The following is a 57,671-nucleotide window of genomic DNA, read 5'->3' as shown; positions in this document are numbered from 1 at the left end:
AGACCCGCTGGTTGGGCTCCATCGTGAATTTGACCATTACCTGGTAGCGGTTGCCTTCCGGCGTCGAATGCAGTTGCAGATAGCCGCCCATGGCCTCCGCCAGCCCCTTGGCGATAGACAGACCGAGGCCGGTGGTGACCTGGGTGGTGTCGGTGCGCGAGAAGGCACCGAACAGCTCGCTCTCGTCCGGCAGTATCTCGCCGCGGCCGTCGTCCTTGAGGCTGATGGTCAGTTGCCCCTCGGCGCTGGTTATCGGGGTGAAGCTCACCTGCCCCCAGAGCTCGCCCACCTGGGCGATGACCGTGGCCGAGTCCACCAGGTTGCGGATCAGCTGCGCCGTCTTGCGGTTGTCGCCGGTCACCATCACCGGCAGGTTGTCGTCGATCTGGAAGTTGAACTCCAGGCGCTGGCGGTGCGCGGCGCGCGCGGCGAACTTGAAGGACTTCTCGATCGTCTTGACCAGGTTGAAGGTACCCTGGCGCAGGCGGATATCCCTGCGCGCCACCCGGGTGAAAAGCCCCACATTGTCCACCAGCTTCAGCTGCTGGCTGCCGGCCGTCTTCGCCAGGCGCACCCACTCCCGCTGGCGCTCGCTCAGCGGCTCCGCTTCCAGCAGCGCCAGGGCGCCGAGGGAGTCGGAAAGCTGGCTGCGGAACTCCTGGCCGATATTGGCGATAAACTCATTGGTCAGCTCCACCGCCGCCTCCGAGTGCTTGCGCGCCTCCGCCAGACTGCTGGCGCGCTGCTGCAGCTCCTGCATCGCGGCCAGGCGGTCCCAGTAGTTTTCGGACTCGCGGCGCGCCTGGTGGGCGGTCAGCCAGACAAACGCCAGGGTCAGGGCCCCGTAGATGGTGCCGAGAATCTCCCCGGAGAGGACCGCCATGGCCGCGGCGGGCAACAGCGGTGCCGCGACGAACAAGGTCAGGAAGCGGTGATAGGGGGCGAATACGGTAGTGACACTGGAGCAGAAGATGACCGTATACAGCCACAGGAAGTGGGTCTCAGGCGCGAACCCCAGCAGCCAGACGTAACAGAACAGAATCCCCCCCCACCAGGCGGCCACGATGGTGGAGGAGAGGAAGTAGCGGCGGCGCCAGCGATTCGGGCCGGTGGAATAGAGGTAGTTGAAGCGGAAAACGTAGTAACCGCGCAGCAGCGTCAGCAGCACGAAGCCGATACCCAGGATCAGCAGCAGGCGCGGCGCCTCGACGCGCATATCGCCAATCGCCGCGGCAATCGCGAAGGCGCACAGCGAAAGCAGCATACCGCGGCGGCTGTACTTCGCGATACGCGTATCGGTGGCGCGGCAGACACGGCGGTCTTTCTGTACCTTGAGTTCGGGGCGATCAAAAATCGGCATAGAGATCTTCCCTGCGCAAGCGGGCTACCGGGCACGCCGGCGGCCTCAGCCTAGTCCCAGCACCTCGACGAGTACTGTTTTGATAAGGAAACCGAGCAACCCCAGGCCCAGCGCAATAAACAGGATAAAGGTGCCAAACCGGCCCGCCCTGGACTCCTTCGCCAGGTTCCAGACGATGAACACCATAAATAGGATGAGTCCGCCGACTCCCAGCCACAGGGAGTACTCTTCAAACTGCTCGAACGACATGCAGCTGCCCGCTTCAAAAATTGGCGCGCATTGTACAGCGGCCGCCGCTTAGTGGCGAGAGGCCGGCAGACCGCCAGCGACCATCCGGTCGCGTGCCGCCGCCACCGCCCTAACGGCTTCAGGCTCCCTGATAGTAGTCGCCGTCCTCCGCCGCGCGGGTGCCGCAGCGCAGGCGCCGCACCTCCCGGTCGCGGTAGCGGCTGTCGTGCCAGCAGCGCGGCAGCGCCTCTCCGGAGAGGAAGCACAACTGGGTCTTGTCGAAGACCTCGGGGTCCTGCATCTCCTCTCCCCACAGGTAGCGGCCGACCACCGTCAGCTCGTAGGGATTGGACAAGGTGACGATATCCGCCACCTCGACCAGGTGATTCGTGGATGTATCTTTGAACAGCATTTTGGCACCCGTTTCGTCTCGCTACCCTCAGTATAGGGCTTCCGGCGCCAAAGCTTGCGGCACGGTGCAGACCGGCACCGCGCAGGTCGCTCAGATATACATCGCATCAATTCGAAAGCTTTCCGGAAAATAACCGCAAATTCAACAATGAAATCGAAAAGTAGCCCGACAGAGGATCGTATAAATCCGAAGATGGGCCCTAGCCCTCCAGCGTCAGGCGCGCGGCCACCATGCCCTCTTCCGGCAGCGCATCCAGATTCAGGGTGCGGATACTGAACTGCTGCTGCATCAGGTTGTTGAGCCAGGGCTGCAGGTCCTGATAGCGGGCCTCCTCGATCCACAGGCGGATGCGCCCGTCGCCCTCGGGCTCGAAGCGCTTGATGGTGATGCCCTGCTGCTTGGCTGCGGCGGTCACCCGCTGCAACAGGGTGCCGGAGGCCTGCGCGCGGGCGGCCGGTTCCAGGCGCTCCAGCACCGGGCGCTGGGACTCTATCCAGCGCACCAGCCGGCGCGACTCGTCGGCGCGGGCGCGGGCGTCGTCGAAAAAGTGCTTGGCCGGCATAAACAGGCCGTAGACCAGGAAGAGCCCGCCCAGAAACAGGATCAGGACACCCAGCGCGCGCTGGTCGTTCGGGGGCAGCGCCTGCCACTTCTGCTGCCACTGCTCGAATTGTTCTTTCATCATGCTTTCACTGCCAATTTGATTCGCCGACGACCGTGTAGTGCAGCCGCTGGCCAGCGGACCGGCGCGCCGTCAGCGCAGCCGGATACGCCCGGAGACCCCCTTGTCCAATTCGTTGGCCCCGAGCAGGTCGGCGCGGAACTCGCCGCCGGACAGGCGGCCGACAAAAGTGTCCAGGTCCGTCAGGTTGGGCGCCTGCAGCTGCAGCACCATCTCGCCGCGGTTGCCGTCGAAGCGCAGCGACTGCAGTTTCAGGGAGCCGCCCTTATGCTGCTCCCAGACGCGGCTCAGTTGCTGCATCTGGGCACCGAAATTGCCGCCGCTGGAGCCGGCACTTCTCAGGTAGCCCTCGATCTGACGGCGCAGCCCCTCCTGCGGCCTGACGCCGGGGAAGAGATCGCCAAACAGCGCGCGCGCCTCTGCCTCGGCGCTGTTGGCCTGCCACTGCAGATAGCCGCCGGCGGCCACAAACAGCAGCAGCTGTGCCGCGAAGCAGGCCGCGGCCACCTTGGCGGGCCGGACCCACCAGTTGCCTTTCTCGTCGCCCTGGTCCAGCTGGTAGTCACCGCTCATCAGGTTGGCGAGACGCGCCGGTTTACAGCGCGCCAACAGCGCCTCCTCGGGCGCCTGCTCCAGGGTCTGCAGCCGGTCTCCGAACAGGGATTCCAGCTCCGCCGCGGCCATCGCGTCCCCTGCGCCGGCACCGAGCAGCTGCAACCCCGGTCCCTCGCGCTCCGGGTCCGTATCGTCGCCGGCGTCGCCCTCCGCCAGGGGCGCCAGCAGCGGCTGCAGGTGCTGGCGGCGCACACTCAGCCCGTGCCCGCGCTTGTGCCAGATATGCGCCTGGTCGCCATCGAGCCACAGGGCGATATCGCCCTCGAGCAGATCCAGCAGCTGGTACTCGGGCAACGCGGCCGCGATGGGCCAGTTCAGGCGCTGCAGCTGGCCGTGCAGCGCGTCCATCTTCTCCGTCGCGATCGCGTAAACGCTGCAGAGGTCGCCGCTGCGCGGCTGGCAGACGAAGTGCAGCGCGTCCACATCCTCCGCCAGGCGGTCTTCGACCATATAACCGATCGCCCGGGGCTGGCGGCGCGCGGCCTTTGGAATCGTCTCCAGGCCGCTCCAGATCCAGTTGCCGGGCAACAGCAGCAGGGCCCGCGCGCCCTCGGGAAAGTCGAGGCGCACGGCCCCGTCCGGGCTGTCCGCGCTTGCGCAGTCTGGGTTGAAGGCGCGCACGAAGGTGTCGTCCAGCGCTACCGGGCGCCAGCCGTCGCGGCTCCAGCAGTGCAGCTGCACCGGCCCGTCGGGCCCCCCCCCCTCGCGGAGGCGCAGCAGTATCAACTGCCTGGAGGCCGCGGCGGAACCTTTGTCGACACTCGAACTAATTGCTGTAAGCATATGATTTTATTGAGTTAACCATTCTTGTCGGCGACCTCGTAGTCGAGCAGCTCCTGCATGGCGGCGCCGGAAAACATCCGTCGCTGCCGCTGCACGACGACGGCCCGCCCCTTGCCCTCGTCCAGCTGCAGGGTACTTTCCCAGTACTGCCGGTAATCGCCGTCCGGCCCCAACTGTACCGCAATACGCGCCAGGAAGTACTGGCTGTGGAACACCAGCCCACCGCCATTGGAAATCCCGTACTCCGCCAGCTGGGCGCGGTCGCTGAAGACACCGTCCGACTCCCGGAAGCGCACTATATCGGCAACCCTGGCCTGGGGATCTATCGCCTCCAGCAGCTCCGGGGGGGCAAAGTTGATATTGATCGCGGTACCCGTCTCCGGCAGGGCGCACAGGAAGGGGCTCAGCTTCTGCCAGTCCTCCGCCTCCATGCCCTGCACCGCGGACAGCTCCGAAACGTCGCTGATCAGCGTATCCGGCGTCCGGTGCGCCAGTTCACGGCCCAGGTAGCCGTCGTCCTCTGTGCCCGGGGCCAGCGGCGTGTCGCCCGCGTCTATCCAGTCCTGGATGGCCCCGGCCAGCTCCGCGCGGCCGCTCACATTGCGCACCAGGCGCTCGAAAATCTGCCGCTGCTGCGACTGCGCGGAGCCGCCGCCGGCCAGATTATTCACATTAAAACATGAGTTTAAGTCTTTGATATTAATGCGGATTTTTCCGTTGTCCGGATTGAAGGCGAGGGCCTTCTGGGCCCAGGGCTCCTGCGCCGAATCCGCCGACTCGCGCTGCTCGCGGTCGGCCTCGAAATCCTTCTCCAGCGCCACCCGCGCCCAAGCCTCGGCGCCGGTGACAAATTCCGCCAGCTGCGTGTTCGCCAGCAGCGCGCCGGTGCGCGACACGGCGATGCGGTTGCGGGTGATGGCGTGGGTCACGGCGGCGATGGCGATCACCATGACCAGCAGCACGGTGATCAGCGCGACGCCGCGCTGGCGCGCCAAGGGGCTAGTCACGACCGCCCTCCGGTTGCCGCCCGCCGCTGTCGTCGGCGCCCGGGTCGTCGCGGCCGGCGCCGTCACCGCCGCTGCCGCCGGAGGAGGACCCTCCGCCGGCGCTGGCTGCCACGCGCGGCAGCGGGAAGACGCGGCGCAGCTCGCCACCGCTGCGGGTCTGCAGCACGAACTCCACCGCGCCGGGCAAGCTCCTGTCCACGTCCGCGGCCGAGGTGCGCGAGGTGACCGGCGGCCACTGCGACAACCAGGCGTCGGTATCCGGGTCGTAGTAGCGCAGGTTCAGGCTGTCGACGCCGGCCAGCAGCGGCTCCGCCACCGGCTCCGAATCCGGCGCCCGGTCCAGTACGCGCCAGCGGCTGCGCAGTAACAGCGCGCCGCTGTCTTCGTCGAGGCCGCTGCCCTCCCCGTCCTCGACGAAGCCGAGGCTGTAGCTCAGGCGCTGCAGCTCACCGCGCGGCTCGCCGGTCAGGTTGGCGGCGCCGAGGCGGGTGAACTCCAGTTCGTCCGCATCGCCGCGCAGGGCCGGCTCGTAGCCGTTGTAGGCGTTCTTTACCGGGCGCGCGGTCAACTGGCGCAGGTCGTCGTCGATGCGGTACATGGCCATGGAGAAACGCCGCAGCTCCTCGGCGCGCAACTCCAGGGCCCGGTCGGTATTGTTGAAGGTGTCGAGCAGCGCATAGGAGCCGACGCTGATGATCGACACCAGCATCAGCACCACGAGAATTTCAATCAGGGTAAAACCGGACTGGGAGTGGAACGATGAACGATGAACGATGAACGATGCATGGGCGTCGCTGGCGCGGCATATGCAGAGCCTGTCACTGCCGGCGCTATTGTCCGGGCTGTGGCACTGCCCCCCCGCATTCACTATTCCGCATTTATCATTCATCTGGACACGCCCCCGTCCTCTTTCGCCGCCCAGGCGTCGAGCGTCAGGGTCGGGTACTCCGCATCCGGGTGCGCGACTTCGATGGTGATACGGCGCATGCGTTCCTCGCTGGTGGCCTCCACCCGGGCGGTCACCTGCCACTCGCGTTCGCCGAGAGGCACCCGTTCGGATTTTTCCCCCAGCGGCGGCCAGGGGCTGCGCAGGCGCAGTTCGGCCAGCACCTGCTGCGCCACCCAGTTGGCCGCCAGCCGCTCCTCCATCACGGCCTGCTGGCGCACGCTGTCCTGCATCGTCTTCAGGACGCTGGCGGCGACGACGCCGAAGATCACCAGCGCAACGAGGACTTCGACCAGCGTGAAGCCGCGCTGTTTGAATGATGCCTGGAAGCCGCACTGTGCGGCGACGCCGCCGCGGCGCTCACGCGCCGCTGGAGCCCTGCGCCCGCCCCCGCTGTTCATCACTCCGCATTCATCATTCATCATTTCGCTACCACTCAGCCTGCCACTCCAGCTGCAGGCCGTGCAGACTGCTGTAGGAAATGGTCGCGCCGCGGCTTACATCTCCGTCCTGCAGCAGAAACAGGGCCAGCTCCACCGGCAGTATCTCTCCGCTGGAGAGCGCGACGAACTGCGGCCGCGGCTGTTCCGAGTCCTCCTCGGCGGCGAACTCCGTTTCCTGCATGGACGGCAGCTCGGCCTCGGCGAGTACTTCCAGGCGCATATTGGCGGGCAACTGATGGGCGGCGAAGCGCGCCGCGGCGGATCGGGCCGCGGCGCCGTCGAGGAGCTGCCACTGCAGAGTGGCCGGATCGAAGCGCACGACGCTGTAACCGTCGGATTCCAGCACCACCCCGTAGTGGGACTTGTCGATCAGGGCGCGGTCCGCGACCAGCTGCAGCAGCGCCGCGAGGCGCTGTACCTCGGCGCTCCAGGCGCGCGCGCCGGAGTTGCCCAGCGACAGAACGGCCATACCCGCGAGAGTGGCGATGATAACGATCACCACCAGCACTTCGATCAGGGTAAAGCCGCGGCTGCGGCTGGGCCCGACACGCATCAGGGAAAACCGGCGCCGGGATCAGAGTTCGGCGACGAAGATATCGGCCGCCTCGCCCTCGCCGCCGGGCTTGCCGTCGGCGCCGAGGCTGAAGAGGTCGTAGGGGCCGCTGCTGCCGGGGCTGATGTACTGGTATTCGTTGCCCCAGGGATCCTTGGGCGCCTTCTTCAGGTAGGGTTCGGTCCAGTTCTTCGCCTCCGGAAAGCCGGACGGCTTGCTCACCAGTGCCTGCAGGCCCTGATCCGAGCTCGGGTAGACGAAGTTGTCCATGCGGTACATATCCAGTGCCGTCTCGATCGCACGCAGGTCTACCTGGGCCGCCTTGATGCGCGCCTCACCGGTGCGCCCGAGTACGTTCGGCACCACCAGGGCACCGAGGACACCGAGAATCACGATCACCACCATGATCTCGATCAGCGTAAAGCCGCCGCTCTTTTTCAGGTTTTTCATTGCTCCACCCTCGCAAATCACTTCAACATGGTGCGCCAGGCGCACCCTAAACTACAAGCTGGTTCATGCTCATAATCGGCATCATGATCGCCATCACGATAAACAGCACAATGCCCGCCATCAGCAGCAGCATGGCCGGCTCGAAAAGGCTGACAAAGGCGGTCACCGCCCCCTGCAGATCCTGCTCCTGGGATTCGGCCGCGCGGCCTAGCATCTCGTCCAGGGTTCCGGAGGACTCGCCGCTGGCGATCATATAGATCATCATCGGGGGAAAATATTCCACATCCTCCAGAGCCTTGCGCAGGCTTCCCCCCTCGCGCACCGCTTTTTGCGCCGTCAACAGCCGCTCTTTGAGGAATTCGTTGCTCATCACGCCGCTCGCGATACCCATCGCCTGCACCAGCGGCACGCTGCTGCCGGTCAGGATGGCCAGTGTACCCACATAGCGGGCGCTCTGGCTGCCGCGCACCAGCCAGCCGATCATCGGCAGCTCCAGCAGCCGGCGGTGGAAGCGGTAGCGCACCGCCGGGCGGCGCAGCATAAAGACGGCCGCGAACACCAGCGCCGCCAGCGCCGGCGGCACCAGCCAGCCCCAGGCCGAGATAAAGTCGGACAGCGCCACCAGGATCCGCGTCGGCAGCGGCAGCACCTGGCCCGTGCCGGTGAACACCTCGATCACGTCCGGCACCACGTAGACCATCAGGCCGGTGACCACCAGGATGCAGATAAATACCAGCACCATCGGGTAGATCAGCGCCAACTGCACCTTCTGGCGGAATTTCTGCTGGTTCTCGGTGTAGTCGCCGAGGCGCTCCAGCACCGCGTCCAGGTGCCCCGAGTGCTCGCCGGCCTCGACGGTGGCGCGGTACAGCTTGGGAAAGGCGCGCGGAAAGCTGCCCAGGGCCTGGGCGAAACTGTGCCCCTCCAGCACCTTGCCGCGCACCGCCAGCACGATGCGGCGGATCTTCTGGTTGCGGGTCTGGTTGGCGATGGCGCCGAGGGTTTCCTCGAGCGGAATGCCGGCGCGCAGCAGCGTGGCTATCTGGCGGGTCAGCAGGGCCAGGTGTTTGATACTGAGGCCCGGGCTGCCGGCGAACAGACCGGCGCCGCCGGCGGAAGCGGTCTCGGTGGCCGGCGCCACCTCCAGCGGCACCATGCCCTTGGCGCGCAACTGCTGGCGCGCGGCGCGGGCGCTGTCGGCCTCCAGAGTGCCGCGGCTCTTGCGGCCGGAGTCTGTGAGGGCTGTGTATTCGAAGGCCGCCACGTCAGGACTCCTGCGTCACGCGCAGCACTTCTTCCAGTGAAGTGATACCGGCCAGCACCTTGGCCACACCGTCGTCGCGGATACTCGGCGCCACCTTGCGCGCCTCGGCCACAAGCTTGCTCTCGGAGGCGCGGTCGTGGATCAGCTGGCGCATGGTCTCGTTGACCGGCACCAGCTCGTAGATACCCACGCGGCCCACATAGCCGCTGTGGCTGCAGTGTTCGCAGCCATTGGGACGGTAGATGGTCACCTCGCCGTCGACCCCGAGCAGACGCCGCTCGGCGTCGTCGGCCCGGTGCGGCTGCTTGCACTCGGGGCAGAGCACACGCACCAGGCGCTGGGCCAGCACGCCGATCAGACTCGACGACAGCAGGAAGGGCTCGATCCCCATATCCACCAGGCGCGTCACCGCGCCCAGGGCGGTATTGGTGTGCAGAGTGGACAGCACCAGGTGGCCGGTCAGACTCGCCTGGATCGCGATCTGCATCGTCTCCAGGTCGCGGATCTCGCCCACCATCACCACGTCCGGGTCCTGACGCAGTATCGCGCGCAGGCCGCGGGCAAAGGTCATATCCGCCTTGATATTGACCTGGGTCTGGCCGACGCCTTCCAGGTTGTATTCCACCGGATCCTCGACGGTGAGGATGTTCTTCTCGCGGTTGTTGATCGAGGCGAGGCCGGCGTACAGGGTCGTGGTCTTGCCTGAGCCGGTGGGGCCTGTGACCAGCAGTATGCCGTGGGGGCGGGCCAGCAGGTCGGTCATCACCTTCAGGTCGCGCTCCGACATGCCCAGCTTGGTCAGGTCCATCTTGCCCGCCTGCTTGTCCAGCAGGCGCATTACCACCCGCTCGCCGGCGGAGGACGGCATGGTGGAGACGCGCACGTCCACCTCGCGCCCGGCCATCAGCAGGGAGATGCGGCCGTCCTGGGGAATGCGCTTTTCGGCGATATCCAGCTTGGCCATAACCTTGATGCGGGAGACCAGCAGCGGCGCCAGCGCGCGGCGCGGCTGCAGCACTTCGCGCAGTACCCCGTCGACGCGGAAGCGCACCACCAGGCGCTTTTCGAAGGTCTCGATATGGATGTCCGAGGCGCCCTGCTTCAGGGACTCGGCGAAGATGGCGTTGATCAGCTTGACGATCGGAGCGTCGTCTTCCTGCTCCAGCAGGTCCTCGGTCTCCGGCAGCGAGTCGACGATGGCGGCCAGGTCCAGCTCTTCGCCGAGGCCCTCGACCTCCGACAGGTTGCCGCCCTCGCGGTTCTCATACTGCCGCTGCAGCGCCGCCTGGAAGGCCTCCTCCTCCACCGCTTCTATATCCACCGCGCAGCCGCTGAGGCGCTGGACCTCGGCCAGTACGGTCGGGTCCAGCGGCGCGACATACTGGCAGCAGGGTCGGCCGTCCAGGTCGACCAGCAGCACCCGGTGTCTCTTGGCAAAGGCGTAGGGCAGTCGCCGGATCATCGGGCTTGTCTCTACCGCGTCGAACGTCATTTGGTTACTTCTGCCTCCAGCACCTCGACCGGCGCGCCCTCGGGCACATCGCCGCCCTCGTCATAGCTGCCGGTGGGCGGCAGCAGGTCCGGCAGCACGTCGCCGCGGTGCCAGTCCCAGATCAGGCTGGTTCTGTCTTTCAGGTAGATCTGTTTCTCCTGCAGGTCCAGGTAGCGCCTGCGGGTCTCCTCGTAGCCGGCCACCTGGGTGCTGAGGATCTTCGGGCGCAGGAAGACCATCAGGTTGGTCTTGTCCACGTCCTTGCTGGTGTTGCGGAACAGGCGGCCGATGCCGGGAATATCGCCGAGCAGCGGCACCTTGGAAACCGTCTCGGTGACCTTGTCCTCGATCAGCCCGCCGAGCACCAGTATCGCGCCGTCGTCGATCAGGACCTTGGTGCGGATCTCGCGCTTGCTGGTGATGATATCCGAGGCCCCCGTGGCCGCCTCGGCGGTACGCGGCAGCACGTTTTCGACCTTCTGTTCGATTTCCAGCGTGACCGAATTGTTGTTGTTCACCCGCGGCGTGACCCTCAGCGTGGTGCCCACGTCCTCCCGCTGTATGGTCGTGAAGGGATCGTTGTTGCTGCCGGAAAGCAGCTGCTCGCCGGTGATAAAGGGCACATTCTGGCCGACGAGGATTTCGGCCTCCTCGTTGTCCAGCGCCATGATGGTCGGCGTGGAGAGGATATTGGCGTTGTTCTCGGAGGCCACCGCGTTGATCGCGGCGCGGATATCGGTGCCGCTCAGGTAACCCAGGTGCAGCGCGCCGCGGCCGGTCAGACTGGTCAGCGGCAGCGAGAAGGGATTCAGGGTGTCGACGATATTGCCGTCCTCGTCGATGGTCTCGGTGGCCGGCAGGTTGTCCCAGCCGGCGACCACCTCCTCGTTGGCGCCGGCGATCCAGCTGATGCCCAGGTCGCTGCCCGCACCCTCGGTCACCTCGACGATAATCGCCTCGATCAGCACCTGGGCGCGACGCACGTCCAGCTTGGCGATCACGCCCTTCATGGTCTCCAGCAGCGACGGCGGCGCGGTCAGCACCAGCGAGTTCAGCGCCTCGTTGACCTGGATGCTGACCTCGACATCCGCGGCCTGCTGGTCTTTCTCGGTCTTCTGGATACTGCCGCTCATGCCCTCGAGGATCGGCTTCAGATCCGCGGCGTTGGCGTACTGCACATAGACCACCGCGGTGTTGCCCTCGCCGTCGAGCGGCTGGTCCAGGCGGCGGATCACATTCTTCAGCTGCTGGCGGGTGACCGGATCGCCGGTCAGCAGCACGCTGTTGGAGCGCTCGTCCACCGCGATGCGCAGCGGCTGTACCTCGCTGCCGGGCGCGCCGCCCTTGCCGCCGGACTGCAGCAGCTCGCTCAGCACCTGCTTCACCTCCTTGGCGGACGCGAACTGCAGCGGCACCAGCTCAATCTCTATCGCGCCGGCGCGGTCCAGCTGCTTGATCAGGCGCACTATCTGGTCGATGTTCGCGGCGCGGTCGGCGATGATCAGGGTGTTGGTGTCCGCGTAGGCGGCCAGGTGGCCCGTCTGCGGGATCAGCGGGCGCAGCATCGCGATCAGCTGTGCGGCGGAGATGTTCTCGACCCGCACGGTGCGCACCACCAGGGATTCCGCCGGCGCCCGGGTCGCGTCGTCGGCGACGGGAATGGCCTGCTGCTTGGCCAGGGCATCCGGCACCACCTTCCAGGTACCGCCCTGCTCCACCAGGCTGAAGCCGTTGACCTGCAGCACCGACATGAATACGTCGAAGGCCTCCTCGTGGGTCATCGGGTCGCCGGCGACCACGGTGACCTTGCCCTTCACATTCGGGTGCACAATGATGTTCTTGCCGGTGAAATCCGCAGCCCAGTTGATCAGATCCCGGATATCGGCATTATCGAGAGACAGGGTGACCCTCTCCGGGGCCTGAGCCAGTACTGCGGTAGAAAGCAACAATCCCAGCCCGGCGGCAAGCAGCCGCCGATAAAACATCCTTCTCATTATTTGTCTGGCTCTTTTGATTCTTGGATAGATAAAGTGGTCTTGGCAAAAACAAACAATCAGTTGCGGCGCTCGGCACGGCGCTCCCGGGCCAGATTGCGCAATTCCTCCAGCCGCTCGCGGATCGACTGCTGCTTCTCCGAGCGACGGGCATTGCCGGCCGCACTGATCTCCGCCGCCTGGCGGGCGTAATTACTGTATTGGCGCAGCGGCACGCTCGGGCGCCCGTCCTCGTCCGGATAGGTCAGCTTCTCCATTCTACCGTTGCGGCGCAGGACAATATGGTCCACCTCTACCGAATACAGTTCGGCACCGCCGGGCAGAGTGTCGCCGACGTAGAGGCGCTGCGCCGGTTTGCCCTTCTCCGCCACCAGAGCACTGGCCTTTTCCTTTACGCTGTTGTCGAGCACGCCGGACAATACTAGGTTGAGCTGCGTGATCGGAATATTCGCCAGGTCGACCTCTGGCTCTTTGGCTGGTTTGACCGCGGCGCGGCCGAAGAAGGGGGTGCTCGGCAGGGAGGCACTGCGCTGCGCGCGCACCGCGGTGCCGCTGCGCTCGGCCAGCAGGGAGTCCTCGGGCTCGGCGGGCATCAGCAGAGAACCGTAGGCCACTAGGTTCACGAGTAGCCAGCCGGCGACAACGGCGATGGAGGCCACGGCGCTGCGCGACAGCGGCTTGCGCGCCTCGCGCCGCGCGAATCTGGCACCGATAGACCCTACGGCCCGCTTGACTGGGGACATGTACCACCCTGCAAATCAGTTCAACGATTGACTGAATTTATTGATTATTGACGCCTATTCTCTTTCGTCACCCCCGGAAAGGCAATGTTCCCCGAATGGCGCGCGCCACCTCGGATAGGCCGCGCCACCGCCGACAGGCCCCGGGGCGACGGATCCGGCGACAAAAGAAAGGGCGGCACAATGCCGCCCTTTCCACGCTGGTCAGTATATTAACCAAAGTTTACAACTTTGTTTCAAGCTCCGGGATGGCATCGAACAGATCTGCCACCAGGCCGTAGTCGGCGACCGAGAAGATCGGCGCCTCCTCGTCCTTGTTGATGGCCACGATCACCTTGGAGTCCTTCATACCCGCCAGGTGCTGGATGGCACCGGAGATACCGACCGCGATATACAGGTCCGGCGCGACTATCTTGCCGGTCTGGCCCACCTGCATGTCGTTGGGCACGAAGCCGGCGTCCACCGCGGCCCGGGAGGCACCGACGGCGGCGCCCAGCTTGTCCGCCAGCTTGTACAGCATCTCGAAGTTCTCGCCGTTCTGCATGCCGCGGCCACCGGAGATCACCACCCGCGCGGAAGTCAGCTCCGGGCGGTCGGATTTGGCCAGCTCTTCGCCGACAAAGGAGGAGACACCGGCGTCCTCGACGATATCCACAGTTTCCACCGCGGCGCTGCCGCCCTCAGCGGGCACGGCGTCGAAGGCGGTGGTGCGCACGGTGATCACCTTGATCGCGTCGGAGCTCTGCACCGTCGCAATGACGTTGCCGGCGTAGATCGGGCGCTTGAAGGTGTCCGCACTCTCCACCGCGATGATGTCGGAGATGGGCTGCACGTCCAGCAGCGCCGCCGCGCGCGGCAGCATGTTCTTGCCGGTGGTAGTGGCGGGAGCCAGGATATGGCTGTAGTCCTTGCCCAGATCGGCGACCAGCTTGGCCACATTCTCCGCCAGCTGGTGCTCGTAGGCGGCGTTGTCCGCCACCAGTACCTTGGCCACGCCGTCGATCTTGGCCGCGGCCTCTGCCGCGGCGCCGCAGCCGGCGCCGGCTACCAGAAGGTGGATATCGCCACCGATGGCCTTGGCCGCGGCGATGGTATTGAGCGTGGCGCCCTTGATCTCGGCGTTGTCGTGTTCCGCAATAACCAGAATGCTCATCAGATTACCTTCGCCTCGTTTTTCAGTTTTTCTACCAGTTCATCCACGCTCGCCACCTTGACGCCGGCCTGGCGCTCGGCCGGCGGTTCGACCTTCAAGGTCTTGGTGCGCGGGGTGATATCCACGCCCAGCTCATCGGGGGTGGTGGTGTCGAGCGGCTTCTTCTTGGCCTTCATGATGTTCGGCAGGGAGGCGTAGCGCGGCTCGTTCAGGCGCAGGTCTGTGGTCACTATGGCCGGCAGCTTCAGCTCCACGGTCTGCAGGCCGCCGTCGATTTCGCGGGTCACCTTGACAGACTCACCCTCTACCACAACCTCGGAGGCGAAGGTGCCCTGGGGCATGCCGGTCAGTGCACCCAGCATCTGGCCGGTCTGGTTGTTGTCGCCGTCGATAGACTGCTTGCCGAGAATCACCAGTTGCGGCGCTTCCTTCTCGACGAGCGCCTTCAGGCACTTGGCCACCGCCAGCGGCTGCAGTTCGGCGTCGGTCTCGACCAGGATGCCCCGGTCGGCGCCCAGCGCCAGCGCGGTGCGGATCTGCTCCTGGCACTGCTTGGGGCCCATGGAAACGGCGACTATCTCGCTGACAACGCCTTTCTCCTTCAAGCGTACCGCCTCTTCCACGGCAATTTCGCAGAAGGGGTTGATAGACATTTTTACGTTGGCGGTATCTACGTCAGAACCGTCCGCCTTCGGGCGAACCTTGACGTTGAAGTCCACAACGCGTTTCACAGCTACAAGAACTTTCATGGAAATCCCGTCTTAAATAAGCGTTTTGGGAGCCGCGACTGACAGGTCACAATCGCGAACGAACTGGGTCTTCTGGTCAAACAACTGTTTGAACGGCGTGTATGGTGGCCCTTCTATACTGCAAAATCAATAGCCTAATAGACGAGCCCACCGCCATTCAGCAAATCTATTTCTGGGCATAAAGACCGGCAATTCCGGCTACCTAAGCCGTTGAAATTCGGCATTTTTGCCACAGCAAGTGAAAAGTCCTGCAATTGGTAGGGTTGATTAAAGGCCTATATAATCCGCTGCCATTACGCTCGGGAGTCGGTAAAAATAACCGCAACTCGATGCGAAGTCCCGATAGCGGGACCGCCCGTATACCCGAATAGCGCATTTCGGGTCTCACAAAAGCAGAATAACCGGATCAACCAGCTGAGGAGAGCGCCGTGGAACGCGAATCAATGGAATACGATGTAGTGATCGTGGGTGCCGGCCCCGCCGGCCTGGCGGCGGCCTGCCGTATTCGCCAGCTCAATGAAGATATCTCCGTGTGCGTGGTGGAGAAAGGCTCTGAAGTCGGCGCCCATATCCTCTCCGGCGCGGTATTCGAACCCACAGCCCTGAACGAGCTCTTCCCGGACTGGAAAGACCGCGGCGCGCCCCTCAATACCGAGGTCAAGGGCGACGATATCTACGTGATGCGCAGCGCCGACAAGGCCATCCGCGTGCCAAACCTCTTCGTGCCCAGCACCATGCACAACGCCGGCAACTACATCATCAGCCTCGGCAACCTGTGCCGCTGGCTGGCGGAGCAGGCCGAGAACCTGGGCGTGGAGATATTTCCCGGCTTCGCCGCCGCCGAAGTGCTCTACAACGAAGACGGCTCCGTCAAGGGCATCGCCACCGGCGATATGGGCGTGGCCGCCGACGGCTCCCACAAGGACTCCTATATGCCCGGCATGGAGCTGCACGCCAAGTACACTCTCTTCGCCGAGGGCTGCCGCGGCCACCTGGGCAAACAGCTGATCGAGCGCTTCAAGCTCGACGAGGGTGCGGATCCACAGCACTACGGCATCGGCATCAAGGAAATCTGGAAGGTCAGCGACGACAAGCACCAACAGGGCCTGGTGGTCCACACCGCCGGCTGGCCCCTGGACGAGAGCGGCTCCCACGGCGGCGGCTTCCTCTATCACCTGGAGGACAACCAGGTGGTCGTGGGCCTGATCACCGATCTGGCCTACAGCAACCCCCACGTGAGCCCGTTCGACGAGTTCCAGCGCTATAAGCACCATCCGGTCATCAAGCAGTACCTGGAGGGCGGCCAGCGCGTGGCCTACGGCGCCCGCGCCATCACCAAGGGCGGCCTGCAGTCCCAGCCGAAGATGACCTTCCCCGGCGGCCTGCTGATCGGCGACAACGCCGGCACCCTGAACTTCGCCAAGATCAAGGGCAACCACACCGCGATGAAATCCGGCATGATCGCCGCCGAGAGCGTGGTCGAGGCCCTGCAGGCGGAACGCGCCAACGACGAACTGACCGAGTATAGCGCCAAGTACCGCGACAGCTGGGCCTGGAAGGAACTGTACAAGCAGCGCAACTTCGGCCCGGCCCAGCACAAGTGGGGCAATATCCTCGGTTCGGCCTACGCGTTTATCGATATCAATATCTTCCAGGGCAAACTCCCCTGGACCCTGCGCGACCGCAAGGCCGACCACGCCCAGCTGAAGCCGGCGGCGGACTGCAAGAAGATCGACTACCCGAAGCCCGACGGCGTGCTCAGCTTCGACAAGCTGTCCTCGGTGTTTATCTCCAACACCAACCACGAGGAGGATCAGCCCTGTCACCTGACCCTGAAGGACGACGAGATACCGCTGAACCACAACCTGCCCATCTACGACGAGCCGGCCCAGCGCTACTGCCCCGCCGGCGTCTACGAGGTTGTGGAGGATGCCAGCGGGCTGCGCTTCCAGATCAACGCGCAGAACTGCGTGCACTGCAAGACCTGCGATATCAAGGACCCGACCCAAAACATCGTCTGGGTGGCGCCGGAAGGCGGCGGCGGTCCCAACTACCCGAATATGTAACTGCACTTCGAGGCGCCCGCGGGCGCCTCAGTTTGTTGGCAAACCCCGCCCTGTTTTCTAAGCAGGTCCAGTGGCGGCAAAGCACTAGGACCAGCATTTCGAAAACGCATCAATACGTCCCTGTAGCTCCGTCGGGTACGTCCTGTACCCGACGGTTTCGAAATGCTGGTCCTAGCACTTTGCCTGCGATTCCGACTGCGGGACTTTGTCAGCAACCTGAGGCGCCCTCCGGGCGCCTTTTTTGTATCTGCAACCGAGCCCAGCCACCTGCCGCGGTTTTGGCCGCCAGCGACCTCCCAGACTAAGCTTTCTCCGGTCAGCACAACGAAAGACCGGCCATGAAATCCGCCCTACTCTGTATCGACCTGCAATACCTGGATGCCGCGCGTGACTGCGGCGTCTTTGCCGACCCCGGCTACAGCGCCTTCGGCAAGGCGGCACAGGACTACTACTTCACGCGCCTGGAAGATCGGGTATTGCCCAACGTACAGAAACTGCAGGCGCTGTTTCGCGACAAGGGAATGGAGGTGATCCATACCCGGGTCATGTCCCAGACCGGCGACGGCCGCGACCGCACCTACTGGCACAAGAAGCTCGACCTGCACTGCCCGCCGGGCTCCAGGGAGGCGGAGTTTATCGAGTCCGTCGCGCCCCGGGATGACGACCTGGTCGTCAACAAGACCGCGGCTGGCCCCTTCGGCAACAGCAATATCCACGCCCTGCTCTGCCGCCTGGGTATTGCACAGCTCTACTGCTGCGGCGTTTTTACCGACGTCGCGGTGGAATCCACCATCCGCGCAGCCGCAGACTTCGGCTACGCCCCGGTGCTGATCGAGGATGCCACCGCCTCGGGCAGCGATGCGCTGCAGGCGGAGTGCGTCAGCCGGCTAGAGGGCCGCTACTGTGAAGTCGTGCAAACGGCAGAGCTGCTGGAGGATCTCGAGCAGCATATACGCTCGGTCAGGAAGGAGAGCGGCTACTGGTAGCCTGCCCACTGAACCCAAATAAAAAAACCGGGCGCCGGTACCCGCAACCCGGTTTCATAAGATTCCAAACCGCGCCGTTTAGAATTTGTATTGAGCGCTCAGCGCGAAAGACTGTCCCGGCTTCTCTTCGAACACGATGACACCGCTACGCTCGATTTCTACTGCCTCGTCCAGCAGGTTCTGTATCTTGGCCTTTACCGTAATCTCCTGAGTCGGATACCAGGAATAGGTCAGATCCAGAGAGTGGAACGGCTGCTCGAAGGCATCCGGGGCACCGTTGCGGCCGGCCAGATACAGGCGCTCGCCGAAGACGTTGTAGCCCAGAGTGGCTGCGTGGTTGCCGTCAGGCGAATCAAATCCGATCAACATATTCACCACATACTCCGAAGCGCCGGTCAATTCGCGCACAGGATTGGTCGGCGCATCCGCCTCTACCCCGGCGACCAGCTCCGAGTCCTGCAGCGTCAAGTTTCCCTGAACAAAGAGACTATCCATGGTTTCGCCGAGGAAACCGAGGGATTTCAAGCCCTCCAGCTCGATACCGGTGATCTCTCCGGACTCCGCATTGATGATCTCGCGCGCCACGTTGGTATCACTGGAAGCCAGCTCAAAGAACTCGATCGGATCAACTATGTCCTTGTAGTAAACGGAAACGGTCAGGTTATCGCCATTGTCGAAGAACCACTCGGCGCGAACATCGTAGTTGTTGATCTCCGACGGGCGCGCGTTCGGATTACCCTTGATCTGCTCTTCGGTGATCGGATCAATATAGATGGCATCGGTGATTTCGCGCAGATCCGGACGCACAGCCGTTGTACTCGCACCGAAGCGCAACTGGAAGGTCTCCGCCCACAGCGACCCCATATAGGTCAACGACAGAGACGGATAAACCTTGTCTTCCACATAGGTAGAGTTTTCCAGAACTTCCGGATCCATGGATATCTGCGGATCGTCGAGGGTGTATCCATAGGGATTCCAGTCCAACGCCACCTGGTTGTAGTCCTCCCAGCGGGCACCGGCGGAAACACGCCAAGTTTCATTCAACGTCCAGTCGACTTTGCCGAAGGCCGCGTCGGTCAGGGTCGCCGCGATATAACTCTGATTGTCGGCACCGGCACGATCGAATATGTAATTGTTACCCGGATCTGTGATCTGGTCGTCACCAAACACCTGATCGAGAGAGGCGTCCAGGGAGTTTCCATCGGCAACACTCAACGCACCCAGGCGAAATTTGGTTTCCCTGTAGGTGCGACCTTTTTCGGTGCGGGAAAAGCCGCCGCTCAGCTCCAGAGAGGAAGAGGCAAAATCGATCGGCAGAGTCGCCTGCCAGCCGTAATGGATGACCTCGTCTTCTAGTTCGGTAAAGCGGAAACTGGAGCTGCTTGTGCCGATACTCACCTTGGAACTGACGGCTTCACCTTTGGCGTTGGTCGCTATATCGGCGTTGACACTCACTTCATTGGGAATATCGGTGGCGGCGGTGGAATCGGAATAAAACCAGTCCAGCACGAGATCTTCCGGCACCCAGTCCAGCAGACCACCGGGCAGAAGCGCTTTCGTAGCGGGGCCGAAGGCGTGGCGACCCGTCACCTGATGAACCAGCAGATCCCGCTCTTCGTATTTGATATTGTACTCACGGAAACCACGACCATCAGAGATCTGACGGTTCTCATTGAAGTAATCGCGGATAGCCGTCTCGTCGTCGGTATTGCGCAGGTAGAGGCTGGTCGTGGAAACGGCATGCTCCTCTGCGTAGCGCAGCCCCAAGTTCAGATTGCCACTGATATCCACGGAGTAAGTGGACTTATTCTGAGTGTCGGTGCGCTCCTCCGGGAAACCGTAGCTGCGCTTGATACGGTCCTCTTCGCGCCACTTGCTCTTGTAGGAGCCACCCGCCAGGAAACCCAGTTCCCAGTCATTGCCGAAGTAGAAGCGGTTGCCTACGCTGGCTTTGACATCTGAGTCCGGGCTGCTGGAGTCTTCCTCTATGGCGATATCTCGGTTCAGGTTCAGAGCCAGTTCGCGGTTGAGCGCCTGTGCCGCTGCAGTCGCCTCCTGCGCGGAGAGATATTGATTACCCTCGGCGATCAGGGTTTCGCGAATTTCCTCCACACCGAGGCGCCCCTTGAAGCGCTGCAATGCCGCCTCCAACTCCCCTGGCAGCGCACGAGTACCGTCGTCGGTACCGAAAGCGTCGTCGTCACCGCCGGCATAACTCAGAACATCGCCATCAGTTTCAGAATTGAAGCCCGCGCCCAGCTCGATGGAGTAAGTCAGGTCCTCGGGAATACCCTTGGTGCGGATATCCACGTTACCGCCGCCAAAACTGGCAGCCTGATCGGCAGAGTAGGATTTCTGCACGGCCAGGGAGTCCACGACGGAAGTCGGAAAAATATCCAGCGGAATCACGTTGCGGGTCAGGTCCGGTGATGGGACCGTAGCGCCGTTCAGGGTCGTACTGGAGTAGCGCTCACCGAGACCGCGCACATAGACGAACTTGTCGTTGATCAGTGACAGCCCCGATACGCGGCGCAGAGCCGCCGCCACGGTGGAATCGCCGACGCGGCCAATCATTTCCGAACCCAGAATATCGGTAACCACCTCTTCTTCGAGACGCTCGCTCACCAGCATCTCGGCGGAATCGCGCAGGCGGCCCTGCACCATGACCTCTTCTATATTCTGAGGTTTGGAAGCAGCGACACTGTCCATCTCCACTTGCGCTGAGGCGTACGGAGCTATTGATGAGGCCGCGGCAACAGCCAGTACCAGCGGCGCTCTCTGAAACTTATCTTTTTTAACCATTACCCAGGCCTCTTATCGTTCCTGTTTAACACTGCCGTAGAATCAAACGGGGCGCCGACTCCCTTTGAGAAAGTGGCGCCCCAAGGGATCAGGGAGCAAGTCCCCAACCATGCTTACGGTTTATTGTTCAAACCACAGTGCCTGAGCACGGCTGCCTTCATGCAGACCGTAAGTCCAGCCTTGTGTCCAGTCAGTATCACCTTGGCTCAAAGCACCCAGGTAAGCGCGCTCTATCGGCGTGATGTCCACGGCGCTGTCGTTCACCATCATGCTGTCAGTGTTGATCGAGAAGATAGCCGGCGTACCTTCCAGCAACTGCAGGCCAGTGTCGGCATTTGCGGTCGGGTCAACGGCACCGGTCACATCGGCGAACAGGTTGCCAGTTGCTGCCGCCCAGTCCGCAGGACTCTGACCGCCGGGCAGATCGCCCTTGATCTTGTCTTCACAAACAAAAATGTTGGAAGTCAAACCCGCTTCAGAGCCATCTTCCAGAGCGGCCAGGGTCTCGTCGCTCTCAATGCGCAGACAGTAGTTGTTTACCTCGGAAGACTCATCAGCACTGAAAGAAGCCACCACTACGGAGTTTGTGACCATCGGATAGATGCCTTCGCGCAGACGCCAGCCGGCACCCGGATCGTGAGTTCCCCCCGCCTGAGCGGAGACAATGCAGGTCAGACCGTCGATCACCGGGCGGCTGTTGATACCCGCCGAAGTGATATCCGCATTTCTCGCCTCACCCGCTTTATACGAGCCGATACCGTCCGCCTCGATACAGTGGTTGCCGTCGGCTTCGGCTTGAATCACCAGAGCGTTGGTAATGGAGCCACTCCAGCCTTCGTCAATATCGATGGCATCATCACGGACATACAGAGCCACGTAGTTTTCGAAGCTCACCGCACCGCCAAACATCTCGATACCGTCGTCGTATGTGGAGTAAACTTGCAGATTCTTGACAGTAGTACCGCTACCGACACCACCGAAGGAGATACCATTCAGTTCGTCGCCATTGGCGACTTGTGCGCCAGTGTGCTTGACGCGAACATATTCCAGCTTACCGGAACTGTCGGCGTTGTTGGCGCCGCCGTAGTTGGATTGATCTACGCCCGCAGCGCCTTCGGCCAGAACATGGCACTCGCCATCCAGTGCCAGATCTTCGCCTTCGACGGAGCCGGTATACTTACACTTGTTGGTTACACCGAATCCATTGATTACCATACCGCCCCATTGCTGCACGTCATCGAAGGCGACAGTGCCATCAACGTCGGATTTGGAGGTGAAAGTGATCGGTGCGTCGGCCGTGCCCTCGGCGAAGATCTGGGAGCCGCGGTTAATCACCATAAACTGGGTACTGCTGGGAAAAGCGATGGTTGCGCCCGCTTCGATAGTCAGGCGAACGCCGTCGCCACCTTTGGCAATACCGGCAGCGGCCAGTTCTGCGTCGCTGTCATAGTTCCTACCCACGAACAGGCTGCCCTTGAAAATATGGGCGCCGCCGTTTTCCAGTGCGGGAATGCTCAGGTTTACCGTCAGCGGGTTGTCGGCGTCTACAAAGCTGGACTCATAGGTACAATGTGTGCCATCGAAAGACCCCTGAATGGTCTGTCCGGCGTCTTCGTAGAAGGCACAGGGGTTGTCGACAACGCCCCCGTTATTGTCACCGCCATTGTCAATGGAGTTGTCGACAGTAGTCGGCTCGATATCGATACCACCACTGTCGCAGCCGGTCAGCAGAGCGGCGATTGCGGCTGCCAGCAGCAGCTTGTTGTTTACGCGCTTCATAGTTCCCCCTAACGGAAGTTTGCAAAAAATGGGCGGCTAAAAATCTGTTTTTGTGTTTCAGCTGTGCGCCCTGAACTTAAAAACGGATCTCCAGGCTGCCCTGAAACCGTGTTTTTATTCGCCTTGGCGATTCGGACGCGGGGGAGTGTAGGAAGGGAGTGTTGCGGAATTGTTACTTGAGTAAAGCTTTCCGAAAAATTTTGAAATATTTTTTCAGAAAAGAGCACCTATTACATTTTTATTGCTAACAGGTTTCAGAGGTTCCCTAGGCGAGGTGCGCAGAAAAACTACAGATGGAGAGAAGTGCGCCGGAAAGGGAAATGTAGCGGGATCAATAATCGCCGAGCAGGAAGCGCTCGCCGTCGCTCTTGAGCCAGAGCTGCCCCCCGCCCTGCCCGGCCCTATCCTCGGCCCAGTCCACCAGCTGATAGAAGACATCCCGGGAAACCCGCGCCTCGAGCCCATTGCGCACTTCCATATAGGGCACCGGCTGGGGCGGATCGCCGAAGGGTTTCAGCCGCCAGACGCGGCCTCGGTCCAGCGGCACTATGTCGCCGGTGTTGGTGGTAAAGAGCAACCGCTCCCTGTCGCCGTCGGAGCCCCTGGCCACCTGGGTCGCGATAAAAGGCACATCCTCGACACGGATACGCAGCTTCTCTACCGGGGTGACCAGGAAGTACTCATCCCCTTCGCGCTTGAGGATGCTGGCAAACAGCTTTACCAGGGGCTGGCGCCCTATCTCGGTACCCTCGTGGATCCAGCGTCCGTCGCGGCGAATGACCAGGTCCATATCGCCGCAGAAGTCCGGATTCCACTGCTGCACCGGCGGATGGCCGCGGAACTCCCGCTGCAGCCGCCGCAGTTGCTCGAATAGTGCCTCAGCCACAGGGGAAGCCCTCAGCCAAAGGACGGACCCGCAGCCTCGCCGCCCGGGCGGCTCTCCTCCTGGGAGCGGCGGCCGGAGATATCGCCGATATGCACGCCCACGTCCATGATGAACTCCATCAACCCCTCGCGATCCTCGATCACGTCGGCGAAGGACTTGGAGTGGTAGAGCTCCACCGCCCCCTGCACCAGGGCCCAGTAGGTGGAGTAGTAGTAGTAGGCCGGCACCTTCTTCAGCACGCCCTGCTCCATACGCCGCTCGAACACCCGGTTCAGGGCCGAGGCGTTGGAGTTGCGGATGGCGTGCAGCTCCTCGATCATCTCCGGGGCCAGGTTCAGGGCGATGATCTTCTCCTCCAGGCGCTGGAAGAGGCGGTCCTTGGACGGGTCGGCCATGCGCGACTCGAAGTAGGCCCGCGCCGGTGCGGTGATATCGCCCTGCTCGGCGGCCGCCAGCGCCGTCTTCAGGCGTTCGGTCAGGGACTTCTCGTAGTCCATCAGCAGGCGCATATAGATCTCGGTCTTCGAGATGAAATGCTTGTAGATGGTGCCCTTGCCGATATCCACCCGCTCGGCGATCTGCTCCACGGTGACCTTCTCCTCACCGTATTCCAGCAGCAGTTCCAGCGCGGCGTCGAGTATGCGCTGCTCGCGGGCGCGAAAGCGCTGAACCTTCTCTTTTGCCTTGTCCATACTTCGACCTTACTTGTCTGTAAATTGGCTGAACAGCTGTAAAGACCCGCCGCGCGTGCGCCTGGCGGCGGCCGGCGCGACCAGACTCCGCTTTCTGCGCTCCGGCAACCGCCAGCGGCCGCCCGCTAGCGGCGATTCTTACAGACGCCCAGGCGACTGAAATTGACTATCCATTCATGAATGATAGGCAATTCATACGGCTTGGGAAAGCTGTCAGAGAAAGTTGTTCCAATTTGCGCCATATGCCCGCCCCGCTCTCCCGCCTCGGCCAAGCCGTGGCAACAGCCGTCACTCCCCATCGACTTCGCCCGGAGAGGAGGCGATGGCAACGGGGACCCGCATGTGAACGACGAGACCTGGGCCACCGCACCCGGCTACGAGCAGGTTTCCAGGGGAGCGAGCAACAACGGGAGCATGGGTGTGGTCTCTCCGGATAGCGGCTGCTATTACGTGTCGGTGATCGGTGAGTTTTCAGATACGTGTAGTGGTCAAGTTATTTTGGCCACCGGCCGCTCCTACTGGGTGTTTCGTCATACCGGCCTGCACCGGTATGGCGATGGTATAAAAAATCCCGACCCGCCAGGATCTCTCGCCCCACCGATAAACACACTTTGCACACAAAGATAAAATTAGAATACACTGCACACAATAGCAAAAAACACCAGTAAGACACCGGAGGCGAGATGCTGGAGGGCAATACCGCAGTGGCGACGAAGGCGTCGCCGCGAGAGAGAATCGACGGGCGCGGCTTCAACCGCAGCTTTTACCTGGCCAACGCCATGGAAATCTTCGAGCGCCTGGCCTGGTACGGCTTCTTTACCCTGTCGTCCCTGTATATGAGCACGCCGCAGTCCGACGGCGGCCTGGGCTTCAGCGACGGCCAGCGGGGTTTCCTGCAGGGGGCCATCCCCTTCCTGCTCTACCTGCTGCCGGTATTCACCGGCGCCCTCGGCGACAAGTACGGCTACCGGCGCATGTTCCTGCTCGCCTTTGCAATCATGACGCCCTCCTATTACCTGCTCGGCCAGGTGCGCGACTTCCCGGGCTTCTTTGCAGTGCTGCTGGCCGTTGCGGTCGGCGCGGCCATCTTCAAGCCGCTGGTCGTCGCAACCGTCAGCCGCACCACCGACGACGGCAACCGGAGCCTCGGCTTCGGCATCTTCTACACCATGGTCAATATCGGCGGCTTTGTCGGACCACTGGTGGCGGGCGTGATGCGCGCCGTGAGCTGGGACAGGGTGTTTTCGATGGCGGCGCTGTGGATCGCGGTGAACTTCGCACTGCTGCTGTTCTACCGCGAACCGGCGGGCGGAAGAGTGCAGGCATCGCGACCGGTATTGAATGAAATCGCCACTGTGCTGCGCAACAGGCCCTTCGTGATCTACCTGCTGCTGATGTCCGGCTTCTGGGCCTGCTACAACCAGATCTTTATCACCCTGCCGCTGTATATCCGCGACTTTGTCGACACGGCGCCGCTGTTGCACTGGCTGCAGGGGCTGTCGCCGTCACTGGCGCAGGCTGTCACAAGCGGTGCCGCAGGCCAGATAGGTCCGGAATTCATCACCGCGTTCAACTTCGCCAGCATCCTGCTGCTGCAGATCGCCATCAGCAAACGCTGCGCGCGGCTGCCGGTATTGCCGATACTGATCGGCGGCACCCTGCTGATCGCCGCCGCTTTTCTGTGGGTCGGCTTCGGCCCGCTGTTCGGCGGCGCCGGTGCCATCGCCGCGGTACTGGTCTTCTCCCTCGGTGAAATGCTCGCCTCCCCCAAGAGCCAGGAATATGTGGCTGAGGTCATGCCGAAAGACAGGGCGGCAATGTTTATGGGTTACTACTTTCTATCCATGGCCATCGGCTTTCTGCTGGCCGGCTTCCTGTCCGGCTGGGGCTACGGCACCCTGGCCAAAGAATGGGGCCGGCCGGATCTGATGTGGGGTTGTTTCGCCCTGCTTGGCATCATCACCGCCGGCGGTCTCTACTGGTTCGATCAATCAATGGCGCGGCAGCTGGCTGCGCAGAGGGAGGTACAGCAATGAAACCTATTCAGGCAGTGCGCGGGCAGTTTTCTAGCGCTGACATAGATGGCCTGCTCGTGGCCAGTATGTCCAATATCCGCTACCTGAGCGGCTTCGCCAGCGACGAGCGCGACGTGGCGCTGGTGCTGATCGGCGGAGACAAACAGTTCCTGATCACCGACTACCGCTTCGGCGAACAGGCGCGGGAGGAGTGCAGCCATGTGGAGGTCGTGGTGCGCGACCGCGCGCGGCAGAGCCTCGGCGAACTGGTTGCGGAGCTGGCTGCCGAATGTGGTATTCACAGGCTCGGTTTCGAGCGCGAGCACTTCCTGCATGGGCGCTGGCTGGATCTGGCGGCGGAATTGAACGCGCTGGAATTGATACCAGTGCGCGGCCTGGTGGAGCGGCAGCGCCGCTGCAAGGGCGAAGCCGAATTGGACAATATACGCCGCGCCGCCGCCATCGGCGACCGCGCCCTGGAGCAGCTGCTCGATCTGCTGCGCCCCGGGATCACCGAGCGGGAGGCCGCGGTGGAGCTGGAAGATGCGTTGAAGCGCGCCGGTTCCGAGGGGCTGGCCTTCCCGACCATTTTCGCCTCGGGCCCGCGCTCCTCGCGCCCCCACGGTATGCCCGGCGAGCGGGTGCTGTGTAAGGGCGACCTGATTACCGTGGATTTCGGCGCGGTGGTGAACGGCTACCGCTCCGATATGACCCGCAGCTTCGTGTTGGGCAAGGCCGACCCGAAACAGCGCCAAGTCTACGACCTGGTGCGCGCCGCCCAGACACTGGGGTTGGAATCGATACGGGCCGGTATTCCCTACGGCCAGCCGGCGGAGACAGTGGCCAGATTCCTGGCCGACAGCCCCTACGCGGACTACGCCGGCGAGGGGCTGGGCCACGGGCTGGGGCTGGACACCCACGAGCAGCCCTATCTCGTCGCCGGCTGCACCGAGCTGCTGCGGGAAAATCACGTCGTCACCGTCGAGCCGGGTATTTACATCCCCGGCTGGGGCGGTGTGCGCATCGAGGACGATGTCCGGGTGACCGAATCCGGTGTCGAACTGCTGACCGGCTTTACGCGTGAACTGATTGAGCTGTAGCAATAGCAGTCATTGGGCGAACACAAGGTTCGCCCAGCGCTCCTGTCCCAAACGGGGAGTGCGCGGTTATCATGGCGGTACTATAAAAACCCGGACAACAATAAGATGAAATTGCTTACTGCGTTGATCGCGCTGCTGTTGATTCCCCCTGCACAGGCCGCAGAACCCCGCCCACCCGCGCAGATTATCGCCGCGGCCCCGGCCGAACACTGGCGTCCGGTCGCCCCGGAAGACACCCTCTATCTCGACCTGGAAAAAGGCCGGGTCATCATCGAACTGGCGGAATTCATGGCCCCCGCGCACGCCGCCAATATCAAGGCCCTGGCTCGCGAGCGGTTTTACGACGGGCTCAGCGTCTACCGGGTGATCGAGGGTTTCGTCGCCCAGGGCGGCGACCAGGAGGGGGAAAAGCCGGTCGGAAAGGCCAGGCGCACCATCCCGGCGGAATTCTCCCGAAAAAATATTCCGGCAAGACGCTTTACCCCCCTGCCCGGCCCCGACGGCTATGCGCCGCAGGCGGGGTTTATCGACGGTTTTCCCGCGGCCCGCGATCCGCACACCGGCGAGAGCTGGCTGGTGCACTGCAACGGCGCCTTCGCGATGGCGCGGGAACAGGAGGCGGACAGCAGCGGCACCGAATTCTATGTGGTGATAGGCCCTGCCCAGCGCTACCTGGATCGCAACACCACGGTGTTCGGGCGCGTGCTGGAAGGCATGGAGATACTGCAGCAGCTGCAGCGCGGCAGCAAGGCCGGTGGAGTTCTGCAGAATCCGCAAGACAACCGCATCCTCCGCCTGCGCGTGGCCGCGGATCTGCCGCAAGAGGAGCGCAGGACCTTTGAGGTGATGAGGACGGATTCCGCAAGCTTCGAGGAACTGATCGCCGCGCGCAGCAACCGCCCGGAAGCCTGGTTTGTCGCGCGGCCGAATTATGTGGATGTGTGCTCGGTGGGGGTGCCCAGCCGCGCGGTCGACTGACACCGCGGCAGACTATTAACCTGGCAATAAAATATATGAATCCTCATATCTTTTATTGTCACCCGCGAAATACTGGCGCAGATACGCGAACCTGCCGGTATTTCGCGGGCTCGCGCCGGCCGATGGCCGGCGGCGGCACACCCCTGTGCCGCATTAACCCGTTAACCTATTCGGTTGCCGGGCTAATAAAACCGATCCACCGCCAGCGGCCGCACATCGACTTCCGGCGCGCGCCCCGCGATCAGGTCGTCGACAATTTCTGCGGTGATGGCCGCCTGAGTCAGGCCCAGGTGCTGGTGGCCGAAGGCGAAATAGATATTCTCCTGGCGCGGCGCGCGCGCGATCACCGGCAGCGAATCCGGCAGCGACGGGCGGAATCCCATCCAGCGTGTCGCCTGGCCCAATTGGAGCCCCGGCAGCAGCGTCTGCGCGTGCTCGAACAGGATGTCCGCGCGCCGGTAGTTGGGCTCGGCCTGCAGCCCCGCCAGTTCCACGGTGCCCGCCAGGCGCATCCCCTCGTCCATCGGCGTCATGACGAAAGAGCGCTCGAAGGATACCAGCGGCCGGCTCAGCGCCACCTGCGGGTGCGGCAACATCAGGTGGTAGCCGCGCTCTGTATCCAGCGGCACCCGGTATCCCAGCTGCCGGACCAGCGGCCCGGACCAGGCGCCGGCGGCGATCACCAGGCGGTGCGCATTCAGCCCGCCGCGATCCGTCTGTACCTCGACCCGCCCGCCCGGCCGCGGAATCAGCCGGTGCACCTCGGCGCGCTCGATATCGCCACCGGCCTTGCGGAAGCAATCCGCCAGGCCCCGCAGCAGCCGCAGCGGATTGGTCGTGTGCGCGGTATCCGGGAAGTAGAGGCCACCGGCGATGGACTCGGCCAGCGCCGGCTCCAGCTCGCGCACCGGCCCCGCATCCAGCTCCTCGACATTGACACCGTACTCGCGCAGCAGATGCACCGTGGCCCTGTTGGCCCGGCGGCCCTTTTCCGTCTGGTACAGGGTCAGGGCGCCGCGCTTGACCATCAGCGACTGCAGCCCGGTGCGCGCCAGCAGCCGGTCGAAGCTGGCGATGGAGCGCCCGTTCAGCTCGCGCAGCGTCTGCGCCGACGCGCGCGCATTGGCGGGCAGCGCCGCCCAGGCGAAGCGCATCAGCCAGGGCAGCAGCCGCGGCAGATAGGACCAGCGGATCGCCAGTGGCCCGAGCGGGTCCAGCAGCAGTTTCGGAACCGACAGAATGGTCTTCGGGTTGGCCAGCGGCAGTACCACATCGGTGGCGAAGTGGCCGGCGTTGCCGGACGAACAACTGTCGTCCGGCTCGGCGCGATCCAGCAGCAACACCCGCTGCCCCCGGTGCTGCAATCGCTCCGCAATGGCGGTGCCGACGATACCGGCGCCGACTACGAGGGTGTCGACCTCGCGGCTCATGCGCCGCCCCCCGCGAGCGCGCGGAAGGCGTTGCGGCTCTGATTCTCCACCCCGTCCGCGTGTATCACGATACAGTCCTCCACCCGCACACCGCCGTAGCGGCGGAACCGATTCACCGCGTCCCAGTTTACATGGCAGCTCTCGCGGCTGCGCTCCAGTTCGCCCATCAGCATGTCCGAGAAATAGATACCCGGCTCTATGGTCAGCGCCTGGCGGGGCTCCACTTTGCGCACCAGGCGCAGGAAGGGAGCCTTCGCATCGCGCTCGAACTCCTCGCCGGCGGGGTTCTTCAGGTATCCGCCCACATCGTGCACCTGCAGGCCGATAAAGTGCCCCAGACCGCAGGGGAAGAAGGCGCGGCTGATGCCCAGCTCGACGATGTCGGCGGGCTCCAGGCGCACCAGGCCGAAGCGCGACAGCAGGTGGGCCATGCGCAGGTGGCCGCGCCAGTGCAGGTCGGCAAAGTCCATGCCGATATGTATCTCGTCCACCAGCGCCCGCTGCTCCTCGTCCACCGCCGCGACCAGGTCCGCGTATTCGCCGCCGCGGTAGGCGTAGCTGCGGGTGATATCGCTGGCGTAGCCGCGGAAGTCGGCGCCGGCGTCGATCACCAGCGAGTGGATTTCATGGGGCTGCATCCTGGCGCGGTCGGCGCCGTGGTAATGCAGGATCGAGCCGTGACTGTTCACCGCGACGATATTGGTATAGGGGAGCTCCGCCTCGAGCACGCCGGCGCCGCGCAGGTAGGCGTGGTGGATCTCCAGTTCGCTGCCGCCGTCGAGAAACATATCGCGTGCGGCCTTGTGCCCCCGTGCGGCCAGCAGGTTGGCGCGGCGCAGGCAGTCGATCTCGTAGTCGGTCTTGTAGGCGCGCCAGTAGTGCAGCTCCGCGATCAGCGCCGCCGGGTTGATCTGCGCCTCGGCAAAGTCGCCGAGCAGTTGCGGCGCGTCGCCGATATAGGCGGTGCGTCCGCCCGGCTCCGGCAGCGCCGCGACTATCTGCTCCGGCGACCTGGCCGGCACCAGATCGAACTGCTTGACCCAGAAGCCCTCCGGGTCCTCCGGCGGCTTGTGCCAGTAATCCTCCGGCTGGAAGTAGATCAACCGCGGCTTGGCGCCGGCGGAAACCACCAGCACCGAATAGGGATGCTCCAGCAGTGGCAGCCAGTGCTTGAAGTGGGGATTGACCCGGAAGGGATAGCTGTTGTCATCCAGAAACGGCGCCGTCGGTGCACCGGCATGTATCAACACTGTGTCGTAGCCGCTGCGCTCCAGCGCCCTGTCGTGGCGCGAGCGCAGCTCGGCAATATGTTCGTGGTAAAGCAGGTCCAGGTTCATCTCGCCTCTTCTCCTAACGCAATGGTTATTCGCTCAGTTTTCTGTTGACAGCCTTTGCAACCCTTATTTATTGTACACAATAACAATTCAAGTTAAAGTGATTTTACACAGCGCCCGGAAACACCCGTTCGGGGCCACACCATAGATGAGGAAGTGATATGCAGATCGATTGGAGCGGCGTATTCCCCGCAGCAACCACCCAGTTCAACGCCGACGAGAGCCTGAACATCCCGGCCACCATGGAGCACCTGGAGGTGATGCTGAACGCCGGCATCAACGGCTTTGTGATGCTGGGCACCGTTGGGGAGAACTGCTCCCTGTCCTTCGACGAGAAGATCGAGATATTGAAGGCGAGCGTGAAGCAGGTCGGCGGCCGCGTACCGGTGCTGACCGGTGTGGCCGAGTTCACCACCACCGCCGCCTGCGACTTTGCCCGCGCCGCCAAAGACGCCGGGGTGGACGGCCTGATGGTACTGCCGCCCATGTCCTACAAGGCGGACAGCCACGAGGTGGTCACCCATATCCGCGCCGTGGCCGAGGCCACCGAGCTGCCGGTGATGATCTACAACAATCCGGCCTGCTACGGTGTGGACATCTCCGCGGAAACCGTCGCCGAACTGGCCAAGGTGCCGAATATCGTCGCGGTGAAGGAATCCTCCGACGACCCGCGCCGCCTGACCGATATCGCCAACCTGGTGAGCGACGATTTCGTCCTCTTCTGCGGCGTCGACGACCTGGCCCTGGAAAGCGTCGCGCTGGGTGCCCACGGCTGGATCTCCGGCCTGGTAAACGCCTTCCCGGAGGAAAACCGCCTACTGTGGGATCTGGCCACGAGCGGCAACTACGAAGAGGCGCGCAAGGTCTACCGCTGGTACACCCCGTTGCTGCACCTGGATACCAAGCCCAAGCTGGTGCAGTACATCAAGCTGACGGTGCAGGAGTGCGGCTACGGCAGCGAGCTGTGCCGCAACCCGCGCCTGCCGATTTCCGGTCAGGAGCGTGAAGAGGTGCTGGCAATCATCCGCCAGGCGATAGCCACCCGCCCGACCATCAAATAGGAACTGCGAACTGTAGGAGCTCGCCCGCTGGCGAAGGATATGAGCGGGCAAGCAACCCGGCTTTTCGCCCGCAAGCGGGCTCCTACAGGTATCTCCCGGCTTGCTACCTAGTTTGAAGGCAGGAACAGAAATGAGAACACACCCCGTACTGATTGCGGGCGAGTGGCGCCAGGCGGCCGGGGACGGCCGCTTCTCTCCCGACAATCCGGCGACCCGCTCACCGATCAACCAGCAGTATCCGATCTCGGACTGGAGCGATTGCGACGCGGCGCTGGATGCCGCCGTCGCCGCGGCCCGCGAGCTGCGCCAACTGCCCGCAGAACAGCGCGCGCGCTTCCTGGAGCGCTACGCGGACAAAATCGAGGCCGCCAGGGACGAGCTGGCGCGCCTGGCCAACCTGGAAACCGCCCTGCCGGTTGCGCCGCGCCTGGCGGAAGTGGAGCTGCCGCGCACCGTCAACCAGTTGCGCCAGGCCGCCGCGGCCACACGCCAGGGCTCCTGGGCCCAGGCCACGATCGACACCGCGCTGAATATCCGCTCACAGCTGGCACCGGTGGGTCCGGTGGTGGTATTCGGCCCCAACAATTTCCCGCTGGCCTTCAACGGTGTCTGCGGTGGTGACTTCGCCGCGGCCATCGCCGCCGGCAACCCGGTGATCGCCAAGGGCCACTCGGCCCATCCGGGCACCTGCCAACGGCTGGCGGAACTGGCCCTGGCCGCGATCATCGAAACCGGCCTGCCCGCCGCCACCGTACAGCTGATCTACGCCACCGCGCGGGAAAACGGCCTGCGCCTGGTCAGCGACCCGCGCACCGGTGCCAGTGCCTTTACCGGCTCCCGCCCGGCGGGCCTGGCCCTGAAGCAGGCGGCCGACGAGGCCGGCAAGCCCATCTACCTGGAACTTTCCAGCGTCAACCCGGTGCTGATACTGGGCGGCGCCCTGGCCGAGCGCGGCGACGCTATCGCCGAGGAGTTTGCCGGCAGCTGCCTGATGGGGAGCGGACAGTTCTGCACCAACCCGGGCCTGGTCATAGTGCCGGCGGGCGACGCGGCGGAGCGGTTTATCTCCCGCGTCGCGCGGCTGTTTGCCGAGGAGCCGGTGGGCACACTGCTCGGCGCCGGCACCGAGTCCGGCCTGGCCTCCGCCGTCGCGACTCTGCGCAGCGCCGGCGCCGAACAGCTGACCGGCAGCGACGGCGCCGACGGCGGCCGCTACTGCCAGCCGAACACGCTGCTGCGCGCCAGCGGTGCCCAATTCCTGCAACAGAGTCACAAGCTGCAGACCGAGGCCTTCGGCAACGCGGCGCTGATCGTGGTCAGCGAAAGCACCGAGCAGAGCCGCGCGATTCTCGAGCGCCTGGAGGGCAATCTCACCGGCTGTATCTACTCCCACAGCGGCCGCGACGACGAGGCCGACTATGCGCAGCTGGAACCGCTGCTGCGGGACAAGGTCGGCAGGCTGCTGAACGACAAGATGCCCACCGGCGTGGCGGTATCCCCGGCGATGAATCACGGCGGCCCCTATCCGGCCAGCGGTCACGCCGGTTTCACCGCGGTGGGCATCCCCGCCTCCCTACGGCGCTTTGCCAAACTGGAGTGCTACGACAATGTGCGCCAACACCGGCTGCCGCCGCTGCTGCGCAACCAGAACCCCGGCGACGCCTGGCGGCTGATCGACGGCAACTGGACCCAGAGGAGCATCCTGTAGGGCGGTTGCCCCCAACGCCGCCCCGGTCGAAAGCGCGCGCCCGGGGCGGCCCCGACAGTGAAGTATCGGTACAATAAGAACATAAATCGGAGAATTTCACCGTGCACACGATTGAGGTTATCGATTCCCACACCGGTGGCGAGCCCACCCGCGTCATCGTCAGCGGCGGTCCGGATCTGGGCGGCGGCAGCATGGCCGAGCGGCTGGAAGTCTTCCGCCGCGACCACGACCAGCTGCGCGCCGCCATGGTGCGCGAGCCGCGGGGCTCCGACGTCTGGGTCGGGGCCCTGCTCTGCGAGCCGCTCGACAAGCGCTGCGCAGCCGGCGTGATCTTCTTCAACAACGTCGGCTACCTGGGAATGTGCGGTCACGGCACCATCGGCCTCGCCGTGACCCTGGCGCGCCTCGGCCGGATAGAACCCGGCGAGCACCGCCTGGAGACACCGGTGGGCGAGGTGTCCTTCACACTGCACAACAACCACCGCGTCAGTATCGACAATGTGCCCAGCTACCGCTACCGCAAGCAGGTGGCGGTGCAGGTGGACGGCGTCGGGGAGGTGCGCGGGGATATCGCCTGGGGCGGCAACTGGTTTTTCCTGGTCTCAGAGCACGGCCAGGTGCTGGAGGCCAGCAACAGCGACCAACTGACCGACTACTGCTGGCGCATTCGCCAGGCGCTGGCGCGCGCCGGCATCACCGGTGAGGACGGCGGCGAGATAGATCATATAGAGCTCTTCGGCCCGCCGTCGGACCCCGCGCGGGCGGACAGCCGCAACTTCGTCCTCTGCCCCGGCAAGGCCTACGACCGCTCCCCCTGCGGCACCGGCACCAGCGCCAAGCTCGCCTGCCTGTACGAAGACGGCGCGCTGGAGGAGGGCCAGGTATGGCGCCAGGAGAGCATCATCGGCAGTATTTTCGAGGGGCGGGTGCGCCGCGACGGAGACAGGCTCATCCCCACCATCACCGGCAGCGCCTATATCAGCGCGGAAACCAAACTGGTGCTGGAGCCCGAAGATCCATTTATCCACGGCATCGACGGCTGACCCTTTCTCATTGAACGCAGGATGGGCGAAGCCCAGCGAGCCCATCCTACGAAGCCAGCTTGTTGCTGTTCAGATAGTCGATCATCCGCGAAACCGCCCCGCGCTGGTCGCGGATATGGCGCGACAGCGCCTGCCGCGCGCCTTTCCAGTCCCGCTGCAACAGGCACTCGATAATATCGCAGTGCTCCTTCGCCATTTCTTTTTTCACTTTTTCGTCGATCACCGCGTAATTGAACAGCGCGTTGTAAAAGGGGCTGTAGCGGGCGAAGAACTCGCGGATATAGCGGTTGCCGCAGCGCTCTATCCAGTAGTCGTGCAGATCGAAATCCAGCTGCGAGCGCTCGCTGCCGCGCGCCGGGCGGTTGGCCTTGAGCAGTTCGCGCAGCTCGCCCTCGTCGAACCTGCTGCGGGCCAGCTCCAGGGCCTTGAGCTCGAGCATCTCGCGAATATCCAGGTAATCGTGCATATCCTGCTCGCTGAAGGCGCGCACCCGCCAGCCACAGCGCGGCACATGCTCGATCAGACCGGCGCCCGCCAGGCGGGAAAAAATCTGCCGCACCACGGTGCGGCCGGCACCGTATTTTTCCGCGGTCGCCTGCTCGCGCAGGTATTCCGTGTCCTGCTGCAGGCTGCGCGCGATCACGTCTTTGCGGATCTGCTCTTCGAGATTCTTTTCGTAGGTGGCCGGCGCCGGGGTCTCAATCTTGAGCCCTTTGAGCGCGTCCGGCACCAGCTCCAGGCGGCCGTTGTCCTTGCGCCGGATAACCCCCTCTTCCACCAGTTCGTCGATCGCGTGGCGCACCGGCGTCAGGCTCACTTTGTAGTGTTCCGAAATGGCGCCCAGCGTCAGCTTGAAGGGCAGTTTCCCCTGCGCCTGCAGCGCAGCTTTGATATCGGTCTTGATAAATTCGGTAATGGTCATAGCGCCAACTATTGCTATCATCCCGCCGCTGGAACGGGCCCAGGCCCTGCCCCATACTATTGAATTGAATTTTTAAATGACAGGCAGTATCGCCCATGTTGGAAAAACTGAGCAAGCTACTCGATGTTGAAGAGCTCGACCGCAACCTCTTCCGCAGCCGCCACCACGTGGAAAACTACCGCAAGGTATTGTTTGGCGGCCAGGTTCTGGGCCAGGCCCTGATGGCCGCCAGCCGCACCGTCGACAAGCGTCTGCCCCACTCGCTGCACGCCTACTTCCTGCGCCCCGGCAGCAGCGAACTGCCGGTGATCTACGATGTGGATCCGATTCGCGACGGCGGCAGCTTCACCACCCGCCGCGTGGTAGCCAGGCAGAGAGGCCACGCCATCTTCAATATGTCCGCCTCCTTCCAGATTCAGGAGCCCGGCTTCGACCATCAGGTCGATATGCCCACCAGCGGCATTCCCGCCCCGGAGACCCTGAAGAACACCCAGCAGTTGGCCGAGGAGGCGGGCCTGGTCAGTCCGCAGCACGACCAGCGCCGCTTTATGATCGACTTCCGCCCGGTGGACCCGCACAGCTACTTTGGCGCCGAGGTGCGCGAGGCCCGCTGCATGTTCTGGCTGCGCGCCGAGGGGGAGATGTCCGACGATCCGCTGGAGCACCGCAGCGCCCTCTGCTACGCCTCGGACATGGCCCTGCTCGGCACCGCCCTGCAGCCGCACCCGATCTCCCTGTTCGACCCGCACCTGATGCCGGCCAGCCTCGACCACGCCATGTGGTTCCACCGCGACTTCCGCGCCGACGACTGGCTGCTGTACGTCACCGACAGCCCCTCAGCCAGCGGCGCGCGCGGCTTCTGCCGCGGCCAGATCTTCACCCGCGATGGCGTCCTGGTGGCCTCCACCACCCAGGAGGGCCTGATTCGACAAATTAAAAAGTAAATCAATGGTTTACAGCGGGGATTTGGCTGCTATAATGCGCCCCGCTTCACTGGTGAAGCACTTCAGATGTCGGTGAGTAGCGCAGCCTGGTAGCGCACTTCCTTCGGGAGGAAGGGGTCGGAGGTTCGAATCCTCTCTCACCGACCATTTTCTTACAAAGCCCCCCCAAAAAATCCAAGTACTCCGATCTCGACGAGGTTCGAGCCGGAGGCTTCTCGCTGCCAGCCGGCACCTTTCCTTCTAGACTTGAACCCCCGCCCGGGGCACCGTTACGCTTGCTCGCTGTCCAATTTTTGTCTCAAGTTTTCCGGATAGGCGCTTCTATGCTGTTGCGATCGGTTGTCACCCTCCTACTCCTGCTGCTGCCCCTGGGCGCAGTGGCAGACACCTACAAGCTCCTCTACACGGCCCAGATAGATCCGGATTCGGGCATGGCCAGAGTGGAGATAGAGCTGGACGGGGAAACCCTGCCCAAAAAGCTGTCGCTGAACCTGAGTTCCGGCCGCTACTCGGATATCGAAAGCGATCAGCCCCTGGAGATGAAGAAAGACAGGGCCATCTGGCGCCCGGAGGGGCCAAAAGCGCGCCTCAGCTACAAGTTCGCGATCAACAACCGCAAAGACGGCGGGAGCTACGACTCCCGTATCACCAGGGACTGGGCGATACTGCGCAGCGACAAGCTGATCGCCCCCATGTCGGTCACCGCCAAAGGGACCAGATCCCGGGCCGAATTGCAGCTGGAACTGCCCGAGGGCTGGTCCTCGGCGCTGCCCTACCCCGAGATCGGCGAACACCGCTACCGCCTAAAGGACCCGGGACGCCGTTTCGTGCGCCCCAAGGGTTGGATGATCGTCGGCAAGATCGGCAGCCGCCAGGACGTCATCGCCGGCATCGACACCAAGGTGGCGGCACCGCTGGGCGAGAATATCCGCCGCCAGGACACCCTGGCCTTCCTGAACTGGAACCTGCCCGAAATCAAAAAGGTGTTCCCCAAATTCCCGCAGCAGCTACTGGTCGTCAGTGCGGGAGACCCCATGTGGCGCGGCGGCCTGTCCGGCACCCGCTCCCTGTTTATGCACGCCGACCGCCCGCTGATCAGCGGCAACCGCACCAGCAGCATGATTCACGAGCTGGTGCATGTGGGGACGGGTATAAGAAGCGGCGACAACCAGAGCGACTGGATTGTCGAAGGGCTGGCGGAGTTCTACGCGGTGGAGATACTGCGCCGCTCCGGCGGTATCAGCCAGCGGCGCTATGACGAGACCATGGATAAGCTGGCCGAATGGGGTCGCGAGGCCCCCAGCCTGCTGGTCAAGCGCTCCTCGGGCCCCATCACCGCCCGCGCCGTCGGTGTGATGCGCGAGCTGGACCTGGAGATCCGCAGCGCCAGCGGCGGCAAGGCGAGCATCGACGACGTTGCCCGCGGCCTGGCGGAAAAGCGCGGCGAAGTGACACTGGCGCGCTTCAGACAACTGGCCGAAGAAGCGGCCGGAAGACCCGTGCAGGCCCTGACCATCGAGAACCTGCGCGACGAGGCCCGCTGAGCGGCCAGATTCAAGACAAAAAAAAGCCCTGACGACGGGGGGGGGAGAGCGTCAGGGCCAAGACCATTAGGAGTGAAACTTGGAGGATTTCATCCTTACTACACAGCGGGCGAGTACCTAGTGGGGGCGCCCTACCGGCATTACTAAACACGTTGGGGGAGGTTGTGTTAGCCAGTTACAGCAAGTATTGAACAAGGCCGGAAGATTGCCAGCCGGCGCCGGCAGAAATTTAGAATAAATAGCAATAGTTTGCCGACAGCTAGTGCAAAAAGTTATTAGCCCCCTGCCCCACCATACATTTCAGACATTCCCGATTTTCCACTCCCCCTCGCCCCAAGCGGCCGTCACAGTGCTTGACTAATCCGGAACAGACCCTAGAATAGCGCCTTCTTACACGCCCGGCTGCGCGTAAGTATAAGAAAATGCTGGGATTTTTCGTTTCAATCCGCTAGAATCCGCGGCGTTTTCCGCTCCACAGGGAGCACAATTTGGCCTGGTGGCAGACTGGTTGTGCAGCGAACTGCAACTCCAGCGCCCGCAGCCAAAAAGCGCCGGTGACATCGAACCGGCGGAGCGAAAGCTCTGAATTTGATGTTAAGGCTAGGTGGCAGACTGGTTGTGCAGCGGACTGCAACTCCACGCGCCTGAGGCCAATAAAGAGGGCCGGTGAGACTCGAACCGGCGATCAGAACCTCTACAGAGTCAAATATGGCTAGGTGGCAGAGTGGTTATGCAGCGGACTGCAACTCCGTGTACGCCGGTTCGATTCCGACCCTAGCCTCCATTTTCCCCTGCGTCGGCTTCCCCCTGTGAAGCGCGGCGACCAGCGAGGGCACCGATCCCACCATCGGACGCTATCAGCAATCCCCTCGTACACCTCCCCGCCCGGGTGGTGGAATTGGTAGACACAAGGGATTTAAAATCCCTCGGCTTCTGGCCGTGCGGGTTCAAGTCCCGCCCCGGGCACCAAGTCTCTTATCCCGCTTCTCGCACAGTTTTCCACCCGGCCGAGGACGCTGACTCAGTGTACGGGAAGCGCTTTTCCGGAGTGCTTGTTGTATATCCACTCCGCCCTGCTCGCACCCAGGCCTCAGTTATAGCCGCACCCCCGCATTGCCGGTGAGCGATGGGCGCACAGGGAAATGGAGGCGTTACACTTTGCCGCTGTTCTCGTCGCTCGTCAGTGTCGGCCAAGCCGCGCGCAGGTACATGACCATGGTCCACAGCGTCAGTGCGGCGGCGATATACAGCAGCACATAGCCAATTTTCTCCATGATCGGATAGTCGCGCACATCGAATGCCAGCAGCACGATGATCGCGGCCATCTGCGCGGTGGTTTTTATCTTTCCGACATAGTTGACCGCGACGCTACTGCGCTTGCCCAACTCTGCCATCCACTCGCGCAGGCCGGACACGGCGATTTCGCGGCCGATAATGATCGCCGCGGCGATGGTAAACCAGGCGCTCTTGTGCAGCCCCACCAGCAGCACCAGCGCGGTCGCCACCATCAGCTTGTCGGCGACGGGATCGAGGAAGGCGCCGAAGGGGGTGCTCTGATTCAGCTTGCGCGCCAGGTAGCCATCCAGCCAGTCAGTAGCCGCCGCGGCGGCGAAGATAATCGCGGAGGCCAGGTAACTCCACTTGTAGGGAAGGTAGAAAACCAGTACGAAAACCGGTATCAGCGCGACGCGCAGCAGTGTCAGTTGGTTGGCGAGAGTCATGCGTGTCCCTGTACTTGCGGTGGGCGTAACTTATCAAGCCACCGCAAAAAATGAAATGTCCGCCGGAGCACAAAGTTAAATTTTGTTGGATCCGCTACTCATTGTGCAGTGCGGAGTATATATCCTGTGCCAACTTTCGGCTGACGCCTTCGACGCCGGCAATCTCGTCCACTGACGCGCGGCGTATTTCCTGCAGGCCGCCGAAGTGACGCAGCAGTGCGCGGCGGCGCGCCGGGCCGACACCGGGGATGCCCTCCAGCGGCGATTCGCGGCGTTTCTTGTCGCGCCGCTGGCGGTGGCCGGTGATGGCGAAGCGGTGCGCCTCGTCGCGCACCTGCTGGATCAGGTGCAGCGCAGGCGAATCCGCCGACAGCACCAGTTCCCTGTTGCCGGCCACCACGTGCAGCGTCTCGAAACCGGCCTTGCGGGTGGTGCCCTTGGCGACGCCGACGATCTGCACGCCGACGACGCCGAGTTCGTTCAGGGCCTCCACCGCCTGGCGCACCTGCCCCTTGCCACCGTCTATCAGCAGGATATTGGGGAACTTGCCCTCCCCGCCCGCCAGGCGCGTGTAGCGCCGCTTCAGCGCCTGGGCCATGGCCGCGTAATCGTCGCCGGGCTGGATATTCTCGATATTAAAGCGGCGGTAGTCGGACTTCACCGGGCCGCCGGTATCGAACACCACGCAGGAGGCGACTGTGGCCTCGCCGCTGGAGTGGCTGATATCGAAGCACTCGAGGCGCTCCGGCAGCTGCTCCAGCGCCAGGGTCTCCTGCAGCGCCTCGAAGCGGCCCTGCAGCTTTTGCTGCGCCGCGGTGCGGCTGCTCAGATTCTGCTCCGCCGCCTGCCGGGCCATGGTCACCCAGGTGGCGCGGTTGCCACGCAGCCGATGCGCGATGGAAACCTCGCGGCCGCCCTGGGCCTTCAGCGCCTCCTGCAGCACCTCGATATCCTCGATCGGCTCCGATACCAGAATCTCCCGCGGCACTTCGCGCTGGCTGCCGAGATAGAACTGCGGAATAAACGCCGACAGCAGTTCCGCGCCGGAGAGCCCGAGGCGCTCCTCCGGGAAATAGCTGCGGCTGCCCAGAATGCGCCCCTGACGGATAAACAGGATATGCACACAGCAGACACCCCCCTGGCTGGCCACGCCGAGCACATCCACATCGCCGCTGGAGCGCTCCGCCACCTGATCCGCCTGCAGCCGCCGCAGCGCCGAAATCTGGTCGCGCAGGCGCGCGGCGCGCTCGAATTCCAGCGCCTTCGAGGCCCTGTCCATCTCGTCCGCCAGCTCGCGGATGATCCTGTCGCTCTTGCCACTCAGGAACATCTCCGCATGGCGCACGTCCTGGCGGTACTCCTCCTCGCTGATAAAGTCGACACAGGGCGCGGTGCAGCGCTGAATCTGATATTGCAGACAGGGGCGCGAACGGTTGCGGAACACACTGTCTTCGCAGGAGCGGATACGGAAGGTTTTCTGCAGAAAGTTGAGGCTTTCGCGCACCGACGAGGCGTTGGGGAAGGGACCGAAATACTGCCCCTTCTTGCGCTTGGCGCCGCGGTGCAGCGCGATGCGCGGGAAGGTGTCCCTGCTGGAAAGGAAGATATAGGGGTAGCCCTTGTCGTCCTTCAGCATCACATTGTAGGGCGGGCGCTGGGATTTGATCAGGCTCTGCTCCAGCACCAGCGCTTCCGTCTCGCTGCGGGTGACGGTCACCTCGATATTTTCGATGCGCTGCACCAGCGCCATGGTCTTGGCGGTGAGCCCGGACGCGCGAAAATAGCTCGACAGCCGGTTGCGCAGGTTCTTGGCCTTGCCCACGTACAGGATGCGGCCGTCGGCGTCGAACATCTGGTAGACGCCGGGCTTGCGGGTGACGGTTTGCAGGAAGCGTTTGCTGTCGAACATCAGGTGGTAGCTAGAGAGGCATTGCCCGGCGGATGGTTTGATCGCGGCCATAGGCCGCTCCTACAAACGGAAATTCTACCACGCGGGCTATACGGCGGCTTCCGGATCCAGCATCTGGTACTTTACCGCCAGCAGGGTCAGCTCCACATCGCTGTGAATACCCAGCTTCTCGAAGATGCGGTAGCGGTAGCTGTTGACGGTCTTCGGGCTGACCGACAGGGTGTCGGCGATTTCCGCCACCTTGATACCATTGACGATCATGTCGGCAATCTGCAGCTCCCGCTTGGACAGGTCGTCGAATGGCGAGGACTTCTCGGCCTTGCCGCTGACATTGCGCAGGGCCATCTTGGTGGCCATGGAGCTGCTGATAAACACCTCGCCGGTGACGACGGTGCGGATGGCCTTGACCATCTCTTCCAGGTCGGCTCCTTTGGTCACATAGCCCATGGCGCCGGCCCGCATCAGCCGGCCCGGGAAGAGGTCATCATCGAGTGCGCTGACCGCGATCACTTTGGCTTCCGGACGACGGGCCAGCAGTTTGCGCGTGGCTTCGAGACCGCCCATGCCCGGCATCTTGACGTCCATCAGTATCACGTCGACTTCGGACTGGCGCACGAAAGCGAGCGCGTCCTCGCCGCTGCTGGCCTCGCCGACAACCTGAATGCCGCTGACGTCACCCAGCATGCGCGATATCCCCATGCGCACCAGGTCGTGATCGTCCACCACTAAGACTTTGATCAATTTAGCCCCAACTACGGATAAATGCAGTGGCTGCGTTGCGTAACTTCCCGCGTCGCCCGCATTGTTATACTGCAGTTTTTGTTTTTGCCCAGCGGGTCTTTGCCCGCTCAAGATCCATCCACAGAGCCTTCTCGCAACATACCAGACAAATTCGCTGCTGGAAAGCGAGACAAGCGTTTCAAATACTGCCAAATAGCCATAAACAGTCAGGTTTCAGCTGGCGATATAGCGGTTTCTTATATGGCGGAACGTCAGGCTGATGCGCCCCTCCAGATTGCGGCGACTTTTTGCGACACCGTGCAGCCAGTAGTGCTGTACGGCTCCGGACGTCAGCAGCAGGGAGGCGTCCGGCAGTTCCAGCGAAAGGCGCCCCGAGCCATCGCGCCGCTTGAAGCCCAGGCGGCGCGCCTGGCCCAGGCTGACGGTGGCCACCACCGGCCAGTCGCCCAGCTCTTTCTCGTTGTCGGCGTGCCAGCCCATACTGTCGGCACCGCCGCGGTAGTGATTGGCCAGCACCGAATTGAAGTGAAAGCCGGCCTCCTCCAGCCGCGACCGCAGTGTCGCCAGGGCGTCTGTCCAGGGGTGCGGCCGCTGTTCCAGCCCCGACCAGCGGTAGATCACATCCCCATCGCCGACAAAGGCGTGGCGGCGCGGGATCGGGTGCCACTTGCCGAACAGGCGCAGGCGGGGCCGCTCCCACGGCAGCTGCCGCAAGCAGGCCCGATAGATAGCCGCGGATTCCGCCGGCGAGAGCCAGCCGCGGATCAGCAGCGCGCGCCCCGGGGGCAGCGCCGGCCACTCGACATCCGGATAGGCCTCCGCCAGGGCGCTGGCGCGGGAGGCAAAGGTGGATTCATCCATGCTTTTCAGCACTCGAAGGATATCAGGGGACATCTGGCCGCTCGCCGGCGGCCTTGTCGATCACGGGTAGTAGCGCGGTTCCGGTTCCAGTTCCACGCCGAACTTCGCGCGGATATCCGCCGCTATCTCCGCCGCCAGATCGGTGACTTCGGCCCCGCTGCCGCGGCCCGGATTCACCAGCACCAGCGCCTGGCGGTCGTGCACGCCGACCGCGTTGCGCCGCGCGCCGCGCCAGCCGGCGCGATCGATCAGCCAGCCGGCGGCCAGCTTCCAGCGGTCGCCCGAGGCGAAAGCCACCAGGTCCGGGTGGGTCTTCCTGAGGCGCTCGTAGCAGTCCGCGTCCACCAGCGGATTCTTGAAGAAGCTGCCGGCATTGGGAATATCGTCCGGCGACGGCAGCTTGCTGTTGCGGATATCGATAACCGCCTGCGCCACCCGGGCCGGGCTCAGGCCGTCAGCGCCCTGCCCGCGCTCGGCGAAATACTGCCGCAGGGCCGGATAGTCGATGCGCGGCCGCCAGTCCCGCGGCAGCCGCAGGCGCACCCGGGTGATGATGTACTGGTCCCGGGCCCCGCCTTTGAAGACGCTGTCGCGATAACCGAAGCGGCAGTCCGCCGCAGAAAAGTCGTGCAGCTCCCCGGTGGGAATATGGATCGCCTGCAGGTCGCTGAAGGTATCGCGCAGCTCCACGCCATAGGCGCCGATATTCTGGATTGGCGCCGCGCCGATCTTGCCGGGAATCAAGGCCAGGTTTTCCAGCCCGCCGAGCCCCTGCGCCACCGTGTGCATTACCAGCTGGTGCCAGTTCTCCCCCGCCGCGGCGGTCAGACAGTGGCCCGCAGCCCCCTGCTCCAGGGACAGACCGCGCAGCTCAATCAGTATGACCAGGCCGGGAAAATCATCGGTCAATACGATGTTGCTGCCGCCGCCCAGAGGGAGTATTGGCAGTTTTTTTACCCGCGCAAACTCCAGCGCTTCGCGCAGCTGCTCCAGACTTTCAACCCTGGCGAAATGCGCCGCGCGCGCGGCGATCGCGAGGGTGTTGAGCGGCTGCAAATCCACATCGGTCTCTATCATCACCAGGCGACCTACCCCAACAGCTCCCGCATGCGCTGCAAATCCTGCTCGGTATCCACCCCGCCGGGCACTTCCTCACAGGCATCCGCCACGTGAATATTTTCGTCGTGATAGAGGAAGCGCAGTTGTTCCAGCGCCTCCACATGCTCCAGCGGCGCCATCGGCCAGGAAACAAAGCGGTTCAGCAGCGCCACCCGGTAAGCATAGATGCCGATATGTCTGCGCGGTTCCAGCCCCGGCGGCAGCTCTGTCACCTCCACCGCGAAGGCGTCGCGCGGCCAGGGAATCGGCGCGCGGGAAAAATAGCGCGCAAGGCCGGACTCGGCGGCGACCACCTTGACGATATTGGGGTTGCGGAAATCCTCCAGGCTGCGGATAGGTTCCGCCAGTGTCGCAACGCCGGCGCGGCTGTTCGCCGCCAGGTTTGCCGCCACCTGGTCGATCACCTGCGGCGGTATCAGCGGCTCGTCGCCCTGCACATTGACCAGGATGCGATCGCCGGGCAGGCCCAGGTTGGTCGCCACCTCCTGCAGGCGGTCGGTGCCGGAGGCGTGATCCGCGGAGGTCATGCACACCTCGCCGCCGAAGGCGCGCACCGCCTCCGCCACGCGCATATCGTCGGTGGCGACGATCACCCGCTCGGCGTTGCTCTGCCGCGCGCGCTGGTATACATGCTGCACCATTGGCTTGCCACCGATATCCGCCAGCGGCTTGCCCGGCAGGCGGCTGGAGCCGAAGCGGGCCGGGATGATCACATCGAAGGAAGGGCTATTGCTCATGGTTTGAAAACTGCTGCAGATGCTGGTGAATTTTCTGGTAGAAGATATCCGGCAGGACCGCCCGCACCTCCAGCGCCCACCAGTGACTCTGCCAGAAATCGCGGCATTTGACCGCGTCTTTCATCGTCATGATCACCGGGGTCTGGCCGTCGAAATGGAGCTCCTGCGGGCTGAACTGGTGGTGGTCCGCGAAGGGCTGCTCCATCACGGAAAAGCCCATACGCTGCAACGCGCGGAAAAAGCGTTGCGGATTGCCGATCGCGGCCACGCCGTGACAGGGGCCCGGCTCCGGGCCGGATGTGAGCTTCAGGGTCGAGGTCTGGTCCAGGTTGAACTGGTGCCAGCTGGCCGGCTCCAGCGTCATCTGGTATTGCAGCAGATCCCCGCACTGCATTTTCACCGCCTCTTCCGGCTCGCCATTGACCACCACCAGATCCACTTCGCGCAGCCGCTCCGGCGGTTCGCGCAGAGGGCCGCGCGGCAGCATCCTGCCATTGCCCAGGCCGCGGTGCCCGTCGACGACGCAGATTTCCAGGCTGCGCCACAGTGCGTAGTGCTGCAGCCCGTCGTCGGACAGGATCACATCGCACTGGTGGTAGTCGATCAGGGCCTGCGCCGCCTCGGCGCGCTTCGGCGACACCATTACCGGCAGGCCGGTGACCAGGTGCAGCATCAGCGGCTCGTCGCCGCACTCCAGCGGGTGGGACTGTGCGGTGACCTGGTGCGGATAGGCCCTGGCCCTGCCGCCGTATCCGCGGCTGACGATACCCGGATTGCGGCCCCTTTCCCGCAGCCAGCGCGCCAACTCCGCCACCAGCGGTGTCTTGCCGGCACCGCCGACGGTGATATTGCCAACGACGATGACCGGCACCGGCAGTGGCTGCGGCGGCTCGCGCAGGCTCGACTGTCTCCGGCTTTCGCTGACCCGCCGGTACAGCGACTCCAGCGGCGCCAGCAGCGGCAGGTCGCCGGCGCCCTTTTCCTGCGGGTACCAGCGCTTGTTAAACCAGTCTTCCAGCGACATCGCGTTCGGGCCTTAACCTGTGGTTTGCTGTTGCAACAGAGTGGCGTAGCGCCCGCCCCGCTCGAGCAGCTCGGCGTGATTGCCGCTCTCGACGATACGGCCCTGCTCCATCACCAGAATACAATCCGCATTCTCAATGGTACTGAGGCGGTGGGCTATGACAAAGGTCGTGCGGTTCTTCATCACTTCGGACAGGGCCAGTTGAATGGCGCGCTCGGACTCGTTGTCCAGCGCCGAGGTGGCCTCGTCGAGAATCAGTATCGGCGCGTCCTTCAGCAGCGCGCGGGCGATGGCCAGGCGCTGGCGCTGGCCGCCGGACAGCATCTGCGCATTGTCGCCGAGCACCGTCTGCAGCCCCTGGGGCAGCTCGTCGATAAACTCGCTCGCATGGGCCAGCTCCACCGCGCGCCGCACCTGTTCCGGCGTCGCGTTTTCCAATTCACCATAGGCGATATTGCGGTAGACGCTGTCGTTGAACAGCACGATGTTCTGCGACACCATGCTGATCTGGCGGCGCAGGTCCGCCAGCGAAACATCCGCGATATCCACGCCGTCCAGCAGAATGCGCCCGCTGGTCGGCTCGTAGAAGCGCGCCAGCAGGCTGACCAGGGTACTCTTGCCGGAACCGGAGGCGCCGACCAGCGCCACCGTCTGCCCCGGCGCCACGGAAAAGCTGATATCCGTCAGCACCGGCGGCGCCGACTCGTCGTAACTGAAACCGAGGTTTTCGAAAGTCACGGCGCCGCGCACCGGCTCGGGCAGCTTCGCCGTTCCCCCCTGGGGCTCCTTGGGCGCGTCTATGACCTCGAAGATACTCTCCGCCGCGGCTATGCCCTTCTGGATATCCGCGAACACCTCCGACAGGCTGCGCACCGGCTTGGCCAGCGACGCCGCGGCGCCGATATAGGCGGCGAAGACACCGGCGGTCATCGACTCCACCATACCCGGCGCCAGCGCCAGCCAGACGATGGTGGCGGTGGAGAGGCCGACCAGAATCTGGATCACCGACACACTGGCGTTATCCGCCACCACCAGCTTCATAAACTGCTGGCGGTTGTTGTCGCTGGCGGCGGCAAAGCGCGCATTCTCGTAGCGCTGGCCGCCGTACATGCGCACCACCTGATAGCCATTGATCGCCTCCTGGGTCACGTGGGTCACGTCGCCCATGGTGTTCTGGATACGGTGGCTCAGTTTGCGAAAGCGCTTGCCGACGCTGCGCACGATAAACGCGATGACCGGCGCAAACAGGAAAAAGGTCAGCGTCAGTTTCCAGTTCACCAGCATCAGGTAGATCAGCAGGCCGATGGTGGTGAAGGACTCGCGGATCAGCACCTTGACCGCCTTGGTGATGGAGTTGGTCACCTGCTCCACGTTGTAGGAAACCTTGGAGATCAGGTAGGCGCCGGTGTAGCGATCGAAATAGGCGCTGGGCAACTGACCGATCCTCTCGAACAGCTCGGTGCGCAGCCGGTGGATCACGGCCCGCGCCACATAGGCGAGGCCGTAACTGCCGATAAAGTTGCCACAGGCGCGCAACACGATGATCAGCAGCATCGCCAGCGGTATCAGCCAGCGCGCCGTTTCCTGCGGCATAACACCGCCGGGAAAATAGGCCGCGACATATTTGGCGAGAAAACCGCGGCTCTCCTGAATGCCCGCGCCGACCGCGTCGAGCAGCAGCTCGGTGACCGCGATCAGGCTGACCCCCATGGTGGAGAAAAGCAGGAAACCCAGTACCGCCAGGCCGAAGATCGGCCAGTGCGGCAGGGCGTAGGAAAGCAGGCGGCGGTAGGTTTCCGCCCCGCGTCGCGGTTTGCTCGGGGGCGTGTTGACTCTATCCATACGAATTCTTGACTGGAGCCCGCTCCAAACCGCGCTTTGTAAGATGGGCAAAGCGAAGCGTGTCCATCAACCAACTGCGGCGCGATGGGCACGCCCGCCGCGCGGGCTTTGCCCATCCTACGATCGGTACGGACACTGTGCGGGAATCGCGAGCTAGTTTTCTTCCGGCTGCCGCGTGGTGATGCTGAGATTCACGAAGCCCAGCTGTCCGGCGGCATCCATGGCCCGCACCACGGCCTGGTGTTGGGCGGTGGCGTCGGCGGTGATTACGAGGGGGCGATTGTACTCGCCCGCGGCGACTTCCGACAGCGCCGATTTCAGGGTGGCCAGCTTCTTGTTGATCAGGGCGCGGCCGTCCACCGAGTAGGAGCCGTCCGCGTTGATCAGCACCTCCACGGCGCGCGGCTGCTCCTGCGCCTGGGGACCCGCTGCTTCCGGCAGGTTCAGCTTCAGATGGCTCTCCTTGGTAAAGGTGGTGGACACCATAAAGAAGATCAGCAGCAAGAAGACCACATCGATCAGCGGCGTCAGGTTGACCCCGTCCTGCTCTTTGGCTTGGCGGCGAAACTGCATTACTCGCTACTCCGCTTCGATACGGCGGTCGCTGTGCAGCGCATCCACCAGCTTTACCGCCTCCTGCTCCATGGTCACGACTATGCTGTCCACGCGGCGCTGGAAGTAACGGTGCGCCATCAGCGCCGGAATGGCCACGGTCAGGCCCGCGGCGGTGGTGATCAGCGCCTGGCTGATACCCCCGGCCAGCACGCCGGCGTTGCCGGTGCCCTCCAGCATAATGGCGGTAAACACCTGGATCATGCCCAGCACCGTGCCCAGCAGACCGATCAGCGGCGCCACCGCGGCGATAGTGCCCAGGGCGCCGAGGAAGCGCTCCAGCTCGTGCACCACCTGGCTGGCGGTCTCCTCGATGCTGTCTTTCATGACCTCGCGGCCGTGGCGGGAGTTGGAAAGGCCGGCGGCAAAGATGCGCCCGAGCGGGCTGGAATCGCGCAACTCCTTCAGCTTCTCGGCGCTGATCTGATTATTCTTCAACCAGGACCAGACCTCACCGAGCAGGGTGCGCGGCGCTATGCGGCGCGGATTCAGCGTCCACAGGCGCTCGATGCAGATAGCGATAACGGCGACGGAGCAAAGCAGGATCGGCAGCATCAACCAGCCACCGGATTTTATAATTTCTAACACTGTTTTTAGATCCAGACTGCGGAAACCGGCCCCAGACTCTACCACAGCTGGGCGCGGCGGCTAAGTCTCTGTTTGGCGTCATTTTATTCGGTGTGATCCGCATACCAAAAACGCGCCGCCGCGCGCGCTGATTCTACATGCGGTACGCGATCTCGATCCCGCCAGATAAATTCCAGCGCGCCGCTCTCGGCGGTATTGAATAGCTGGGCGCCCGATTCGCGGTAACGCGCCACAACCTGCGGGTGCGGGTGGCCGAAGTGGTGGCGGTAACCCGCGCTGAAGACCACTCGGCGTGGTTTCGCCCAGTCGATCAGCGCCTGCGAAGAGGAAGTGCGGGAACCGTGGTGTGGTGCCACCAGCAGGTCCACCGGGGCAAAATCCGGATAGGCCTGGCCCAGTCGCCGCTCCACCGCCGCGGAAATATCCCCGGCCAGCAGTATCCGCACACCGCGCCATTCGACCAGGGCCACACAGCTGTGGTCGTTTTCCTCGCCGCTGATATCCCCCGCCTCGGGCCACAGCCAGCGCAACCGCAGGTCGCCCAGGGTTTCCCCCGCCCCTGCGCGGCACAGCTCCGCGCCCTGCCCGGTTTGAGCGCGCAGCCTCTGCGCCAGCCGACCCGGCGCAATCAGGCGCCCCAGGGGCAGCGACTCCGCGAGCCCGGCCAGGCCGCCGGCGTGGTCCCGGTCGCCGTGGCTGACCACAACCGCGTCCAGCGCCGGCATACCCTCCCCGAGCAGATAGGGCGCGATTATCTGGCTGCCGGCACTCCAACCGGAGCCGGACACTGGGCCAGTGTCGTAGAGCAGGCGCTGCCCCGGCGTGCGCAACACCACCGCCAGCCCCTGCCCCACGTCGAGCACGGTCAGTTGCAGTCCCTCGCGCTCGGAAGCCTGCAGCAGCAAGGGCAGCAGCGGCGGCAGCAGAAACAGCCAGCCCAGGCGCCGCCCGGGCAGTCCCGCCGGCAGCAACAGCAGCAGCGCGCCCAGGGCGGCCAGTATCAGCAGCGGCAGGGTCGGCGGCGCTCCCAGGGTCTGCCAGGAGGGCAAGGCGCCCCGGCCGGCTTCGAGGAAATGCATCAGCAGGTCCAGCTGCCAGGCGGCGAAGTCGATACACCAGCCGCCAGGCGCCGTTCCCGGCAGCAGTGCGCCCAGCATCAGCGGCGGCAGCACCAGGAATCCCAGCCAGGGAATGGCAACCAGGTTCAGCAGTACGCCGCCGGGACTGAAGCCGGAAAAGAACAGCAGCGACGGCAGCAGCAGCGCCACCGCCACCAGCCACTGGCTGCGCAGCAGCCCCAGCCCGCCGTCGATCAGCCGCCGCGCCGGCGGCGGATCGCCGATTCGATCACTCAGCCCCAGGCGACCGCTGAAGCCCAGCAACAGCGCGGCCACCGCGACAAACGACAGCCAGAAGCCGGCGCCGTAAAAGGCCAGCGGCTGCAGCGTCAAAACCAGGGCCAGCGCCAGGGCATAGGCGAGGCCGGCGCCGATTCGCCGCCGCCAGTGCCAAGCCAGCAGCAGCACCCAGGTCATCGCCAGCGCGCGCCGCGCCGACAGGGGCGCACCCGCGAGCAGGGTGTAAACCAGGGCGCCGGCCAGTGCAAACACCAGGGGCAGAGCTCGCGGCGTCGCGCCGGTAGAAAGGCCGATCGAGCGCCCCAGCAGGCGGCCCAGCAGCAGAAAGAAGCCGGCCACCATACCCACGTGCAGACCGGAGATCGCCAGCAGGTGGGCGGTGCCCGTCTCCCGCAGCAGCTGCCGGTCGCCATGGCTCAGGCCGCTCCTGTCCCCCAGCAGCAGCGCGCTGAGCAGCTCCCCCCGGCTCTGCGCGGTTTCCATCAGCCTGTCCCGCAGCCAGTGGCGCAGCGCCGGCAGGCCCGCTTCCCCGCCGAGCCACTGCGGCGGCCGGTCCTGGGGGCGCACATAGCCGGTGGCGTAGACGCCGCGGCGCAACAGCCAGCCCTCGTAGTCGAATCCGTGGGGATTGACGCTGCCGCGGGGGCGCTTCAGGCGCACCGACATCAGCCAGCGGCCGCCGGCGCGCAGCTGCGCGCGCGCCTTGTCATCGATGCGATACCAGGTGAGGTCCAGCAGTTGACCGCGCAGAGCCGGCAGGGGATCGCCACCCCGCTGGCGGGATACCCGCGCGCTGAAGCGCAGGCTGGCGGCGGAGCGGCTGTCGCCGAAAGAGAATTCCGCAGTGCGCAACTGCGGCAGGGAGACCACCTCCAGCTCCAGCAGGAAGTCACCGCCGTGGGCGCCGGGCGGCAGGCGCTGCGCCAGCGCCTGCTGGTTGTGCCACAGGCCCCAGCCGGCGCCGGCAAGCGCCGCGAGCAGCGGCGGCAGCAATCGGGCCCGCGCCGGCAGCAGCAGCGCGCCGGCCAGCAGCGCCGCGCCGAGCCAGGTCAGTGCCGCGAGGGAGGGCAGCCGCGGCAGGCTGCCGACGGCGATTATCGCAAACGCATAGATCCACAGCAGAGCGGCCGGGGAAGCACTCCCCCTCCGTCCAGGCCTCCGCAGCGCCGCCAGCCGCTCCATTCCCCTGCCCCACTCCCTGTGTTCAGGACTCCGTTTTGCCAGAATTGCCGGCCGGGCGCAAAGCCGAATGGCCCGGCGCCGATTGCCGGGCCGGGGCGCAGTCGCGCCCGAATCACACGGCATTAACCGGAAACATTTTATTCAGAAAAGTGACATCTTTAATATGTTTGTAATATTTGCCTCGCAGAATCCGCACCAACTCGAGGGATGGCCATCATGCGAACGACAACGGATGGCCGGACCTGAACCCAAAACCATAAACTGTGCGAGACGACCGATGAAAAAGACCGCTATCTCCCTGGCCATCGCCGCCGTGGTTCCCGCGCTGGCAAGCGCCCAGGAATCCGAAATCGTCGACTTTTACGGCAAGGCCAATGTGGCCTTCCAATCCGCCGACGAGGGCGACGGCGAGACCACCGATATCCGCAGCAATGCCTCCCGCCTGGGCGTCAAGGGCGAACTGCCTTTCGACAACAGCGGTATCAAGGGCATCTACAAGATGGAATACGAGGTGGACATCGACGGTGAGGCCGACGAAACCTTCAAACAGCGCAATATCTACGCCGGCCTCGAGGGCGGCTTCGGCCAGGTGATCGGCGGCAAGTTCGACACCCCGCTGAAAGTTGCGCAGAAGAAGGTCGATCTGTTCAACGACCTGGAAGGTGATATCAAAAGCATCATCACCAAGAGCGACAATCGCGAGTCCAACAACCTGCAGTACACCACCCCGTCCTTCGGCGGCTTCAAGGCCTCCGCGGCCTATATCAGCCACCGCGACGAGGTGATCGGCGTCGACGATCTGGGTCGGGAGATCACCCGCGACAACGGCACTTCCGTGTCCCTGGCCTACGACAACAACGGCTTCTACCTGGCCTACGCCTACGATATGGACGTGGAGGCCAACGACTGGGACGTGCAGCGCATGGTGGCCCAGTACAACATCGGCCCGGTGCAGGTGGGCGCCCTGTTCGAGGAGCAGGAGAAGGCCGACGGCAGCACCCAGGACGGCTGGATGACCTCCGTGGCCTACAAGATCAACCAGTGGACCATGAAGGCCCAGTACGGCCAGTCCGATATCGTCAAGACCGACGGCGAGACTTACAGCCTGGGCCTGGACTACAAGCTGTCCAGCGCCGCCAAGGTATTCGGTTTCTTCACCGACGAGACGGCGGCGGACGATTACGAGCGCAGCTACTTCGGTATCGGTACCGAGCTCAAGTTCTGATCGGATTTGAGCGATACAAAAGAGGCGGCCAGTGGCCGCCTCTTTTTGTTTGGACGAACACAAAGTTCGCCTGCCGGTATCAGATCACAAACAGATCCATAAACTCGTGCACCGGGGTCTGCTCCAACTGCTGCTGATCCCTGCACAGCGCAAAGATCTCCTCACAGCGCCCGGGCGGGAAACGCGTGGCCAGATTGGTTCGGAATTTCTGCTCCAGCAGCGGAATCCCCTCCTTCCTGCGGCGGCGGTGCCCGATCGGGTACTCCACCTCGACCTTGTCCGTCGCCGTTCCGTCCGCGAAAAACACCTGCACCGCATTGGCAATGGAGCGCTTATCCGGGTGCAGATATTCTTTCGAGTAGCGCTTGTCCTCGACCACCTCGATCTTTTTCCGCAGCCGGTCTATTCCCGGGTGTGCCCGGTGAAAGTCGTCCTCATAGTGCTCCGCCACCAGGTCGCCAAACAGCAGCGGCACCGCGGTCATATACTGCAAACAGTGATCCCGGTCGGCGGCATTGGCCAGTGGCCCCTCCTTGGAGATGATGCGGATCGCGGACTCGTGGGTGGTGATCACCACCCGGTCGATGTCATCGATACGGTCTTTGACCTGCGGGTGGAGTATCACCGCCGCCTCGCAGGCGGTCTGGCTGTGAAATTCGGCCGGGAAGGAGATCTTGAACAGGATGTTTTCCATCACATAGCTGCCGTAGGGGCGCTGAAAACGGAAACTGTTTCCGCCGAAACACACATCGTAGAAACCCCACTGCTTCGCCGTCAGCGCACCGGGAATCCCCATCTCGCCGCGCAGTGCGATATCCGCCAGGCGCACCGCGCGCGCCGTGGCGTCCCCGGCGGCCCAGGATTTGCGCGAGCCGGCGTTGGGCGCGTGGCGGTAGGTGCGCAGCGCGCTGCCGTCCACCCAGGCCTGGGACAGCGCCGCCATCACCTGCTCGCGGTTGCCGCCCTTCAGCCTGGTGGCCACCGCGGTGGAGGCCACGCGCACCAGCAGCACATGGTCGAGACCGACGCGGTTGAAGCTGTTCTCCAACGCCAGCACACCCTGGATTTCGTGGGCGCGGATCATCGCGTCCAGCAGATCGCGCATCCGCAGCGGCCGCTTTCCGCTGGCAACATTTTTCTGCGACAGGTAATCCGCCACCGCGAGAATCGCGCCGAGATTGTCGGACGGGTGCCCCCACTCGGCCGCCAGCCAGGTGTCGTTGAAATCCAGCCAGCGCACCAGGCAGCCGATATCCCAGGCCGCCTTGACCGGGTCCAGCCGAAACTGGGTGCCCGGTACCCGCGCGCCGCAGGGCACCAGAGTGCCCTCGACAACCGGCCCCAGGTGTTTGCTGCACTCGGGGAAACGCAGCGCCAGCAGACCGCAGCCCAGGGTGTCCATCAGGCAGTAGCGCGCCGTGTCCCAGGCCTCGTCGGACTCTATCCGGTAGTCGAGGACATAGTCGGCGATATCCTGGATCACCTGGTCGTAGTCCGGGCGGATATTCAGGTCGACATTGGCGCTCATATTCGCTCTCCGGCACGGACTTGTAGGAGCGGCCCATGGCCGCGATGGATCTTTCCGCTTGGCACAGCCCGATCGCGGCCATGGGCCGCTCCTACAGCATCAGCAAGCTCTGTAGAGAGAATAGATAAAGACAGGAGCTGCAAACGGCCCCGAGTCAGTTTCCATAGCCCGTCATTTCCAGATACCCCTCGCCGGCGTGACTGCCGCCGACGGTGACAGGTCCTTCCCAGTAGCGCAGCGCGCCCGGGTTCCAGTAATCCCCCGGCCAGGAGCGGACTTCGAGATCCAATTCGGCCGCGGGCACTTTCACCTGCCACACCACCGGCACCTCGCCGAAGCGGCTGTCGCGATACTCGATGGGGCTCAGGCTGAAGTCACCGGCCTCCAGGGTTCGCGCGCTGCCGTCGGCGGCGACCAGTGTGCCGGAGTAAAAGTCTTCCGCGCCGCGCACCCGGAACAGCATCAGGTGGCGGCCGTCTTCCAGGTGCAGTGCCATCCAGTCCCAGCCCTGCTGGTCCGGTCTCAGGTACTGGCTGCTCCACTCCCGGTCGAACCAGCCCTGCCCGCGCACTTCGACAGGCGCGCCGTCGATCACCAGCTCACCTTCGATCGCGAGCAGCGGATAGCTGAAATACATGGAGCCGCCACCGGTGGCGGATTTGGCGCTGAAGCCCCGCTCGCCATTCAGCACCGGGACCGGGCCCGGCCGTAATTGCAGCCGGTAGCCGAAGTCCCCGGCGTCCACATCCAGCTTCCAGACACCGGCATTGCCGCTTTCGAGCTGCCAGTGATCGATCCAGGCCCTGAAAGGCCGCGCCGTCGCGCCGGCCTGGCCGGTGCCGCCGCGGGCACTGCGGGCGGCAAAGCGGTGATCGCCGGGGCGGCTCAGGGCCGCGTGGGCCAGCCAGACTTCACTGCGCTGCCAACCGGGTTTCTTTTCCCTGTAGGGCCCGGGGCGCAGGCCGTTGCGGAACAGAGTCCACTGCACGCCGAATTGCTTGCCATCGGCGCCGCGCAGGTTGGCGGTCAAATACCACCACTCAAGGCGGTATTGCGGGTGTGGCCCCATATCCTGCGGCAGGCTGACGGTCATCCCCGGCGCGGCCTGGCGGAACCCCTGCGGCGGGTCGCTCAGGGCGCCGAGCGCCGTTTCGCGCTCGGTGTCTTTTGCGCAAGCTGGCAGCAGCGAGACGACAATTAGCAGCACCCAGCAGGGTATGAATTTATATTCGTAGGATGGGCAAAGGCGCGCAGCGACGTGCCCATCAATGCGGCTGCCTTGCGTGCCTTTTCCGCCAGACCTATTCATTCTTCAGCGTCTCCAGCCGCACCGGGTTGCCCACCAGCACACCGACGAAAGCCCCGATCAACAGGCACGCCAACCAGACCTGCAGCCAGAACCCGGGGTAGAGATGCAGCGGCAGGGCCCAGCCGAAGGCAGCGGGATTGACCCGCGCCACCAGCACCCAGCCGAGGAAAATACCCAGCGGCGTCGCCAACAGCGCGAGCAGGCCGGTCACCAGCATACTGTGTGCGATCAAGCGCCGGCGCAGGCTTTTTCGCCGCACGCCATAGACATACAGCAGGGTATAGCTCCCCTGCCGCAGGCGGAAAATCACCAGCCCCATCAGCGCCAGCGCCGTGCCCGCCAGCGCCAGTGTCAGGGCGTTCAGTATCCGGGTCATCTGGAAAGTGCGGTCAAAGGCGGCGCCGGCCGCCCGCTTCAGCCCCGCCTGGTCGCGCAGGCGGCTGCCGGCCAGCCACGGGTATTCCTCGGGCCAGTCCCGCCAGCGGATCTTGTCGAGATGATTCGCGCCCAATACGAAAGTGGAATAGCGATCGGGCAGCGCATCCGGCAGCGCCGCGAGCGGCAGCAGCAGCTCACCCTCGGGCCTGCCGTAATCGGCGTAGATGCCGATCACTTTGCGCGACTGCTGTTCCGTTCCGAGGCGAATCTGCACCCTGTCCCCAGGCGCCAGGGACTGCCGGCGGGCCAGCTGCTCGTTGACCAGCACACCGCCGTTTGCCAGTTCAACCCAGGGAGCCGGCGCGGCGGCCAGGAAGGGCCAGCCCTGCAGCAGCGGCGAGGCCGGATCGACCGCCAGCAGATCCACCGGCAGCTGGCCCAGCAGGCCGCGGCCGCGCACCATCGGCAATACGGCCGTCACCCCGGGCAGCTGCTGCAACCGCGCTTTCCACTCGCGCCACTCGGCCGCTGCCAGCGGCCGGCCGGGATCGAGATAGAGATCGCCCTGCAGGCGCTGGTCGAGCCAGCGGGCGAAGGTGGACTCGAAACCGGTGACCATCGCCTGCACGCCGATGGCCGTCGCTATGGCAAATGCCAGCGCGGTCAGCGGCAGGCTCAACAGCCGGCACAGCGCGCGCATCTCGGCGCAGGACCATTCCAGCAGCGGCTGCCGGCAGCGGCGCTCTATTCGCGCCAGCAGCCGGTTCAACAATTCGGGCAACAGCAGGCCGACGCCGATCAGGCAACCCAGGGTGGCGAGGAAGATCAGCCACAGCCGGCCCGCCGATAACAACGCCGCCAGTGATACAGTGACGACCAGCAGCGCCGCCAGCCAGCGCCAGCGGAGCAGCTGCTCCCCGCCCCGCTGCGCGCGCCGCAACAGCAGCAAGTCGGCGCAGGCCCAGCCGACCACCAACGCCAAAATCAGCACCATACCGAGCCAGGTTTCCGCGTTGGCTGCGCTCCCGGCCAGGGAATCGACGCTGAACAGGCCCTGCAGAGTGCTCTGAAATCCGTCGGCCATCGCCGACGCCAGCCGTTCGCCCAGCCACAGCCCCAGGGTGCCGCCAACCAGCGCGACCAGCAGCACCTCCGCGATCAGCGCCATACGCAATTGCGCCGGTCGGACGCCGAGCCGCACCAGTATCTCCAGGCTGCGGCGCCGCTGCTCCAGCGCAAAGCGGTAGACGCTGCGCACCAGCAGCGCCGCCACCAGCAGCGCCAGGGCCCCCAGCGCATCGAGGCTGAGCAGGAAGGCGTCCACCAGCGGGTCCGCTTCCACACCATAGTCTTCCACCTGGCCGCGGTAGCCCTCG

At 64.0% G+C, this 57,671-nt stretch carries 48 protein-coding genes and 3 tRNA genes (2 of these 51 running past the window's edge); 14 read left to right on the top strand and 37 right to left on the bottom strand.

Annotated features, from left to right (window positions below; genetic code table 11):
- From ACXAF3_RS09960 to ACXAF3_RS09885, 16 genes are all read right to left on the bottom strand, one after another.
- Positions 1-1,360, bottom strand: the 5' portion of a protein-coding gene (locus ACXAF3_RS09960; protein ID WP_475112143.1) for a response regulator. 851 nt of this gene lie to the left of the window's left edge; the window shows 1,360 of its 2,211 coding nt (coding positions 1-1,360); the start codon lies at positions 1,358-1,360; its stop codon lies off the left edge, out of view.
- Positions 1,361-1,405: 45 nt separating this feature from the next.
- A complete protein-coding gene (locus ACXAF3_RS09955) occupies positions 1,406-1,609 on the bottom strand; it encodes a DUF2788 domain-containing protein (protein WP_475112142.1) in 204 nt (67 codons plus the stop codon).
- 118 nt (positions 1,610-1,727) lie between these two features.
- Complete coding sequence (locus ACXAF3_RS09950) at positions 1,728-2,000, bottom strand: acetyltransferase (protein ID WP_323844165.1); 273 nt, start codon at positions 1,998-2,000, stop codon at positions 1,728-1,730.
- Positions 2,001-2,199: 199 nt separating this feature from the next.
- Positions 2,200-2,685 carry a type II secretion system protein GspM gene (gspM, locus tag ACXAF3_RS09945; protein ID WP_475112141.1) on the bottom strand — a complete coding sequence of 162 codons (486 nt, stop codon included), beginning with the start codon at positions 2,683-2,685 and terminating at the stop codon, positions 2,200-2,202.
- Positions 2,686-2,754: 69 nt separating this feature from the next.
- The gene (gspL, locus tag ACXAF3_RS09940; protein WP_475112140.1) at positions 2,755-4,080 is read right to left on the bottom strand and encodes a type II secretion system protein GspL; all 1,326 of its coding nucleotides are present in this window, start codon (positions 4,078-4,080) and stop codon (positions 2,755-2,757) included.
- Between the two features lie 14 nt (positions 4,081-4,094).
- Positions 4,095-5,087 carry a type II secretion system minor pseudopilin GspK gene (gspK, locus tag ACXAF3_RS09935; protein ID WP_475112139.1) on the bottom strand — a complete coding sequence of 331 codons (993 nt, stop codon included), beginning with the start codon at positions 5,085-5,087 and terminating at the stop codon, positions 4,095-4,097.
- Positions 5,080-5,976 (bottom strand): type II secretion system minor pseudopilin GspJ, encoded by an 897-nt coding sequence (gene gspJ / locus ACXAF3_RS09930; RefSeq protein ID WP_475112138.1) that lies wholly within the window; start codon positions 5,974-5,976, stop codon positions 5,080-5,082. The genes gspK and gspJ overlap by 8 nt, the downstream gene beginning before the upstream one ends.
- Positions 5,973-6,458: a type II secretion system minor pseudopilin GspI gene (gspI, locus tag ACXAF3_RS09925; RefSeq protein ID WP_475112137.1), complete on the bottom strand. Its 486-nt coding sequence runs from the start codon at positions 6,456-6,458 to the stop codon at positions 5,973-5,975. The genes gspJ and gspI overlap by 4 nt, the downstream gene beginning before the upstream one ends.
- Before the next feature lie 4 nt (positions 6,459-6,462).
- Positions 6,463-7,029, bottom strand: coding sequence for a type II secretion system minor pseudopilin GspH (gene gspH / locus ACXAF3_RS09920; protein ID WP_475112136.1), 567 nt, complete (start codon positions 7,027-7,029; stop codon positions 6,463-6,465).
- Positions 7,030-7,050: 21 nt separating this feature from the next.
- A complete protein-coding gene (gene gspG / locus ACXAF3_RS09915; RefSeq protein WP_475112135.1) occupies positions 7,051-7,479 on the bottom strand; it encodes a type II secretion system major pseudopilin GspG in 429 nt (142 codons plus the stop codon).
- 46 nt (positions 7,480-7,525) lie between these two features.
- Entirely contained in the window at positions 7,526-8,743 is a 1,218-nt protein-coding gene (gene gspF / locus ACXAF3_RS09910) for a type II secretion system inner membrane protein GspF (RefSeq protein WP_475112134.1), read from the bottom strand.
- Between the two features lies 1 nt (position 8,744).
- Positions 8,745-10,235 (bottom strand): type II secretion system ATPase GspE, encoded by a 1,491-nt coding sequence (gene gspE, locus ACXAF3_RS09905; RefSeq protein ID WP_475112133.1) that lies wholly within the window; start codon positions 10,233-10,235, stop codon positions 8,745-8,747.
- On the bottom strand, positions 10,232-12,229 hold the full coding sequence (gene gspD, locus ACXAF3_RS09900; RefSeq protein ID WP_475112132.1) for a type II secretion system secretin GspD: 1,998 nt from the start codon (positions 12,227-12,229) through the stop codon (positions 10,232-10,234). Before gspD ends, gspE begins: the two co-directional genes overlap by 4 nt.
- Positions 12,230-12,288: 59 nt before the next feature.
- Positions 12,289-12,972 carry a type II secretion system protein N gene (locus tag ACXAF3_RS09895; RefSeq protein WP_475112131.1) on the bottom strand — a complete coding sequence of 228 codons (684 nt, stop codon included), beginning with the start codon at positions 12,970-12,972 and terminating at the stop codon, positions 12,289-12,291.
- A 220-nt stretch (positions 12,973-13,192) separates the two neighbouring features.
- The gene (locus ACXAF3_RS09890; RefSeq protein ID WP_475112130.1) at positions 13,193-14,122 is read right to left on the bottom strand and encodes an electron transfer flavoprotein subunit alpha/FixB family protein; all 930 of its coding nucleotides are present in this window, start codon (positions 14,120-14,122) and stop codon (positions 13,193-13,195) included.
- Complete coding sequence (locus ACXAF3_RS09885; RefSeq protein ID WP_475112129.1) at positions 14,122-14,871, bottom strand: electron transfer flavoprotein subunit beta/FixA family protein; 750 nt, start codon at positions 14,869-14,871, stop codon at positions 14,122-14,124. The genes ACXAF3_RS09890 and ACXAF3_RS09885 overlap by 1 nt, the downstream gene beginning before the upstream one ends.
- Before the next feature lie 443 nt (positions 14,872-15,314).
- On the opposite strand from ACXAF3_RS09885, the gene ACXAF3_RS09880 reads away from it, so the two are divergent.
- Positions 15,315-16,937 carry an electron transfer flavoprotein-ubiquinone oxidoreductase gene (locus tag ACXAF3_RS09880; protein WP_475112192.1) on the top strand — a complete coding sequence of 541 codons (1,623 nt, stop codon included), beginning with the start codon at positions 15,315-15,317 and terminating at the stop codon, positions 16,935-16,937.
- A 338-nt stretch (positions 16,938-17,275) separates the two neighbouring features.
- A complete protein-coding gene (locus ACXAF3_RS09875) occupies positions 17,276-17,923 on the top strand; it encodes a cysteine hydrolase family protein (RefSeq protein WP_475112128.1) in 648 nt (215 codons plus the stop codon).
- A 78-nt stretch (positions 17,924-18,001) separates the two neighbouring features.
- On the opposite strand, the gene ACXAF3_RS09870 is transcribed toward ACXAF3_RS09875, so the two are convergent.
- The 4 genes from ACXAF3_RS09870 to ACXAF3_RS09855 form a co-directional block, all read right to left on the bottom strand.
- Complete coding sequence (locus ACXAF3_RS09870; RefSeq protein ID WP_475112127.1) at positions 18,002-20,632, bottom strand: TonB-dependent receptor domain-containing protein; 2,631 nt, start codon at positions 20,630-20,632, stop codon at positions 18,002-18,004.
- A gap of 213 nt (positions 20,633-20,845) precedes the next feature.
- On the bottom strand, positions 20,846-22,504 hold the full coding sequence (locus tag ACXAF3_RS09865; RefSeq protein ID WP_475112126.1) for a serine/threonine protein kinase: 1,659 nt from the start codon (positions 22,502-22,504) through the stop codon (positions 20,846-20,848).
- Positions 22,505-22,835: 331 nt separating this feature from the next.
- Positions 22,836-23,390 carry a DUF1285 domain-containing protein gene (locus tag ACXAF3_RS09860; protein WP_475112125.1) on the bottom strand — a complete coding sequence of 185 codons (555 nt, stop codon included), beginning with the start codon at positions 23,388-23,390 and terminating at the stop codon, positions 22,836-22,838.
- An 11-nt stretch (positions 23,391-23,401) separates the two neighbouring features.
- Positions 23,402-24,082: a TetR/AcrR family transcriptional regulator gene (locus ACXAF3_RS09855; RefSeq protein ID WP_475112124.1), complete on the bottom strand. Its 681-nt coding sequence runs from the start codon at positions 24,080-24,082 to the stop codon at positions 23,402-23,404.
- Between the two features lie 683 nt (positions 24,083-24,765).
- Between ACXAF3_RS09855 and ACXAF3_RS09850 the strand changes: the two genes are divergently transcribed.
- The 3 genes from ACXAF3_RS09850 (at position 24,766) to ACXAF3_RS09840 (ending at position 28,175) form a co-directional block, all read left to right on the top strand.
- Positions 24,766-26,118, top strand: a complete 1,353-nt coding sequence (locus tag ACXAF3_RS09850) for an MFS transporter (RefSeq protein ID WP_475112123.1) — start codon at positions 24,766-24,768, stop codon at positions 26,116-26,118.
- Positions 26,115-27,197, top strand: coding sequence for a M24 family metallopeptidase (locus ACXAF3_RS09845; protein WP_475112122.1), 1,083 nt, complete (start codon positions 26,115-26,117; stop codon positions 27,195-27,197). Before ACXAF3_RS09850 ends, ACXAF3_RS09845 begins: the two co-directional genes overlap by 4 nt.
- Before the next feature lie 105 nt (positions 27,198-27,302).
- Positions 27,303-28,175, top strand: a complete 873-nt coding sequence (locus ACXAF3_RS09840; RefSeq protein WP_475112121.1) for a peptidylprolyl isomerase — start codon at positions 27,303-27,305, stop codon at positions 28,173-28,175.
- A 182-nt stretch (positions 28,176-28,357) separates the two neighbouring features.
- Here ACXAF3_RS09840 and ACXAF3_RS09835 read toward each other — a convergent pair whose 3' ends face one another.
- Together ACXAF3_RS09835 and pepQ are read right to left on the bottom strand one after the other, a co-directional pair.
- Positions 28,358-29,605 carry an NAD(P)/FAD-dependent oxidoreductase gene (locus ACXAF3_RS09835; RefSeq protein WP_475112120.1) on the bottom strand — a complete coding sequence of 416 codons (1,248 nt, stop codon included), beginning with the start codon at positions 29,603-29,605 and terminating at the stop codon, positions 28,358-28,360.
- Positions 29,602-30,942, bottom strand: a complete 1,341-nt coding sequence (gene pepQ, locus ACXAF3_RS09830; RefSeq protein ID WP_475112119.1) for a Xaa-Pro dipeptidase — start codon at positions 30,940-30,942, stop codon at positions 29,602-29,604. Before pepQ ends, ACXAF3_RS09835 begins: the two co-directional genes overlap by 4 nt.
- A gap of 158 nt (positions 30,943-31,100) precedes the next feature.
- Between pepQ and ACXAF3_RS09825 the strand changes: the two genes are divergently transcribed.
- The 3 genes from ACXAF3_RS09825 to ACXAF3_RS09815 all read left to right on the top strand — a co-directional run bounded on the left by ACXAF3_RS09825 (position 31,101) and on the right by ACXAF3_RS09815 (position 34,751).
- A complete protein-coding gene (locus tag ACXAF3_RS09825) occupies positions 31,101-32,000 on the top strand; it encodes a dihydrodipicolinate synthase family protein (protein WP_475112118.1) in 900 nt (299 codons plus the stop codon).
- Between the two features lie 130 nt (positions 32,001-32,130).
- A complete protein-coding gene (locus tag ACXAF3_RS09820; protein WP_475112117.1) occupies positions 32,131-33,708 on the top strand; it encodes an aldehyde dehydrogenase (NADP(+)) in 1,578 nt (525 codons plus the stop codon).
- A 101-nt stretch (positions 33,709-33,809) separates the two neighbouring features.
- Positions 33,810-34,751: a 4-hydroxyproline epimerase gene (locus ACXAF3_RS09815; protein WP_475112116.1), complete on the top strand. Its 942-nt coding sequence runs from the start codon at positions 33,810-33,812 to the stop codon at positions 34,749-34,751.
- Between the two features lie 46 nt (positions 34,752-34,797).
- Here the strand turns inward: ACXAF3_RS09815 and ACXAF3_RS09810 are convergent, their stop codons facing one another.
- Positions 34,798-35,673 carry a GntR family transcriptional regulator gene (locus ACXAF3_RS09810; RefSeq protein WP_475112115.1) on the bottom strand — a complete coding sequence of 292 codons (876 nt, stop codon included), beginning with the start codon at positions 35,671-35,673 and terminating at the stop codon, positions 34,798-34,800.
- 95 nt (positions 35,674-35,768) lie between these two features.
- Here ACXAF3_RS09810 and ACXAF3_RS09805 point away from each other — a divergent pair, with 95 nt between their 5' ends.
- From ACXAF3_RS09805 to ACXAF3_RS09785, 5 genes are all read left to right on the top strand, one after another.
- Entirely contained in the window at positions 35,769-36,617 is an 849-nt protein-coding gene (locus ACXAF3_RS09805) for an acyl-CoA thioesterase (RefSeq protein ID WP_475112114.1), read from the top strand.
- A 70-nt stretch (positions 36,618-36,687) separates the two neighbouring features.
- A tRNA-Pro gene (locus ACXAF3_RS09800) sits at positions 36,688-36,764 on the top strand.
- Between the two features lie 176 nt (positions 36,765-36,940).
- Positions 36,941-38,161, top strand: coding sequence for a hypothetical protein (locus tag ACXAF3_RS09795; RefSeq protein WP_475112113.1), 1,221 nt, complete (start codon positions 36,941-36,943; stop codon positions 38,159-38,161).
- 710 nt (positions 38,162-38,871) lie between these two features.
- A tRNA-Cys gene (locus ACXAF3_RS09790) sits at positions 38,872-38,945 on the top strand.
- Positions 38,946-39,044: 99 nt separating this feature from the next.
- Positions 39,045-39,130, top strand: a tRNA-Leu gene (locus tag ACXAF3_RS09785).
- Positions 39,131-39,312: 182 nt separating this feature from the next.
- Here ACXAF3_RS09785 and pgsA read toward each other — a convergent pair.
- The 11 genes from pgsA to ACXAF3_RS09730 form a co-directional block, all read right to left on the bottom strand.
- Positions 39,313-39,882 (bottom strand): CDP-diacylglycerol--glycerol-3-phosphate 3-phosphatidyltransferase, encoded by a 570-nt coding sequence (gene pgsA, locus ACXAF3_RS09780; protein ID WP_475112112.1) that lies wholly within the window; start codon positions 39,880-39,882, stop codon positions 39,313-39,315.
- Between the two features lie 94 nt (positions 39,883-39,976).
- Positions 39,977-41,842, bottom strand: coding sequence for an excinuclease ABC subunit UvrC (gene uvrC, locus ACXAF3_RS09775; protein WP_475112111.1), 1,866 nt, complete (start codon positions 41,840-41,842; stop codon positions 39,977-39,979).
- Positions 41,843-41,878: 36 nt separating this feature from the next.
- Positions 41,879-42,532 (bottom strand): UvrY/SirA/GacA family response regulator transcription factor, encoded by a 654-nt coding sequence (gene uvrY, locus ACXAF3_RS09770; protein ID WP_475112110.1) that lies wholly within the window; start codon positions 42,530-42,532, stop codon positions 41,879-41,881.
- A gap of 213 nt (positions 42,533-42,745) precedes the next feature.
- On the bottom strand, positions 42,746-43,426 hold the full coding sequence (locus ACXAF3_RS09765) for an alpha-ketoglutarate-dependent dioxygenase AlkB family protein (RefSeq protein ID WP_475112109.1): 681 nt from the start codon (positions 43,424-43,426) through the stop codon (positions 42,746-42,748).
- 27 nt (positions 43,427-43,453) lie between these two features.
- A complete protein-coding gene (murB, locus tag ACXAF3_RS09760; protein ID WP_475112108.1) occupies positions 43,454-44,470 on the bottom strand; it encodes a UDP-N-acetylmuramate dehydrogenase in 1,017 nt (338 codons plus the stop codon).
- An 11-nt stretch (positions 44,471-44,481) separates the two neighbouring features.
- Positions 44,482-45,249, bottom strand: a complete 768-nt coding sequence (kdsB, locus tag ACXAF3_RS09755) for a 3-deoxy-manno-octulosonate cytidylyltransferase (RefSeq protein ID WP_475112107.1) — start codon at positions 45,247-45,249, stop codon at positions 44,482-44,484.
- The gene (lpxK, locus tag ACXAF3_RS09750; RefSeq protein WP_475112106.1) at positions 45,239-46,273 is read right to left on the bottom strand and encodes a tetraacyldisaccharide 4'-kinase; all 1,035 of its coding nucleotides are present in this window, start codon (positions 46,271-46,273) and stop codon (positions 45,239-45,241) included. The genes kdsB and lpxK overlap by 11 nt, the downstream gene beginning before the upstream one ends.
- Before the next feature lie 12 nt (positions 46,274-46,285).
- Positions 46,286-48,115 carry a lipid A export permease/ATP-binding protein MsbA gene (msbA, locus tag ACXAF3_RS09745; protein WP_475112105.1) on the bottom strand — a complete coding sequence of 610 codons (1,830 nt, stop codon included), beginning with the start codon at positions 48,113-48,115 and terminating at the stop codon, positions 46,286-46,288.
- A 153-nt stretch (positions 48,116-48,268) separates the two neighbouring features.
- A complete protein-coding gene (locus ACXAF3_RS09740) occupies positions 48,269-48,688 on the bottom strand; it encodes an ExbD/TolR family protein (protein WP_475112104.1) in 420 nt (139 codons plus the stop codon).
- 6 nt (positions 48,689-48,694) lie between these two features.
- Positions 48,695-49,315, bottom strand: a complete 621-nt coding sequence (locus ACXAF3_RS09735; protein WP_475112103.1) for a MotA/TolQ/ExbB proton channel family protein — start codon at positions 49,313-49,315, stop codon at positions 48,695-48,697.
- A gap of 83 nt (positions 49,316-49,398) precedes the next feature.
- Complete coding sequence (locus ACXAF3_RS09730; RefSeq protein WP_475112102.1) at positions 49,399-51,855, bottom strand: DNA internalization-related competence protein ComEC/Rec2; 2,457 nt, start codon at positions 51,853-51,855, stop codon at positions 49,399-49,401.
- Positions 51,856-52,132: 277 nt separating this feature from the next.
- Here ACXAF3_RS09730 and ACXAF3_RS09725 point away from each other — a divergent pair, with 277 nt between their 5' ends.
- A complete protein-coding gene (locus ACXAF3_RS09725; RefSeq protein WP_475112101.1) occupies positions 52,133-53,080 on the top strand; it encodes a porin in 948 nt (315 codons plus the stop codon).
- A gap of 79 nt (positions 53,081-53,159) precedes the next feature.
- Here ACXAF3_RS09725 and ACXAF3_RS09720 read toward each other — a convergent pair whose 3' ends face one another.
- The 3 genes from ACXAF3_RS09720 to ACXAF3_RS09710 form a co-directional block, all read right to left on the bottom strand.
- A complete protein-coding gene (locus ACXAF3_RS09720) occupies positions 53,160-54,608 on the bottom strand; it encodes a bifunctional 2-methylcitrate dehydratase/aconitate hydratase (RefSeq protein WP_475112100.1) in 1,449 nt (482 codons plus the stop codon).
- 154 nt (positions 54,609-54,762) lie between these two features.
- Complete coding sequence (locus ACXAF3_RS09715) at positions 54,763-55,815, bottom strand: lipocalin-like domain-containing protein (RefSeq protein WP_475112099.1); 1,053 nt, start codon at positions 55,813-55,815, stop codon at positions 54,763-54,765.
- 94 nt (positions 55,816-55,909) lie between these two features.
- Positions 55,910-57,671, bottom strand: partial view of an ABC transporter permease gene (locus ACXAF3_RS09710; RefSeq protein ID WP_475112098.1) — the 3' portion only. It continues 593 nt past the right edge of the window; 1,762 of the gene's 2,355 nt are visible here — the last part of the coding sequence; the start codon falls outside the window, past its right edge; the stop codon is at positions 55,910-55,912.

The sequence above is a fragment of the Microbulbifer sp. ABF4_143 genome (assembly GCF_056160225.1).
The sequence above is the reverse complement of the archived record's forward strand: the minus strand, read 5'-3'. Positions and strand labels throughout refer to the sequence as shown.

Bases quoted from the DNA above. Each gene is read 5' to 3' on its own strand.
- ACXAF3_RS09955 (WP_475112142.1), bottom strand. From the start codon at position 1,609: ATGTCGTTCGAGCAGTTTGAAGAGTACTCCCTGTGGCTGGGAGTCGGC.
- ACXAF3_RS09950 (WP_323844165.1), bottom strand. From the start codon at position 2,000: ATGCTGTTCAAAGATACATCCACGAATCACCTGGTCGAGGTGGCGGAT.
- gspM (WP_475112141.1), bottom strand. From the start codon at position 2,685: ATGATGAAAGAACAATTCGAGCAGTGGCAGCAGAAGTGGCAGGCGCTG.
- gspL (WP_475112140.1), bottom strand. From the start codon at position 4,080: ATGCTTACAGCAATTAGTTCGAGTGTCGACAAAGGTTCCGCCGCGGCC.
- gspJ (WP_475112138.1), bottom strand. From the start codon at position 5,976: ATGAATGATAAATGCGGAATAGTGAATGCGGGGGGGCAGTGCCACAGC.
- gspI (WP_475112137.1), bottom strand. From the start codon at position 6,458: ATGATGAATGATGAATGCGGAGTGATGAACAGCGGGGGCGGGCGCAGG.
- gspH (WP_475112136.1), bottom strand. From the start codon at position 7,029: ATGCGTGTCGGGCCCAGCCGCAGCCGCGGCTTTACCCTGATCGAAGTG.
- gspG (WP_475112135.1), bottom strand. From the start codon at position 7,479: ATGAAAAACCTGAAAAAGAGCGGCGGCTTTACGCTGATCGAGATCATG.
- gspE (WP_475112133.1), bottom strand. From the start codon at position 10,235: ATGACGTTCGACGCGGTAGAGACAAGCCCGATGATCCGGCGACTGCCC.
- gspD (WP_475112132.1), bottom strand. From the start codon at position 12,229: ATGAGAAGGATGTTTTATCGGCGGCTGCTTGCCGCCGGGCTGGGATTG.
- ACXAF3_RS09895 (WP_475112131.1), bottom strand. From the start codon at position 12,972: ATGTCCCCAGTCAAGCGGGCCGTAGGGTCTATCGGTGCCAGATTCGCG.
- ACXAF3_RS09890 (WP_475112130.1), bottom strand. From the start codon at position 14,122: ATGAGCATTCTGGTTATTGCGGAACACGACAACGCCGAGATCAAGGGC.
- ACXAF3_RS09885 (WP_475112129.1), bottom strand. From the start codon at position 14,871: ATGAAAGTTCTTGTAGCTGTGAAACGCGTTGTGGACTTCAACGTCAAG.
- ACXAF3_RS09880 (WP_475112192.1), top strand. From the start codon at position 15,315: ATGGAATACGATGTAGTGATCGTGGGTGCCGGCCCCGCCGGCCTGGCG.
- ACXAF3_RS09875 (WP_475112128.1), top strand. From the start codon at position 17,276: ATGAAATCCGCCCTACTCTGTATCGACCTGCAATACCTGGATGCCGCG.
- ACXAF3_RS09870 (WP_475112127.1), bottom strand. From the start codon at position 20,632: ATGGACAGTGTCGCTGCTTCCAAACCTCAGAATATAGAAGAGGTCATG.
- ACXAF3_RS09865 (WP_475112126.1), bottom strand. From the start codon at position 22,504: ATGAAGCGCGTAAACAACAAGCTGCTGCTGGCAGCCGCAATCGCCGCT.
- ACXAF3_RS09855 (WP_475112124.1), bottom strand. From the start codon at position 24,082: ATGGACAAGGCAAAAGAGAAGGTTCAGCGCTTTCGCGCCCGCGAGCAG.
- ACXAF3_RS09850 (WP_475112123.1), top strand. From the start codon at position 24,766: ATGCTGGAGGGCAATACCGCAGTGGCGACGAAGGCGTCGCCGCGAGAG.
- ACXAF3_RS09845 (WP_475112122.1), top strand. From the start codon at position 26,115: ATGAAACCTATTCAGGCAGTGCGCGGGCAGTTTTCTAGCGCTGACATA.
- ACXAF3_RS09840 (WP_475112121.1), top strand. From the start codon at position 27,303: ATGAAATTGCTTACTGCGTTGATCGCGCTGCTGTTGATTCCCCCTGCA.
- ACXAF3_RS09835 (WP_475112120.1), bottom strand. From the start codon at position 29,605: ATGAGCCGCGAGGTCGACACCCTCGTAGTCGGCGCCGGTATCGTCGGC.
- pepQ (WP_475112119.1), bottom strand. From the start codon at position 30,942: ATGAACCTGGACCTGCTTTACCACGAACATATTGCCGAGCTGCGCTCG.
- ACXAF3_RS09825 (WP_475112118.1), top strand. From the start codon at position 31,101: ATGCAGATCGATTGGAGCGGCGTATTCCCCGCAGCAACCACCCAGTTC.
- ACXAF3_RS09820 (WP_475112117.1), top strand. From the start codon at position 32,131: ATGAGAACACACCCCGTACTGATTGCGGGCGAGTGGCGCCAGGCGGCC.
- ACXAF3_RS09810 (WP_475112115.1), bottom strand. From the start codon at position 35,673: ATGACCATTACCGAATTTATCAAGACCGATATCAAAGCTGCGCTGCAG.
- ACXAF3_RS09805 (WP_475112114.1), top strand. From the start codon at position 35,769: ATGTTGGAAAAACTGAGCAAGCTACTCGATGTTGAAGAGCTCGACCGC.
- ACXAF3_RS09795 (WP_475112113.1), top strand. From the start codon at position 36,941: ATGCTGTTGCGATCGGTTGTCACCCTCCTACTCCTGCTGCTGCCCCTG.
- pgsA (WP_475112112.1), bottom strand. From the start codon at position 39,882: ATGACTCTCGCCAACCAACTGACACTGCTGCGCGTCGCGCTGATACCG.
- uvrC (WP_475112111.1), bottom strand. From the start codon at position 41,842: ATGGCCGCGATCAAACCATCCGCCGGGCAATGCCTCTCTAGCTACCAC.
- ACXAF3_RS09765 (WP_475112109.1), bottom strand. From the start codon at position 43,426: ATGTCCCCTGATATCCTTCGAGTGCTGAAAAGCATGGATGAATCCACC.
- murB (WP_475112108.1), bottom strand. From the start codon at position 44,470: ATGATAGAGACCGATGTGGATTTGCAGCCGCTCAACACCCTCGCGATC.
- kdsB (WP_475112107.1), bottom strand. From the start codon at position 45,249: ATGAGCAATAGCCCTTCCTTCGATGTGATCATCCCGGCCCGCTTCGGC.
- lpxK (WP_475112106.1), bottom strand. From the start codon at position 46,273: ATGTCGCTGGAAGACTGGTTTAACAAGCGCTGGTACCCGCAGGAAAAG.
- msbA (WP_475112105.1), bottom strand. From the start codon at position 48,115: ATGGATAGAGTCAACACGCCCCCGAGCAAACCGCGACGCGGGGCGGAA.
- ACXAF3_RS09740 (WP_475112104.1), bottom strand. From the start codon at position 48,688: ATGCAGTTTCGCCGCCAAGCCAAAGAGCAGGACGGGGTCAACCTGACG.
- ACXAF3_RS09730 (WP_475112102.1), bottom strand. From the start codon at position 51,855: ATGGAGCGGCTGGCGGCGCTGCGGAGGCCTGGACGGAGGGGGAGTGCT.
- ACXAF3_RS09725 (WP_475112101.1), top strand. From the start codon at position 52,133: ATGAAAAAGACCGCTATCTCCCTGGCCATCGCCGCCGTGGTTCCCGCG.
- ACXAF3_RS09720 (WP_475112100.1), bottom strand. From the start codon at position 54,608: ATGAGCGCCAATGTCGACCTGAATATCCGCCCGGACTACGACCAGGTG.